Annotated in this window: 47 protein-coding genes (2 of these 47 running past the window's edge); 29 read left to right on the forward strand and 18 right to left on the reverse strand. The window is 71.0% G+C overall.

Annotation, left to right across the window (positions count from 1 at the left end):
* A protein-coding gene (locus ACIBAG_RS29295) for a PQQ-dependent sugar dehydrogenase (protein WP_399109043.1) crosses the window boundary here: on the reverse strand, positions 1 to 585 show its 5' portion. 564 nt of this gene lie to the left of the window's left edge; the window shows 585 of its 1,149 coding nt (coding positions 1–585); the start codon lies at positions 583 to 585; its stop codon lies off the left edge, out of view.
* A gap of 574 nt (positions 586 to 1,159) precedes the next feature.
* Complete coding sequence (locus ACIBAG_RS29300; protein ID WP_399109044.1) at positions 1,160 to 2,158, reverse strand: aldo/keto reductase; 999 nt, start codon at positions 2,156 to 2,158, stop codon at positions 1,160 to 1,162.
* A gap of 162 nt (positions 2,159 to 2,320) precedes the next feature.
* Between ACIBAG_RS29300 and ACIBAG_RS29305 the strand changes: the two genes are divergently transcribed.
* The 6 genes from ACIBAG_RS29305 to serA all read left to right on the forward strand — a co-directional run bounded on the left by ACIBAG_RS29305 (position 2,321) and on the right by serA (position 12,334).
* Complete coding sequence (locus ACIBAG_RS29305; protein WP_399109046.1) at positions 2,321 to 3,271, forward strand: 2-hydroxyacid dehydrogenase; 951 nt, start codon at positions 2,321 to 2,323, stop codon at positions 3,269 to 3,271.
* A gap of 451 nt (positions 3,272 to 3,722) precedes the next feature.
* Complete coding sequence (locus ACIBAG_RS29310) at positions 3,723 to 6,731, forward strand: putative bifunctional diguanylate cyclase/phosphodiesterase (protein WP_399109048.1); 3,009 nt, start codon at positions 3,723 to 3,725, stop codon at positions 6,729 to 6,731.
* 236 nt (positions 6,732 to 6,967) lie between these two features.
* Positions 6,968 to 8,824, forward strand: a complete 1,857-nt coding sequence (locus ACIBAG_RS29315; protein WP_399109050.1) for an acetolactate synthase large subunit — start codon at positions 6,968 to 6,970, stop codon at positions 8,822 to 8,824.
* 38 nt (positions 8,825 to 8,862) lie between these two features.
* Complete coding sequence (ilvN, locus tag ACIBAG_RS29320; protein ID WP_031485293.1) at positions 8,863 to 9,387, forward strand: acetolactate synthase small subunit; 525 nt, start codon at positions 8,863 to 8,865, stop codon at positions 9,385 to 9,387.
* Between the two features lie 129 nt (positions 9,388 to 9,516).
* Positions 9,517 to 10,515, forward strand: coding sequence for a ketol-acid reductoisomerase (gene ilvC, locus ACIBAG_RS29325; RefSeq protein WP_399109052.1), 999 nt, complete (start codon positions 9,517 to 9,519; stop codon positions 10,513 to 10,515).
* A 229-nt stretch (positions 10,516 to 10,744) separates the two neighbouring features.
* Complete coding sequence (serA, locus tag ACIBAG_RS29330; RefSeq protein ID WP_399109054.1) at positions 10,745 to 12,334, forward strand: phosphoglycerate dehydrogenase; 1,590 nt, start codon at positions 10,745 to 10,747, stop codon at positions 12,332 to 12,334.
* A gap of 62 nt (positions 12,335 to 12,396) precedes the next feature.
* On the opposite strand, the gene ACIBAG_RS29335 is transcribed toward serA, so the two are convergent.
* Complete coding sequence (locus ACIBAG_RS29335) at positions 12,397 to 13,950, reverse strand: MFS transporter (RefSeq protein ID WP_399109056.1); 1,554 nt, start codon at positions 13,948 to 13,950, stop codon at positions 12,397 to 12,399.
* Between the two features lie 85 nt (positions 13,951 to 14,035).
* Here ACIBAG_RS29335 and ACIBAG_RS29340 point away from each other — a divergent pair, with 85 nt between their 5' ends.
* Positions 14,036 to 14,620 carry a TetR/AcrR family transcriptional regulator gene (locus ACIBAG_RS29340; protein WP_399109058.1) on the forward strand — a complete coding sequence of 195 codons (585 nt, stop codon included), beginning with the start codon at positions 14,036 to 14,038 and terminating at the stop codon, positions 14,618 to 14,620.
* Here ACIBAG_RS29340 and ACIBAG_RS29345 read toward each other — a convergent pair.
* From ACIBAG_RS29345 to ACIBAG_RS29365, 5 genes are all read right to left on the reverse strand, one after another.
* Positions 14,607 to 15,281: an ATP-binding cassette domain-containing protein gene (locus ACIBAG_RS29345; protein WP_399109060.1), complete on the reverse strand. Its 675-nt coding sequence runs from the start codon at positions 15,279 to 15,281 to the stop codon at positions 14,607 to 14,609. The genes ACIBAG_RS29340 and ACIBAG_RS29345 overlap by 14 nt on opposite strands.
* Positions 15,278 to 16,255, reverse strand: a complete 978-nt coding sequence (locus tag ACIBAG_RS29350) for an ABC transporter ATP-binding protein (RefSeq protein WP_399109062.1) — start codon at positions 16,253 to 16,255, stop codon at positions 15,278 to 15,280. The genes ACIBAG_RS29345 and ACIBAG_RS29350 overlap by 4 nt, the downstream gene beginning before the upstream one ends.
* Positions 16,245 to 18,056 (reverse strand): ABC transporter permease subunit, encoded by a 1,812-nt coding sequence (locus ACIBAG_RS29355; protein ID WP_399109063.1) that lies wholly within the window; start codon positions 18,054 to 18,056, stop codon positions 16,245 to 16,247. The genes ACIBAG_RS29350 and ACIBAG_RS29355 overlap by 11 nt, the downstream gene beginning before the upstream one ends.
* Positions 18,053 to 19,543 carry an ABC transporter substrate-binding protein gene (locus ACIBAG_RS29360; RefSeq protein WP_399109064.1) on the reverse strand — a complete coding sequence of 497 codons (1,491 nt, stop codon included), beginning with the start codon at positions 19,541 to 19,543 and terminating at the stop codon, positions 18,053 to 18,055. Before ACIBAG_RS29360 ends, ACIBAG_RS29355 begins: the two co-directional genes overlap by 4 nt.
* Positions 19,544 to 19,657: 114 nt before the next feature.
* Positions 19,658 to 20,878, reverse strand: a complete 1,221-nt coding sequence (locus tag ACIBAG_RS29365) for a PucR family transcriptional regulator (RefSeq protein ID WP_399109066.1) — start codon at positions 20,876 to 20,878, stop codon at positions 19,658 to 19,660.
* A gap of 128 nt (positions 20,879 to 21,006) precedes the next feature.
* On the opposite strand from ACIBAG_RS29365, the gene ACIBAG_RS29370 reads away from it, so the two are divergent.
* Positions 21,007 to 21,933, forward strand: a complete 927-nt coding sequence (locus ACIBAG_RS29370) for a proline dehydrogenase family protein (RefSeq protein WP_399109068.1) — start codon at positions 21,007 to 21,009, stop codon at positions 21,931 to 21,933.
* Positions 21,934 to 21,987: 54 nt separating this feature from the next.
* Positions 21,988 to 23,619, forward strand: a complete 1,632-nt coding sequence (gene pruA / locus ACIBAG_RS29375; RefSeq protein ID WP_399109070.1) for an L-glutamate gamma-semialdehyde dehydrogenase — start codon at positions 21,988 to 21,990, stop codon at positions 23,617 to 23,619.
* 79 nt (positions 23,620 to 23,698) lie between these two features.
* Here pruA and ACIBAG_RS29380 read toward each other — a convergent pair whose 3' ends face one another.
* On the reverse strand, positions 23,699 to 23,905 hold the full coding sequence (locus tag ACIBAG_RS29380; RefSeq protein ID WP_399109072.1) for a DUF5988 family protein: 207 nt from the start codon (positions 23,903 to 23,905) through the stop codon (positions 23,699 to 23,701).
* 107 nt (positions 23,906 to 24,012) lie between these two features.
* Here ACIBAG_RS29380 and ACIBAG_RS29385 point away from each other — a divergent pair, with 107 nt between their 5' ends.
* Both ACIBAG_RS29385 and ACIBAG_RS29390 read left to right on the forward strand, forming a co-directional pair.
* Positions 24,013 to 24,570: a GNAT family N-acetyltransferase gene (locus tag ACIBAG_RS29385; RefSeq protein ID WP_399109074.1), complete on the forward strand. Its 558-nt coding sequence runs from the start codon at positions 24,013 to 24,015 to the stop codon at positions 24,568 to 24,570.
* A 293-nt stretch (positions 24,571 to 24,863) separates the two neighbouring features.
* Entirely contained in the window at positions 24,864 to 24,995 is a 132-nt protein-coding gene (locus ACIBAG_RS29390) for a hypothetical protein (protein ID WP_284060057.1), read from the forward strand.
* 70 nt (positions 24,996 to 25,065) lie between these two features.
* Here the strand turns inward: ACIBAG_RS29390 and ACIBAG_RS29395 are convergent, their stop codons facing one another.
* Positions 25,066 to 26,655 (reverse strand): purple acid phosphatase family protein, encoded by a 1,590-nt coding sequence (locus tag ACIBAG_RS29395; RefSeq protein WP_399109076.1) that lies wholly within the window; start codon positions 26,653 to 26,655, stop codon positions 25,066 to 25,068.
* Positions 26,656 to 26,797: 142 nt separating this feature from the next.
* On the opposite strand from ACIBAG_RS29395, the gene ACIBAG_RS29400 reads away from it, so the two are divergent.
* Positions 26,798 to 27,841, forward strand: coding sequence for a 3-isopropylmalate dehydrogenase (locus ACIBAG_RS29400; protein WP_399109078.1), 1,044 nt, complete (start codon positions 26,798 to 26,800; stop codon positions 27,839 to 27,841).
* 273 nt (positions 27,842 to 28,114) lie between these two features.
* Entirely contained in the window at positions 28,115 to 29,203 is a 1,089-nt protein-coding gene (locus ACIBAG_RS29405) for a branched-chain amino acid aminotransferase (RefSeq protein ID WP_399109080.1), read from the forward strand.
* Here the strand turns inward: ACIBAG_RS29405 and ACIBAG_RS29410 are convergent.
* Positions 29,200 to 30,651: a cytosine permease gene (locus ACIBAG_RS29410; RefSeq protein WP_399109082.1), complete on the reverse strand. Its 1,452-nt coding sequence runs from the start codon at positions 30,649 to 30,651 to the stop codon at positions 29,200 to 29,202. The two genes, ACIBAG_RS29405 and ACIBAG_RS29410, sit on opposite strands and share 4 nt — an antisense overlap.
* 138 nt (positions 30,652 to 30,789) lie before the next feature.
* On the opposite strand from ACIBAG_RS29410, the gene ureA reads away from it, so the two are divergent.
* The 8 genes from ureA (at position 30,790) to cimA (ending at position 40,803) form a co-directional block, all read left to right on the forward strand.
* The gene (gene ureA / locus ACIBAG_RS29415) at positions 30,790 to 31,518 is read left to right on the forward strand and encodes an urease subunit gamma (RefSeq protein WP_399109083.1); all 729 of its coding nucleotides are present in this window, start codon (positions 30,790 to 30,792) and stop codon (positions 31,516 to 31,518) included.
* Complete coding sequence (locus tag ACIBAG_RS29420) at positions 31,515 to 33,227, forward strand: urease subunit alpha (RefSeq protein WP_399109085.1); 1,713 nt, start codon at positions 31,515 to 31,517, stop codon at positions 33,225 to 33,227. Before ureA ends, ACIBAG_RS29420 begins: the two co-directional genes overlap by 4 nt.
* Before the next feature lie 25 nt (positions 33,228 to 33,252).
* The gene (locus ACIBAG_RS29425; RefSeq protein WP_399109086.1) at positions 33,253 to 34,302 is read left to right on the forward strand and encodes an agmatine/peptidylarginine deiminase; all 1,050 of its coding nucleotides are present in this window, start codon (positions 33,253 to 33,255) and stop codon (positions 34,300 to 34,302) included.
* Between the two features lie 9 nt (positions 34,303 to 34,311).
* On the forward strand, positions 34,312 to 34,803 hold the full coding sequence (locus ACIBAG_RS29430) for a hypothetical protein (RefSeq protein ID WP_399109088.1): 492 nt from the start codon (positions 34,312 to 34,314) through the stop codon (positions 34,801 to 34,803).
* A 56-nt stretch (positions 34,804 to 34,859) separates the two neighbouring features.
* Positions 34,860 to 35,405: a TetR/AcrR family transcriptional regulator gene (locus ACIBAG_RS29435; protein ID WP_399109419.1), complete on the forward strand. Its 546-nt coding sequence runs from the start codon at positions 34,860 to 34,862 to the stop codon at positions 35,403 to 35,405.
* 122 nt (positions 35,406 to 35,527) lie between these two features.
* The gene (locus tag ACIBAG_RS29440) at positions 35,528 to 37,597 is read left to right on the forward strand and encodes a hypothetical protein (RefSeq protein WP_399109089.1); all 2,070 of its coding nucleotides are present in this window, start codon (positions 35,528 to 35,530) and stop codon (positions 37,595 to 37,597) included.
* Positions 37,598 to 37,623: 26 nt separating this feature from the next.
* Positions 37,624 to 38,889 (forward strand): hypothetical protein, encoded by a 1,266-nt coding sequence (locus ACIBAG_RS29445; RefSeq protein WP_399109091.1) that lies wholly within the window; start codon positions 37,624 to 37,626, stop codon positions 38,887 to 38,889.
* A gap of 309 nt (positions 38,890 to 39,198) precedes the next feature.
* Complete coding sequence (cimA, locus tag ACIBAG_RS29450; protein ID WP_399109093.1) at positions 39,199 to 40,803, forward strand: citramalate synthase; 1,605 nt, start codon at positions 39,199 to 39,201, stop codon at positions 40,801 to 40,803.
* A 6-nt stretch (positions 40,804 to 40,809) separates the two neighbouring features.
* On the opposite strand, the gene ACIBAG_RS29455 is transcribed toward cimA, so the two are convergent.
* A complete protein-coding gene (locus ACIBAG_RS29455; RefSeq protein ID WP_399109094.1) occupies positions 40,810 to 41,322 on the reverse strand; it encodes a hypothetical protein in 513 nt (170 codons plus the stop codon).
* Between the two features lie 319 nt (positions 41,323 to 41,641).
* On the opposite strand from ACIBAG_RS29455, the gene ACIBAG_RS29460 reads away from it, so the two are divergent.
* Complete coding sequence (locus ACIBAG_RS29460) at positions 41,642 to 44,665, forward strand: glycoside hydrolase family 3 protein (protein WP_399109096.1); 3,024 nt, start codon at positions 41,642 to 41,644, stop codon at positions 44,663 to 44,665.
* Between the two features lie 102 nt (positions 44,666 to 44,767).
* Positions 44,768 to 46,111, forward strand: a complete 1,344-nt coding sequence (locus tag ACIBAG_RS29465) for a hypothetical protein (RefSeq protein WP_399109097.1) — start codon at positions 44,768 to 44,770, stop codon at positions 46,109 to 46,111.
* Between the two features lie 94 nt (positions 46,112 to 46,205).
* Here ACIBAG_RS29465 and ACIBAG_RS29470 read toward each other — a convergent pair whose 3' ends face one another.
* The 4 genes from ACIBAG_RS29470 to ACIBAG_RS29485 all read right to left on the reverse strand — a co-directional run bounded on the left by ACIBAG_RS29470 (position 46,206) and on the right by ACIBAG_RS29485 (position 50,169).
* Entirely contained in the window at positions 46,206 to 47,447 is a 1,242-nt protein-coding gene (locus tag ACIBAG_RS29470; protein WP_399109099.1) for a CynX/NimT family MFS transporter, read from the reverse strand.
* Positions 47,448 to 47,525: 78 nt separating this feature from the next.
* Positions 47,526 to 48,671, reverse strand: a complete 1,146-nt coding sequence (locus ACIBAG_RS29475) for a hypothetical protein (protein WP_399109100.1) — start codon at positions 48,669 to 48,671, stop codon at positions 47,526 to 47,528.
* A gap of 189 nt (positions 48,672 to 48,860) precedes the next feature.
* Positions 48,861 to 49,589: an isochorismatase family protein gene (locus ACIBAG_RS29480; RefSeq protein WP_399109102.1), complete on the reverse strand. Its 729-nt coding sequence runs from the start codon at positions 49,587 to 49,589 to the stop codon at positions 48,861 to 48,863.
* A 1-nt stretch (position 49,590) separates the two neighbouring features.
* The gene (locus ACIBAG_RS29485) at positions 49,591 to 50,169 is read right to left on the reverse strand and encodes a cysteine hydrolase family protein (RefSeq protein WP_399109103.1); all 579 of its coding nucleotides are present in this window, start codon (positions 50,167 to 50,169) and stop codon (positions 49,591 to 49,593) included.
* Positions 50,170 to 50,351: 182 nt separating this feature from the next.
* On the opposite strand from ACIBAG_RS29485, the gene ACIBAG_RS29490 reads away from it, so the two are divergent.
* Positions 50,352 to 51,368: a GlxA family transcriptional regulator gene (locus tag ACIBAG_RS29490; protein ID WP_399109104.1), complete on the forward strand. Its 1,017-nt coding sequence runs from the start codon at positions 50,352 to 50,354 to the stop codon at positions 51,366 to 51,368.
* A gap of 194 nt (positions 51,369 to 51,562) precedes the next feature.
* Here ACIBAG_RS29490 and ACIBAG_RS29495 read toward each other — a convergent pair whose 3' ends face one another.
* A complete protein-coding gene (locus ACIBAG_RS29495; RefSeq protein WP_399109106.1) occupies positions 51,563 to 52,345 on the reverse strand; it encodes a S1 family peptidase in 783 nt (260 codons plus the stop codon).
* 402 nt (positions 52,346 to 52,747) lie between these two features.
* Here ACIBAG_RS29495 and ACIBAG_RS29500 point away from each other — a divergent pair, with 402 nt between their 5' ends.
* From ACIBAG_RS29500 to ACIBAG_RS29515, 4 genes are all read left to right on the forward strand, one after another.
* Positions 52,748 to 53,188 (forward strand): DUF485 domain-containing protein, encoded by a 441-nt coding sequence (locus ACIBAG_RS29500; protein WP_399109107.1) that lies wholly within the window; start codon positions 52,748 to 52,750, stop codon positions 53,186 to 53,188.
* A 17-nt stretch (positions 53,189 to 53,205) separates the two neighbouring features.
* Positions 53,206 to 54,804, forward strand: a complete 1,599-nt coding sequence (locus ACIBAG_RS29505; protein WP_399109421.1) for a cation acetate symporter — start codon at positions 53,206 to 53,208, stop codon at positions 54,802 to 54,804.
* Positions 54,805 to 55,348: 544 nt separating this feature from the next.
* Positions 55,349 to 55,687, forward strand: coding sequence for a hypothetical protein (locus ACIBAG_RS29510; RefSeq protein WP_399109108.1), 339 nt, complete (start codon positions 55,349 to 55,351; stop codon positions 55,685 to 55,687).
* Positions 55,688 to 55,740: 53 nt separating this feature from the next.
* Positions 55,741 to 56,316, forward strand: a complete 576-nt coding sequence (locus tag ACIBAG_RS29515; RefSeq protein ID WP_399109110.1) for a YdeI family protein — start codon at positions 55,741 to 55,743, stop codon at positions 56,314 to 56,316.
* Between the two features lie 43 nt (positions 56,317 to 56,359).
* Here the strand turns inward: ACIBAG_RS29515 and ACIBAG_RS29520 are convergent, their stop codons facing one another.
* The gene (locus ACIBAG_RS29520) at positions 56,360 to 56,914 is read right to left on the reverse strand and encodes a YceI family protein (protein WP_399109112.1); all 555 of its coding nucleotides are present in this window, start codon (positions 56,912 to 56,914) and stop codon (positions 56,360 to 56,362) included.
* 181 nt (positions 56,915 to 57,095) lie between these two features.
* Here ACIBAG_RS29520 and ACIBAG_RS29525 point away from each other — a divergent pair, with 181 nt between their 5' ends.
* Positions 57,096 to 57,671, forward strand: the 5' portion of a protein-coding gene (locus ACIBAG_RS29525; protein ID WP_399109114.1) for a polysaccharide lyase 8 family protein. The gene runs 1,668 nt beyond the window's last position; only the first 576 of its 2,244 coding nucleotides appear in the window; the start codon lies at positions 57,096 to 57,098; its stop codon lies beyond the right edge, outside the window.

The following is a 57,671-nucleotide window of genomic DNA, read 5'->3' on the forward strand; positions in this document are numbered from 1 at the left end:
GCTCTCGCCCGTGCCCGCGTACAGCATCTTGTCCGGGCCGAAGGCGATCCGGCCGCCGTTGTGGATGAAGCCCTTGGGGATGCCCCTGAATATCGTGTCGGGCGCGCCCAGCTGTTCGCCGGACGGCTTCCGCTCGTCGTACAGCATGCGGACGATGCGGTTGTCCGAGGCCGAGGTGAAGTACGCGTAGACCATGCGGTCCGAGGCGTAGTCCGGCGACAGCGCCAGGCCCATCAGGCCGCCCTCGCCCGCGGGTGAGACTCCCGGCACCTCACCCAGCTCGGTCTTCTTGCCGGTCTCCCCGTCGACCCGGGTGATCGTGGCCTCGTCGCGGGAGGAGACGAGCAGGTCCCCGTCGGGGAGCGGGGCCAGGCCCCAGGGCGTGTTGAGGCCCTCGGCGACGGTGCGCACCACCTTGACGGAACCCTTCGCCGGCGGGGTCTCCTCGGCGGCCGGGCCGGGCGACGACCCCGCCGCCGCACTGCTGCTCGGCGCCGCGCTCCCGCCCTCGCCCGGTGATCCCCCGTCGTCGGAGGAACAGCCGGCCGTAAGCAGGAGTGCGGCCGCGGCCAGTACGGCCGTCACGACTCGACCTTGCACGATCACGGTCCCTTCGACGCGGCGGGTTCTACTCTTCTTACACCGCTCGCGCCCCACAGGTTCCCGGTCAGTGAATGTCGAACCACCGTGCTCCGGCGCCTGGCCGGTTTTCGCCCGGAACCGGGCGAAGATCAGTCCCCCGTTCTTGCGGTTCCGGTCCGGAACGCCTGCGGTTCCAGTCCCGTGATGCCTGCGATTTCAGCCCCGGGTCCCTGCGGTTCCAGTCCCGTGATGCCTGCGATTTCAGCCCCGGGTCCCTGCGGTTCCAGTCCCGTGATGCCTGCGGTTCCAGTCCCGGAACCCGTGCGCTTTCAGTCACCGGCCCGTGCGGCGTCAGTGCCACGACCCTCGCGGGGTCCGTGCCACGACCCCCGTGGCGTCCGCGCCACGACCTCGCGGCGTCAGTGCCACGACCTCGCGGCGTCAGTGCCACGACCCTCGCGGCGTCAGTGCCACGACCCTCGCGGCGTCCGCGCCACGACCTCGCGGCGTCCGCGCCACGACCTCGCGGCGTCAGTGCCACGACCCCCGTGGCATCAGCCCCGCGGCCCTTGCGGCGTCAGTCCCAGGATCCCCGCGCCCCCGGCAGCTCTGCCACCTCGGCCAGGTCCTCCGTGGTCAGCCGCAATCCCTCGGCCCTCGCGTTCTCCGTCACCCAGCGCTCCTGCTTGGCCCCGGGCACCGCGACCACGTGCCGCCCCTGCGCCAGCACCCAGGCCAGCGCCACCTGCGCGGGCGTGACCCCCTCCCCGTGCCGGCCCGCTATTCGGCGCAGGCCGACGACTATCGGCTGGTTCGACGCCATCATCTCCGCGGTGAAGCGCGGGTGCCGGGCGCGTACGTCGTCCGGTTCGAAGCCCTCGCCGGGGGTGAGTGTGCCGGTCAGGAAGCCGTTGCCCAGGGGCATGGCCGCCAGGAAGCCGACGCCGCGCGCCTCGCACCACGGCACCAGCGTCTCCAGCGCCTCCGGCGACCACACCGACAGCTCCGCCTGCACGGCGCTCACCGGGAAGACCTGCTGCACCCGCTGCAACTGCCGGATCGTCGCGTCGTGCAGACGCGCTCCCGAGCGCCGGCCGCCTCGCGCGCCCACCGCGCACAGCCCCAATGCCCGTACCTTTCCGGCCTGGACGAGCTCCGCCATCGCGCCCCACGTCTCCTCGACGGGGACCTCCGGGTCCGCGCGGTGCAGTTGGTAGAGGTCGATCACGTCCGTCTGCAGACGGCGCAGTGAGGCGTCGCAGGCCCGTTTCACATAGCCGGGGCGGCCGTTGGCCACGATGTGCTGCTCGCCGACCAGCAGCCCGACCTTCGTCGAGACGAACGCGTCCTGGCGGCGCTCCTTCAACACCCGCCCCACCAGCAGCTCGTTGGTGAACGGACCGTACATGTCGGCGGTGTCCAGCAGCGTCGAGCCGAGATCGAGGGCCCGGTGCACCGCCCTGAGCGACTCCTCGCCCCGCTGGCGCGACGAGCTGTAGGCCCAGCTCATCGGCATGCACCCGAGCCCGACGGCTCCCACCGCGAGTGCCGCCGCGCCGATCGTCCTGCGCTCCACCTGGGCGTAACCCTCCCTCTTCCGGCACCCCAACCTAACCTCTGCACACCCGTTCGCCTGACCTAGGGCCTCCCCGGCGGACCCTGTCGGCGTCGCGAACCCTGGCACGCACATTTGCTCGAAGCCGACCTGGTCCGCCGGGGAGGCCCTAGCCTCCTGACCATGACTGCTGACGTATGGCTCCCCATCCCGCCGGAAGAGATCGAGGGCCTCCCGGAGGGCCCGAACTACCGCTTCTGGGACGGCGCCGAGGAGTTTCCCGCCGACCCGGCCGCGTGCGTTTTCTACGTCGTCCCGTACATGAAGCCGCCCGCGCTCGGACAGCGCCCCCTGCCGGAGATGAGCTCCGTGGAGGTCGTGCAGACCCTCTCCGCGGGCACCGACCACGTGGAACCGGGTCTCAGGTACCTGCGCCCGGGCGTGCGGCTGTGCAACGCGCGCGGGGTGCACGAGGCGAGCACCGGTGAACTCACGCTCACCCTGATCCTCGCCTCACTGCGCGGTGTCCCCGACTTCGTGCGGGCGCAGGACAAGGGGGAGTGGCTCGGCGGGTTCCGGCCCGCGCTGGCCGACAAGAACGTCCTCATCGTGGGATACGGCGCGATCGGGGCCGCGATCGAGGACCGGCTCGCACCTTTTGAACTGGCGCGGGTGGCGCGCATCGCGCGCTCTGAGCGCACCACGGCGCGCGGACCCGTGCATCCGCTCACCGAACTGCCCGCTCTGCTCCCCGAAGCGGACGTCGTCATCCTGTGCACGCCCCTGACGGACACCACCCGCCACCTGGTGAACGCCGACTTCCTGGCCCGCATGAAGGACGGCGCTCTGCTGGTCAACGTCGCCCGCGGAGCCGTGGTCGACACCAAGGCGCTGCTCGCCGAGCTGGAGACCGGACGCATCACCGCCGCCCTGGACGTCACCGATCCCGAACCGCTCCCGCGCGAACACCCCCTGTGGCGTGCGCCGGGCGTGCTGATCAGCCCGCACGTGGGCGGGCCGACATCCGCGTTCCTGCCGCGCGCCAAGCGGCTGCTGGTGGACCAGTTGAGTCGTTACGTGAACCGGGAGCCCCTGCGCAACGTGATCCTTACGACGGGCGCGACGCACGCGTGACGCTCACGGGCCGAGCATCGCGCGGGTGCCGCGCACGCCGCGCGTAACAGCCTCTACATCCGGTTCGAGTACCCTCCGCAACCCTACGGAAGCGGTCCGTACTCGCATATGCGCTGGTCGTCACGGAGCGTAGAGGCGCTATGTCCCTGAGTGACGAGACTGGTGTATCGTCCGGACAGGGGTTGCGCCGCGCACCGTCGGCGCCGGGGATGGACATTTCAGATTTGTGAGGGGGGCGACGGGCGATGCACGGCCAATGGACGAGCGAACCGACGCGGCGGGGCCGCCGACGGCGACCCTGGGGTACGGCCGCGCGCAGACGCGGCCACCACGACAGCCACGGCTGCCGTCACAGCCATCACCAGCGCAGGCACAGCGGCCGCAGGCGGCATGAGCAGCCGGCGCCCCGGGACACTCGGGACCCGGGAGCGGCGCGGACCGGGAGGGCCCGGTGAGCCCGCCGCCCCCCACGACCACCCTCGACTCGGCGCTGCGGGTACGGCCCTCGCCGTCCGCGATGCTGCCCCGTCTGTCGTCCTGCGGTCGCGGCTCGGGGCTGATGCCGCAACTCGTTCTGGCCCTGGTGTGCGCGGGATACGCCGTCGGTTCCGCGCTCGGCTGGGGTTCGGACCAACTCGCGCTGATCATGGGCGACTTCGGGCTGGCCGCCGCGGCCGGCGCCGCCGCCGTGTCCTGCTTCCGCTACGCCCGTAGCGGCCGTATCCGCTTTCGACCCGCCTGGTTGCTGTTCGCCCTCTCCTCGGCGATGGCGGCCCTCGGCAACCTGGTCTGGGGGTGGTACGAGGTCGTCCTGGGGCGGCCCGTGCCCACCCCGTCCTACGCCGACGGGTTCTTCCTGTGCTTCGCGCCGCCCGCCATCGTGGGGCTCCTGGTGCTCGCCAAGCGTCCGGTGACCAAGGCCGGCTGGATCTGCCTCGGGCTGGACGCCTGGCTGATCGGCGGCTCGCTGCTGACGCTGGCGTGGAGCCTCGCCCTGGCCCAGGCGGCCAAGATCGACTCGGACGCCAGCGTGGCGCACACCGCGCTCTCGCTCGCCTACCCGCTGCTCGACATCGCCCTGGTCAGCATGGTGCTCGCGCTGCACTTCCGCCGCTCGTCGGCGAACCGCACCGCGATCAACACCGCGATCGGCGCGCTCGCCCTGACCGTGATGTGCGACGCCCTGTTCACCTCGCCGCTGCTGCACAACAGCTACCGCTCGGGCCAGCTGCTCGACGCCGGCTGGTTCGCCGGCTCGCTGCTCCTGGCGTACGCCCCCTGGGCCGCGCCCCGGCACGGGCGCGGCGAGGCCGAGCGGCAGCACACGGGGCACACGCGTGTGGTGCACGAGCACGTGCCCGGCCAGCGCGCCGGAATCCACCACCACCACACGCCCGCGCAGGCGGGTGATCACACCCGGTACCCGGTCACCCGGCCGATCGCCGGCTCCCTGGCCGCGCTCACGCCCTATCTGGCCGCCGCCGTCTGCACGCTGGGGATCCTCTACAACGTCCTCAACGGCCGCAGCGTCGACCGTGTCGTGCTCATCACCGGCGGCACCGTCGTGCTCGCCCTCGTGGTGCGCCAGGGCATCATGCTGCTCGACAACATCACCCTCACCCAGGAACTGGCGCAGAAGGAGAACCACTTCCGCTCCCTGGTGCAGGGCTCCAGCGACGTCATCATGATCGCCGCGACCAACGGCATCCTCCGGTACGTCTCCCCGGCCGCCGCCGGGGTCTACGGCCGTACCGCCGAGGAGCTGGTGGGTACGGAACTGGCCAATCTCATCCACCCGGAGGACCTGGGCTGCGTGGTGCACGAGGTGCGCCGCTTCCTCGCCGCCAGCCCACTCGAGGAACCCACTACGCGCATCGAATGCCGCTTCCGGTCCGGCGAGGGCGGCTGGCTCAATGTCGAGTCGACCGTCAACCGGCACCACGGCGGCCTCATCTTCAACAGCCGGGACGTGACCGAAAGAGTGCGCCTGCAGGCGCAGCTCCAGCACAACGCCGAGCACGACCCGCTCACCGACCTGCCCAACCGCGCGCTGTTCACCAAGCGCGTCCAGCAGGCCCTGTCCGGCCGCCGAGCCACCGACCGGGGCCTCGCCCTGCGCAACACGGCCGTCCTCTTCATCGACCTCGACGGCTTCAAGGGCGTCAACGACACGATCGGACACCAGGCCGGGGACGAACTGCTCGTCCAGGCCGCCCGCAGACTCCAGGAGGCGGTCCGGCACGGGGACACCGCGTCCCGGCTGGGCGGCGACGAGTTCGCGGCCCTGATCGCCGGGGACAACACCCGGGACCGCGCCGCCCGTGAACGCCACATCGTGGAGCTCGCCGATCGCCTCAGGGCGACGCTGTCACAGCCGTACCTCATCGACGGCAACGATGTCCGGGTCAACGCATCCATCGGCGTGGCCTTCGCCGAGCCCGGCCTCGGAGCGGGCGAGCTGCTGCGCAACGCCGACCTGGCCATGTACCGCGCCAAGGCGGGCGGCAAGGGCCGCGTCGAGCTGTACAAGCCGCAGATGCAGCAGGACGTCGTACGCAAGGCGGAGCTGGCCACGCGTCTGCGCGCCGCGCTGCACGACGGCGAGTTCGCCCTGCTGCACCAGCCGGTGGTGTGCCTCGCGGACGGCCGGATCACATCGGTCGCCGCCCAGGCGCGCTGGCGGTCCTCGCAAGGGGTGCTGTTCACGCCCGCCGAGTTCCTGCGGGTGGCCGAGGACAGCGACAAGACCGCCGAGCTGGGCCGTTGGATGCTCCGGGAGGCCGTCGAGCAGGCCGCGGAGCGCACCGCGACCGGGCTCGCGGTCCCCGTCGCCGTGCGGATGAGCGCGCGCCGGCTGCTGGACCGGTCGATGCCGCTCGGCTCCATCGAGGCGCTGCTGACCCGGCACGGGCTGCCGTCCGGGTCGCTGATCATCGAGATGTCCGACCTCGACCCCCGCATCCCGCTGGACGAACTGGAGCGCCGCCTGAGCGGCCTGCGCAGAGTCGGTGTCCGGGTCGCCCTGGACGGCTTCGGCAGCGGATACGGCGCGATCACGGCCCTGCGCAGGCTCCCCGTCGACATCCTCAAGCTCGACCGCGGTCTGGTCGAGGGGGTCGTCGAGTCCGCGCGGCTGCACAAGATCACCAGTGGGCTGCTGCGGATCGCCGGCGACCTCGGGCTGCAGTCCGTGGCCGACGGTGTGGACCTGCCGGAGCAGGTCGTCGCCCTGCGCGCGATGGGGTGCACACACGGGCAGGGCATGGCGTTCGCCGGGCCGCTGGACGAGTACCGGCTGCGCCGGGCGCTCAGTTCCGGCCACTATCCGGTGCCGCACGGACCGGTGGAGCCGGCGTTCGCGGGCGGTGGGGCAGGGGTGTACACCAGTGGTGTGACCGCTGTTCTCGGAGGCGGAAGTGCCCTTCGCTCACATAATGAGACTCCCGTCCCACCCACTTGACAGTGGGTGTGTGCCGGGGGGAGGGTCAGTGCCATGCGCACCCGAATTCTCGTACTTGGAAAGCGCGTCGGCTAAGGCTGGTGACGTCCGGATGGACCCGGAACTCCCAGCGACCACACCGGCGCGCTCCCCTCGCTTGCCTTTTGGCACGAGGGGTTTTTTGTTGCACAGGCACCAGTCGTGCAGCATCGAAACTCCGCTCAAACTTCGCAAAAACCCTCAGCATCGAGAAGAGAATGCCGATGACCGAGCAGGCCACCGGGGCCCATAATCCGCAGCCGCGGCCCCGATCCGGAGGACAGCAGTCCGCCCCCGAGCACGTCACGGGTGCGCAGTCCCTCATCCGTTCGCTCGAGGAGGTCGGCGCCGACACGGTATTCGGCATTCCGGGCGGTGCGATCCTGCCGGCGTACGACCCGCTGATGGACTCCACCAAGGTCCGCCACGTCCTGGTCCGCCACGAGCAGGGCGCCGGCCACGCCGCCACCGGCTACGCGCAGGCCACCGGCAAGGTCGGCGTCTGCATGGCGACCTCCGGCCCCGGCGCCACCAACCTGGTCACGCCGATCGCCGACGCGCACATGGACTCGGTGCCGCTCGTGGCGATCACCGGGCAGGTCTCCTCCAAGGCGATCGGCACGGACGCCTTCCAGGAGGCGGACATCGTCGGCATCACCATGCCGATCACCAAGCACAACTTCCTCGTCACCAAGGCGGAGGACATCCCGCGGGTGATCGCGCAGGCGTTCCACATCGCCGCCACCGGCCGCCCCGGCCCGGTCCTGGTCGACATCTCCAAGGACGCCCTCCAGGCGAAGACCACCTTCTCCTGGCCGCCCACCATGGACCTGCCCGGCTACCGGCCCGTCACCAAGCCGCACGCCAAGCAGATCCGCGAGGCCGCCAAGCTGATCACCAACGCCAAGCGGCCCGTCCTCTACGTCGGCGGCGGTGTCATCAAGGCCGGCGCCACCGCCGAGCTGAAGGTCCTCGCCGAACTCACCGGAGCGCCCGTCACCACCACCCTGATGGCGCTCGGCGCATTCCCCGACAGCCACCCGCTGCACGTGGGGATGCCGGGCATGCACGGTGCGGTCACCGCCGTCACCGCGCTGCAGAAGGCCGACCTGATCGTCGCCCTCGGAGCCCGCTTCGACGACCGCGTCACCGGCAAGCTGGACAGCTTCGCCCCGTACGCCAAGATCGTCCACGCCGACATCGACCCGGCCGAGATCGGCAAGAACCGCGCCGCCGACGTGCCGATCGTCGGCGACGCCCGCGAGGTCATCGCCGACCTCGTCCAGGCCGTCCAGAAGGAGCACGCCGACGGCCACCAGGGCGACTACAGCGCCTGGTGGAAGGACCTCTCCCGCTGGCGTGAGACCTACCCGCTCGGCTACGACCAGCCCGAGGACGGCTCGCTGTCCCCGCAGCAGGTCATCGAGCGGATCGGCCAACTCGCCCCCGAGGGCACGATCTTCGCGGCGGGCGTCGGCCAGCACCAGATGTGGGCCGCGCACTTCATCCAGTACGACAAGCCCGCCACCTGGCTGAACTCCGGCGGTGCCGGAACCATGGGCTACGCGGTCCCGGCCGCGATGGGCGCCAAGGCAGGCGCGCCGGAGCAGACCGTCTGGGCGATCGACGGTGACGGTTGCTTCCAGATGACCAATCAGGAACTCACCACCTGCGCCCTGAACAACATCCCGATCAAGGTCGCCATCATCAACAACGGCGCCCTCGGGATGGTCCGCCAGTGGCAGACCCTGTTCTACAACCAGCGCTACTCCAACACGGTGCTGCACTCGGGCCCGGAGGCGGACGGCAAGCAGCCCAGCGCAGGCACGCGCGTCCCCGACTTCGTGAAGCTGTCGGAGGCCATGGGCTGCTACGCGATCCGCTGCGAGAACCCGGCCGATCTCGACAAGGTCATCGAAGAGGCGAACTCCATCAACGACCGCCCGGTCGTCGTCGACTTCATCGTCCACGAGGACGCGATGGTGTGGCCGATGGTCGCCGCCGGAACCTCCAACGACGAGATCATGGCCGCCCGGGACGTCCGCCCCGACTTCGGCGACAACGAAGACGACTGAGAGCCGTCAGGACTTATCAAGCAGAGGAACGAGACCCCATGTCCAAGCACACGCTCTCCGTCCTGGTGGAGAACACGCCGGGCATCCTCGCCCGGATCGCCGCCCTCTTCTCCCGCCGCGGCTTCAACATCGACTCGCTCGCGGTCGGTGTCACCGAGCACCCCGACATCTCCCGCATCACCATCGTGGTGAACGTCGAGGACCTGCCGCTGGAGCAGGTGACCAAGCAGCTCAACAAGCTGGTCAACGTACTGAAGATCGTCGAGCTGGAGCCCGGTTCGGCCGTTCAGCGCGAACTCGTTCTGGTGAAGGTGCGCGCCGACAACGAGACCCGCTCCCAGATCATCGAGATCGTCCAGCTCTTCCGCGCCAAGACGGTCGACGTCTCCCCGGAGGCCGTCACCATCGAGGCCACCGGCTCCAGCGACAAGCTGGAGGCCATGCTGAAGATGCTGGAGCCGTTCGGCATCAAGGAGCTCGTCCAGTCCGGCACGATCGCGATCGGACGCGGAGCGCGTTCGATCACCGACCGGTCGCTGCGCGCGCTCGACCGCTCGGCATAGGGACGCGTTCGGACGGCCGGGTGACACCGGCCGTCCGGATTCCGCCCGTATAGCGAGACCCCGAAACTTCCCTTCCCCCCGCCGTCATACGGTGGGACGCAACACCTGCACACAAGGAGAGAACCCAAAGTGGCCGAGCTGTTCTACGACGCCGACGCCGACCTGTCCATCATCCAGGGCCGCAAGGTCGCGGTCATCGGTTACGGCAGCCAGGGCCACGCCCACGCGCTGTCGCTCCGTGACTCGGGTGTCGACGTCCGCGTCGGTCTGCACGAGGGCTCCAAGTCCAAGGCGAAGGCCGAGGAGCAGGGCCTGCGCGTGGTGACGCCGTCGGAGGCCGCCGCCGAGGCCGACGTCATCATGATCCTCGTCCCGGACCCGATCCAGGCCCAGGTCTACGAGGAGCACATCGCCCCGAACCTGAAGGACGGCGACGCCCTGTTCTTCGGTCACGGCCTGAACATCCGCTACGGCTTCATCAAGCCCCCGGCCGGCGTCGACGTCTGCATGGTCGCCCCGAAGGGCCCGGGCCACCTGGTGCGCCGTCAGTACGAGGAGGGCCGCGGCGTTCCCTGCATCGCCGCCGTCGAGCAGGACGCCACCGGCAACGCCTTCGCGCTCGCCCTGTCGTACGCCAAGGGCATCGGCGGCACCCGCGCCGGCGTCATCAAGACGACCTTCACCGAGGAGACCGAGACCGACCTGTTCGGCGAGCAGGCCGTCCTCTGCGGTGGCACCGCCGCCCTGGTCAAGGCCGGCTTCGAGACGCTGACCGAGGCCGGCTACCAGCCCGAGATCGCGTACTTCGAGTGCCTGCACGAGCTCAAGCTGATCGTGGACCTCATGTACGAGGGCGGCCTGGAGAAGATGCGCTGGTCGATCTCCGAGACCGCCGAGTGGGGCGACTACGTCACCGGCCCGCGGATCATCACCGACGCCACCAAGGCCGAGATGAAGAAGGTCCTCGCCGAGATCCAGGACGGCACCTTCGCCCAGGCCTGGATGGACGAGTACCACGGCGGTCTGAAGAAGTACAACGAGTACAAGACGGCCGACTCCGAGCACCTGCTCGAGACCACCGGCAAGGAGCTGCGCAAGCTCATGAGCTGGGTGAACGAGGAGGCGTAAGCCTCAGACAACGGGGCCGGAGCAGCTCGCTCCGGCCCCGTTGTCCAACCCGTCACATCACGGACGGGTGATCCTTCCGCAGAGGCGCAGGACGACCTCTGTCACGGCACTACACTGCCGTACTACATACGCGTCAGGCCCACAGCGTCGTGCGTCTTCCGCGGCCACCTTCCCTCCACCGCCAGCGGCCGTCGGGACGGCCGTCCGCAATGGACATGTGAGGACTCACGTGAGCTCGAAACCCGTCGTACTCATCGCCGAAGAGCTGTCGCCCGCGACCGTGGACGCGCTCGGCCCCGACTTCGAGATCCGGCACTGCAACGGAGCGGACCGAGCCGAGCTGCTCCCGGCCATCGCCGACGTGGACGCGATCCTGATCCGTTCCGCCACCAAGGTCGACGCCGAGGCGATCGCCGCCGCGAACAAGCTCAAGGTCGTGGCGCGAGCCGGCGTCGGCCTGGACAACGTCGACGTCTCCGCCGCCACCAAGGCCGGCGTGATGGTCGTCAACGCCCCGACCTCGAACATCGTGACCGCCGCCGAGCTCGCCTGCGGTCTCCTCCTCGCCACCGCCCGCAACATCCCGCAGGCCAACGCCGCGCTGAAGAACGGCGAGTGGAAGCGCAGCAAGTACACGGGCGTCGAGCTGGCCGAGAAGACGCTGGGCGTCGTGGGCCTCGGGCGCATCGGTGCGCTCGTCGCGCAGCGCATGTCCGCCTTCGGTATGAAGGTCGTCGCGTACGACCCCTATGTGCAGCCCGCGCGCGCCGCGCAGATGGGCGTCAAGGTGCTGTCGCTGGACGAGCTTCTCGAGGTCTCCGACTTCATCACCGTCCACCTGCCCAAGACCCCCGAGACCCTCGGCCTCATCGGCGACGAGGCGCTGCGCAAGGTCAAGCCGAGCGTGCGCATCGTCAACGCCGCGCGCGGTGGCATCGTCGACGAGGAGGCGCTGTACTCGGCGCTGAAGGAGGGCCGCGTCGCCGGCGCCGGTCTGGACGTGTACGCCAAGGAGCCGTGCACCGACTCGCCGCTCTTCGAGTTCGACCAGGTCGTCGCCACCCCGCACCTCGGTGCCTCCACCGACGAGGCGCAGGAGAAGGCCGGTATCGCCGTCGCCCGCTCGGTGCGTCTCGCCCTCGCCGGTGAGCTGGTCCCGGACGCGGTGAACGTGCAGGGCGGTGTCATCGCCGAGGACGTCAAGCCGGGTCTGCCGCTCGCCGAGCGCCTCGGCCGTATCTTCACGGCGCTCGCCGGTGAGGTCGCGGTCCGCCTCGACGTCGAGGTGTACGGCGAGATCACCCAGCACGATGTGAAGGTGCTGGAGCTCAGCGCCCTCAAGGGTGTCTTCGAGGACGTCGTCGACGAGACGGTGTCGTACGTCAACGCCCCGCTGTTCGCCCAGGAGCGCGGTGTCGAGGTGCGGCTGACCACCAGCTCGGAGGCCACCGACCACCGCAACGTCGTCACCGTGCGCGGCACGCTCGGCAACGGCGAGGAGGTGTCGGTCTCCGGCACGCTGGCCGGCCCCAAGCACCTGCAGAAGATCGTCGCGGTCGGCGACTACGACGTGGACCTCGCGCTCGCCGACCACATGGTCGTCCTGAAGTACGAGGACCGTCCCGGTGTCGTCGGCACGGTCGGCCGTATCTTCGGCGAGGCCGGCATCAACATCGCCGGTATGCAGGTGTCGCGGTCGGTGGCCGGTGGCGAGGCGCTCGCCGTCCTCACCGTCGACGACACGGTGCCCTCCGGGGTGCTGACCGAGGTCGCGGCGGAGATCGGGGCGACGTCCGCTCGTGCGGTGAACCTCGCCTGAGGTTGCCGTCCCGGGGGCCTGCGGCCCCCAGACCCCGCTCAGACCCTGAACGGGCCTCCTGCTCAAACGCCGGACGGGCTGAATTGTCCGTCCGGCGTTTCGCATGTGCGCTCCCCCACCTCGACCCGCCGCAGCATGACCGCCGCCAGCACCGCCGCCCCCGCGAGCACCACCGCCCCCGAGATCGCCGCCCCCTGCATCCCGCTGGTGAACGCCTCCCGCGCCACCGCCGCCAGTCCCGGCACCTGATCGGCGACAGCAAGCGCACCGCCCAGCGTCTCCTGCGCCACGTCCGGCGCCGACGCCGGGATCTCGTGCCGGTAGATCGCCGTGCCGATCGCTCCGAGCACCGCCATGCCCAGCGCGCCGCCGAACTCCGCGCCGGTCTCCATCAGGGAAGACGCGGCGCCCGCCCGCTCCACCGGGGCGGCGCCCAGCGCGAGGTCCATGATCTGGGACATCACCGTCACACCTCCGACGGCGAGGACCGCGCATGAGGTCAGCACCAGCCACATCGAGTCCGTCCCGGCGAGGGCCAGCAGTGCGAAACCGGTCGCTGCGATCGCGAAGCCCGCGGTGACGACGTAGGCGCGGTTGACGCCCTTCTGTACCACCTGGGTCGCGATCGGCCCCGCCGCCCCGATCGGCACGGACGGCAGCAGTGCCCACAGGGCCGCCTCCAGGGCGCTCTTGCCGAGCACCGACTGCAGGTACTGCGTGGTGAAGTAGGCCGAGCCGAACACCCCGAACGCGCAGACGAGGTTCAGGCAGACCGAGGGCGCGAAGCGCCGCCCCCGGAACAGGGCCGGAGAGATCATCGGCGCCGCGGCCGTGCGCTGGCGGTGGACGAAGAGCGCCGCGAACAGCAGGCCGACGGTGATCGAGACGACGTAGAGCGCGTTCCAGCCCTTGGACGGGATCTCCTTCAGGCCGTAGATCACGGGAAGCACCGCAGCCATCGACAGCGGCACGCTCAGCCAGTCGAAGCGGCCGGGCGCGGGGTTCCTCGACTCGGGCAGCAGCACCGGGCCCGCGACCAGCAGCAGAGCCATCGCGGGCAGGTTGACCAGGAAGACCGAGCCCCACCAGAAGTACTCGACCAGCACCCCGCTCATCACCGAGCCGAGCGCGATCCCGGCCGTCATCACGCCGGACCACAGGCCGATCGCCTTCGCGCGCTGGGTGGGGTCGGTGAACATCGTGCGGGTCATGGCCATCGTCGCCGGCATCAGGGTCGCGCCGCCGATACCGAGGACCGCGCGGGCCGCGATCAGCGTCTCGGCGCTGTTGGCGTACGCCGCCACCAGGGACGCCGTACCGAAGGCGGCGGCGCCGATCAGCAGCAGGCGGCGGTGGCCGATGCGGTCGCCCAGCGAGCCCATCGTCATCAGCAGACCGGCCAGGACGAAGGCGTAGATGTCGAAGATCCACAGCTGCTGGGTGCCGCTCGGTTGCAGGTCGGCGCTGATCGCCGGGATCGCGAAGTAGAGCACCGAGACGTCCATCGAGACCAGCAGCAGCGGCAGCATCAGCACGCCGAGGGCGGTCCATTCGCGGCGGCCGGCGCGGGTGGGCGGGGGTGTGGGCGTGGTGGGGCTCGTCGGGTTCGTTGTCATGCCGGTGAATGTACGCACGTATTAAACGCTTGTCTAGGACGGCCGTATAGGACGGCTGTATGGATCCGGAGTAGAGTGGCGTGCCATGGGACACCGTGAGGATTTGCTGGAGGGGGCCAAGCGCTGCCTGCTGGCGAAGGGGTTCGTGCGCACGACGGCGCGCGACATCGTCAAGGAGTCGGGGACCAACCTGGCCTCGATCGGCTACCACTACGGCTCGAAGGACGCCTTGCTGGCGGAGGCGTACCTGGCGTTGGTCGCGGAGCTCTCCGAGGCCTTCGACGGCGACGGGGCCGCCGACAGCGCCACCGCCCCCGGCTCCGTCGAGCGCTTCCGGGAGGTGTGGTCGAACATCATCGGCACCATGAGGGGGCCGGGGTCGATGTGGCGCCTCAGCATCGAGATCGTGGCCATGGGTGACCAGTTGCCCGTGGTACGCGATCACTTGGCGCGGCAGCAGCGGGACGCCGAGCGTGCTCTCGTCGCGCTGTTCACAGGGGTGCCGGAGGACGAGATTCCCGACAGCACGCTGGACACCCTCGGCAGGTTCTACACGACCCTGATGACGGGACTCATCGCGCAGTGGAACTTCGACCCGGAGCGCGCACCCGACGCGGACGCGCTCACCGAGGGGCTGTGTCAGCTCATGGAGGCCGCTAGCCGGAAATGACCCGCCCCTCGCGCATCTCGATCACCCGGTCCGCGAAATGCCGTACGACCGCCCGGTCGTGGCAGATGAACAGGTAGCCGAGGCCGAGGTCGTCCTGGAGGTCGGCGAGCAGGTTCAGTACTCCGGCGCGTATGGAAGGGTCGAGGGACGAGACCGGTTCGTCGAGGACCAGCAGACGTGGCTCGGAGGCCAGCGCGCGGGCGATTCCGGCGCGTTGGCACTGGCCACCGGAGAGTTCGTGCGGGCGGCGGTCGCCGTACGACGGGTCCAGGCCCACCCGGTCCAGGAGCTCGGCCACCTGATCGGGGGTGGGCCGGCGGCCCTGTATCCGCAGCGGTTCCGCCACCGCGTCGCGGATGCGGTGGCGGGGGCTCAGTGAGCCGTACGGGTCCTGGAACACCGGCTGCATGCGCGGGCGGATCGGGCGCAGCTCCCGTTCGGTGAGGGTCGTCAACTCCCGCCCTTCGAAGCGGACGTCACCGGAGTGGGGACGGCGCAACTGGAGGACCGCCAGGGCCGTGGAGGACTTGCCGCAGCCGGAGGGGCCGTTGAGCGCGAGGGTCTCGCCGGGGGCCAGGGTGAAGGAGACATGGTCGACGGCGGTCGTGTCGCCGTAGCGCATCACGAGGTCGCGGACGTCGAGCAGGGCGTCGTCGCTCATGCGGGCTGCTGCTCCTCTTCCTTCTCCTGGAACAACTCGGTCGCCGGATGCGGGAGTTCCTGCCAGCGGTGGCAGGCCACCAGGCGCTCCGCCACCTGCCGCGGCTCCGGTTCCGTCGTGTGGCAGACGTCGGCCGCGAGCGGGCAGCGCGGGGCGAAGGCGCAGCCCGGCGGGAGGGCGGCCGGGGCGGGTGGGGTGCCGCGCAGTGCGGGGAGGCGGCGGCCGGGGGGCGCGTGCTGGGGGAGGGAGGCCAGCAGGCCTGCCGTGTAGGGGGCGCGGGGGCGGGCCAGCACCTCGTCCGCCGGGCCGAGTTCGGTGAGGCGGCCGGCGTACATGACCAGCACGCGGTCGGCGTGGTCCCGTACGACGTCCATGTCGTGGGTGACGAGGACCAGCGCGGCGCCGACGGCCTCCCGCTGTTCGGCGAGCACCCGCAGCACTTGGTCGCGGCGCTCCTCGTCCAGGGCGGTGGTGGGTTCGTCGGCGACGACGATGTCCGGTTCGTTGACCGTCGCCATGGCGATGACGGCGCGCTGCCGCATGCCGCCGGAGTACTCGTGCGGATACGCCCGTGCCCTGCGGGCGGCGTCCGGGATGCCGACCCGGTCGAGCGCGGCGACCGCCCGGGCCCGGGCCTCCTTGCGGGAGACGCCGGTCACCGACCGTACGGCGGCCGCGAGTTGGTCGCCGACCGGGTGCACGGGGGAGAGGGCCGACAGGGCGTCCTGCGGGACGAGGGAGATACGGCGGCCGCGGTGGGCGGCGAGGTCCGGCAGGATCGTCCCGCTCGTCGTCGCGCCGCGCGGCAGCATGCCCAGCAGCGCCCGGGCCGTGAGGGACTTGCCCGCGCCCGACTCGCCGACGAGGGCGAGGGTCTCGCGCGCTCGGACGTCGAAGGACAGTCCGCGCACGGCCTCGACGCCGTCGAAGGCGATCCGCAGGTCGCGCACCGAGAGGAGCACATCAGACGGCAACGGAGGCCTCCTTTTCCTTCTCCGCCTTCTTCGCGGCTGCCTGCTCCGCCTTCTGCACGGCCTTCTTCTCCGTCGGCGCGACTCGCCGGGCTCCGCGGCCCTGCACGGCCGCCGCCCCCGACACGGCCAGTCCCGCCAGCAGGGCCAGTGCGACCGCCGGGGCGAGGGCCGCCCAGGGGGCGCGTTCGACATACGCGCGGGACTCGTCGAGGAGCAGGCCCCACTCGGGCGCGGGCGGCTGGGCGCCCAGGCCCAGGAAGCCGAGGGAGGCCAGGGCGAGGGCTATGCCGGGCAGGCGGAGCAGGGCGTGGCGGGCGACGGGGGCGGCGACGGACGGCAGGACGTGCCGGGTGAGGATCCAGAACGGGGTGGCGCCCATGGCCCGTTGGGCGGTCAGGAAGGCCGACGCCCTTACCTCCTGCACCAGCGCCGCGGCGTGCGCGGACAGCGCGGGCCAGGAGATCAGGGCGACGGCGAGGGCCGCGCCGCCGGTGCCGGGACCGGCCGCCGCCGCGACCAGGATGCCGACGATCACGGGGGGAAGGGCATTGGCGATGTCCGCCGCGCCCGCCGCGACGCCGGGCAGGAAGCCCAGCGCGAGCGCGACCAGCAGGCTCAGCGCACAGATGGCGGCGGCCGTGCCGACCGTCGAGGCGGCGCCGTGGCCGAGCCGGGCGAGGACGTCGCGGCCGAGAGCGTCGGTGCCGAGCGGGTGCGCCCAGGAGGGGGCCGTGAGGCGGGCGGCCGTGTTCACCGTGTACGGGTCGCGCAGCAGGCCCCAGCCGATGGACACGGCGAGGAGGGTGAACAGGGTCAACGGGACCGCCGGGTGGGTACGGACCGGGCGTGCCGGGGGCAGTGTCAGACCGGCGTCACGCAGCGCGGGGCCCAGCAGGCGGCGCCGGGTGAGCGCCGCCGCCGCGCCGGCGAGCAGGCCGAGCAGCAGCAGGGCCAGCACCGACCCCTGCAGCAGCGGCAGATCCTGCGACTTGGCCGCGCCGAGCGCCGTACGGCCGATGCCGGGCACCGCGAACACGGTCTCCACCGCGACCGCGCCCCCGGTCAGCCCGACGGCCGCCATGCCGAACTGCGGTACCAGCGGCGGCAGTACGCGGCGCAGGGCGGCCCCCGCGATCCGCGCCCGGCTCACCCCGGCGCCCCGCCACAGCTCCACCCACCGCTCGTCGAGCACGGCGGGCAGCGCGTCCGCGACCAGCCGGCCGAGCAGACCGCCCGCCGGGACGCCGAGGGCGATCGCGGGCAGCACCAGGTACTCGGGGCCCGCCCACCCGGCCGTCGGCAGCCACCCCAGCCACACCCCGCACACCAGCAGCGCGACGGTGGCCAGCAGGAACTCGGGCACGGCGGCCAGCATCGCGGCGAAGGCCCCGGCCGACCCGCGCCCCCGCACCAGCACCGGAGCCACCAGCACGGCGGCCAGTACGACCGCCACGCCGAGCGCGGCGCCCATCAGGGCCAGCGACACCTGGAGGCCGGCGACGACGGACGGCAGTACGTCGTACCCCGACACCCAGGAGGTGCCGAAGTCGCCGCGCAGCAGGCCCGAGGCCCACTTCCCCAGCAGGGAGAGGGGACCGGCGTCCAGGCCGAGGTCCTGGCGGATCGCGGACAGCGCCTCCTCCGTCGGCTCCTGCTCGGCCGACCGCGCGCGCAGCACGGTGAGGGCCGGGTCCCGCCGGGAGAGCCAGGGCAGCAGACCGACGGCGGCCAGGACGGCGACCAGGCAGAGGAGGCGGGTCAGCCCGGCCGGACCGATGAATTTCCCCAGGGCAGGCTTCACTTGACGTACGTGTCGATCGTGACGAGCTCGCGCTCGCGGGGGTCGTGGGCGGCGTCGACGACACCGGCGGCGTCGCCCTGGATCACCCGCTCGTGGAGCATCGGGACGGCGGCGTCGGTGGCGAGCACGGCGGCCTCGGCCTCGATGACCGCCTTTCGGCGGGCGTCGCCGGCCTTCGTCCCGCCGGCCTTCTTCAGCTCGGCGTCCACGGCGGAGTCGGCGAGCTGGGAGAGGTTGAAGGAGCCGTCGGAGGCGAAGTCGCTGTACAGGTAGGCGACCGGGTCGCCGGAGTCCAGGACGGTGGCGCGGGAGAGGATGAACGCGTCGAACTTGCCCGCCAGGGCGTCGGACTCGATGTTCGCGTACTCGCGGACGTCGAGCTTCACCTTGAACCCGGCCTTCTGCAGCTGCTGCTGCAGCGTGGCGGCCACCTCGGGCAGTTCGGCCCGGTCGGTGAAGGTGCCGATGGTGATCGTCGTGCCGTCAGGCTTGCCGGCCTTCGTGTGCTCGACGGGCGTGCGCAGGTCGGCCGCCCACGGCAGCGCGGGCCCGAGCAGTCCTCCGGCGACATCCGCCCGCCCCTCGTACACGCCCTCGACGATCGACTTGGCGTCGATCGCCTCCCGGGCGGCGGCGCGCAGCGAGGCGTCCTTGAAGACGCCCTTCTCGGTGTTCAGGTAGAGGGTGTTGGTGCGCGGCATCGGGACCTCGGTGATCAGGTCCTGGTCGAGGACGGCGGCCTGGGAGACCGGGATCGCCTCGACGATGTCGGCCTCGCCGGTGCGCAGGGCGGCGGCGCGGGCGGTCCCGTCCGGCACGAACTTGACGTCGATTCCCGGGGCCTTGGCCTTGCCGCCCCAGTACTTGTCGTAGCGGTCGAGGGCGGCGGAGGCGGTGCCGTTGACCTCGACCAGCTCGAAGGGGCCGGTGCCGGCGCCGATGGGGTTCACCGTCTTCCCCTGGTAGGCCTTGGCGGCCAGGATCGACAGCTGGGGCGAGCTCAGCCGCTGCGGGACGAGGGGGTCCTCGGTGCCGGTGGTGACCGTGACCGTGTCGGTGTCCTCGGCCTTCGCGGTCAGGTCCACGCCGTCGAGGATGCGGGGCTTGGGGGAGGCGCCGGCGGCCTTGGTGAGCGATCGGACGACGGCCTGTGCGTCGAGCTTCGTGCCGTCGTGGAAGGTGACGCCGTCGCGTATCTCGAAGGTCCAGGTGCGGCCGGACTGCTGCCACTTGGTGGCGAGTGCGGGCAGGGCGTCGCCGTCCTCGTCGAGCTTCACCAGGGTCTCGGCCGTCGACCAGCGCGAGAGCTTGAACGCGTCGTCGCTCAGGGGAGACAGGCCGGAGCGGGGCGGCAGCATGTGCGCGACACGGATGCGCTTGCCTTCGGCGGACGCCTCATCGGACGCCGCTGACGAGAAGCAGCCGGTGAGCAGGGCGGAGGCCGCGGTGACCGCGGTGAGCGGGAGAAGACGGGCGGGGACGCGCACGGGACACTCCGGATAAAGGCATGGTCAAAGGTTGAACGTTGCACCGACCGTAGCATGATGACAATCATTTTCAGAAGCCTGCATCCGTATGGCCTGCCACGCAGGCAGCCGCCCTCAACTGCCCGCAAGCCTTGCCCCCTTCAACGCCATGTGCAGCAGCAGCCGGTCCTCGCCGTCGTCCAGGTCCAAACCCGTGAGCTGCTCGACGCGGGAGAGGCGGTAGTACAGGGTCTGGCGGTGGATGCCGAGTTCGGCGGCCGTGCGGCCGGCCTGGCCGGCGCAATCGAGGTAGACCTCGGCGGTGCGGGCGAGTTCGTGATGGGCGGGGGAGAGGAGGGGGGCGACCGCGGGGTCGTGGACCGTCTGCGGGGAGAGGGAGGTCAGCAGGCGGTACGGCCCGATGCGCCCCCACTCGGCCACCGGTCCGAGCCGTGGTTCCGCCAGCGCCGCACGGGCCGCGGCCGACGCCTCCTGCCAGACGGTGCCCAGCTCGGCGAGACCGGTGCGCGGTTCGCCGAGGCCCGCCGCCACCCGCGCCGGGCCCCGCGCGAGCGGCTGGGCCGGGGCTTGCTTCAGCAGCCGGGACGCCGCCGCCAGCGCCGCCGTCCGCACCTCGGACGAGCGCAGCCGTACGAGCACGGCCAGGCTCTGTCCCGCCGCCCCCCACGGCACCGCGCACAGCGCGGTCGCGTGCGGCACCGTCCGCACAGACGGGGCGTCGTCCGGGTCGGCCGACGGCCAGGGGGCCACGCAGACCACCGTATGGACGCCGTCCGCGCGCGAGCCCAGGGCCGCGCGCAGCTCGGCGACGGCCGCGTCGCCCTGCCAGCCGCGCTCGGCGGTCAGCACGGCCCGCAGTTCCCGGCTGAGGTCGGCCCCGTGCTGCGCCTCGTCCGCGAGCAGGGCGCCGATGCGGGCGGTCACCTCCATGGCGGCGGCGAGCTGCTGCTCGGTCGGACCCGGATCGTCGTCCAGGAGCCAGACATAACCGAGGACGACACCCCTGTGGCGTACGGGGAGGCAGATCCGTCCGCGATACACCCCCGCCTCCGGGGTCGGCGGAATCCGCACGGGTCCGGTCGCCTGGGTGATGCCGAACCCCTCGAACCAGGTCCGGACCGTCGTCGTCGAGCGCCGGGTCAGGATCGAGCGGGTGCGCACGGGGTCCAGGGCCGACGCGTCGAGCTCGCCCTCACTGTCGTACGCGCCGAAGGCGATCAGTTCGAAGTCCCGGTTCTCCAGGGTCGCGGGGGCTCCCAGGAGCTCCGAGATCTCATCGACCAGCTCCTGGTAGTCGCCTTTGTAATCGGCTGTCACTCGGGCATTCTCCCGCATAACCGCAGGGGCGTCATACAACTGTCTGAGATCTGTGGCACGGATGCGTGACAGCTGTCGATGGCCGACGATCGGAGGGATCCTTAGGTTTCACGGTGGTTCTATCTGCTGGTTTGTGGAGGTGCCCCGTGCTGGGTCCCGTGATTCTTGCCGCGTCGCGCAGCGACCGGATGCGACGCCTGATCTCGGCGGCCCCGGTGACCAAGCAGGTCGTCGACCGGTTCATCCCGGGCGAGACCGTCGACGAGATCGTGCCGATCATCGACGACCTCACCGGCAAGGGCCTGGAGCTGACGATGGACGTCGTCGGCGAGGACATCACCCGTCCTGAGCAGGCCGAAGCCGCCCGGGACGCGTACCTGGCGCTGATCGACCGGATCAAGGACCTCGAGCTCGGCGAGCGCGTCGAGATGTCCGTCAAGCTGTCCATGTTCGGGCAAGCGCTGGACGGCGGACACGAGCTGGCCCTGGCGAACGTCCGCCCGGTCGTCGAGGCCGCCGCCGCCATCGGTACGACGGTCACGCTCGACGCCGAGGACCACACCACCCTCGACTCGATGTTCGCCATCCACGAGGAGCTGCGCCGGGACTTCCCGCAGACCGGCTGTGTCATCCAGGCCTACCTCTTCCGCACGGAGGGCGACGCCCGCCGCCTCGCGCAGAGCGGCAGCCGCGTACGGCTGGTCAAGGGCGCCTACAAGGAGCCCGCCGAGGTCGCCTACCAGCAGAAACACGAGATCGACAAGGCGTACGTGCGGATCCTGAGGGTTCTGATGGAGGGCACCGGGTATCCGATGATCGGGTCCCACGACCCACGCCTGATCTCCATCGCCCAGGAACTCGCGCGGCGCGCCGGGCGCAAGCCGGACGAGTACGAGTTCCAGATGCTGTACGGGATCAGGAGCGACGAGCACCTGCGGCTGGCCGCCGAGGGCCACCGCATGCGCGTCTACACGGCCTACGGCACCGACTGGTACGGCTACTTCATGAGGCGGCTCGCGGAGAAGCCGGCGAACCTGCGCTTCTTCCTGCGGAGCATGATCAGCAAGGGCTGAGTCCCGACACAACGGCTCGAAACACCCGCTCAAGTTCAAGGAGTTACGGATCTCATGGACGCTGTGACCCAGGTCCCCACCCCCGTCAACGAGCCGGTGCACGGCTACGCCCCCGGCTCTCCCGAGCGCGCCCGCCTCGAGGTCAAGCTCAAGGAGCTCGCCGAGAACCCGATCGACCTGCCCTGCACCATCGGCGGCGAGAAGCGGATGGGCGGCGGTGAGCGGTTCGACGTCGTGCAGCCGCACAACCACAAGGCCCGCCTCGGCACCTACGGCAACGCCACCCAGCAGGACGCCCAGGACGCCATCGACGCGGCCCTCGCCGCCGCGCCGGCCTGGCGTGCGATGTCCTTCGACGACCGTGCCGCGATCATCCTGCGCGCGGCCGAGCTGCTGGCCGGCCCGTGGCGCGAGACGCTGGCCGCCTCCACCATGCTCGGCCAGTCCAAGACCGCCCAGCAGGCCGAGATCGACACCCCTTGCGAGTTGGTCGACTTCTGGCGCTTCAACGTCAAGTACGCCCGTGACCTGCTCGCCGAGCAGCCCCCGGCGAACTCCCCGGGCGTCTGGAACCGCCTCGACCACCGCCCGCTGGAGGGCTTCGTCTACGCGATCACGCCCTTCAACTTCACGGCGATCGCGGGCAACCTGCCCACCGCGCCCGCGCTGATGGGCAACGTCGTCGTCTGGAAGCCGTCCCCGACCCAGACCCACGCCGCCGTGCTGCTCATGCAGCTGCTGGAGGAGGCGGGGCTCCCCAAGGGCGTCATCAACCTCGTCACCGGCGACGGCATCGAGGTCTCCAAGGTCGCCCTGGAGCACCGCGACCTCGCCGGCATCCACTTCACCGGCTCGACCAAGACCTTCCAGTACCTGTGGAAGACGGTCGGCAACAACATCGAGAAGTACCGCTCCTACCCGCGCATCGTCGGCGAGACCGGCGGCAAGGACTTCGTCGTCGCCCACCCGAGCGCCGACGCGGCGGTGCTGAAGACGGCCCTCACCCGCGGTGCCTTCGAGTACCAGGGCCAGAAGTGCTCGGCGACCTCCCGGGCGTACATCCCGGCGTCGATCTGGAACTCCGGATTCAAGGAGGAGTTCGCGGCCGAGGTCGACTACATCACCATGGGTGACGTCACCGACCTGTCCAACTTCATCGGCGCCGTCATCGACGAGCGCGCCTTCGCCAAGAGCAAGGCCGCGATCGACCGCGCCAAGTCCGACTCCTCCTGCACGATCGTCGCGGGCGGCTCCTACGACGACTCGGTCGGCTACTTCGTCCGCCCGACCGTCATCGAGTGCAGCGACCCGGAGAACGAGGTCTTCACGACCGAGTACTTCGGCCCGATCCTCGCCGTGCACGTCTACGAGGACGACAAGTACGAGGAGATGCTGGAGCAGATGGAGTCGGTGTCCGCGTACGCGCTGACCGGCTCGGTCATCTCGGCCGACCGCGCGGCGGCGGCGTACACGATGGAGAAGCTGCGCTACGCGGCCGGCAACTTCTACATCAACGACAAGTCGACCGGCGCCGTCGTCGGCCAGCAGCCCTTCGGCGGCGGCCGCGCCTCCGGCACCAACGACAAGGCCGGCGCCCCGCAGAACCTGATGCGCTGGACGCTGACCCGCGCCATCAAGGAGACGCTGGTTCCGCCGACCGACTACACCTACCCGCACATGGGCTGACCGGCCGACTGGGCTGATTTCGGTCAACTCACGGCAAAGGGCCGGGTCCTGAGCTTCGCGCTCGACCCGGCCCTTCGTGCTACTCGGCGATCTCCGTCCGCTCCCACCACTCGTACACGGGCAGCGTGCCCTCGGGCGTCTCCTCCTGCCGCGAGGTCGGCCGGAAGTGCTCGTACCCGCCGCGGAGCTTGATCTTCACATCCGGGCCGGGGGACGGGGTCGGGACGATCCGTTCGGGCAGATCGTCCGGGCCGCCTTCGAGGAACACCTTCGCCGTGTCGTTCATGACCACACCGTTCCCCTTGTCGTAGGCGTCCGTCCCGTGCCGCGCGCAGGATCAGCCGAGTGGGCGATTCCCGACGGCCGCCCGGCGGCGGCGCCGATACTGGGCGGATGACCACGACCGCATCCGCCCGAACGCCGCGCACCTCCCACACCGCCGACCTCACCCCCGCCGAACTGCGCGCGATCCGCGCCCTGTTGGACGAGGCCTTCGACGGCGACTTCTCCGACGAGGACTGGGACCACGGCCTCGGCGGCATGCACGCCCTCGTCCACGACGACGCGGGGCGGCTCCTCGCGCACGGGTCGGTGGTCATGCGGCGCGTGCGGCACCGGGACCGGTGGCTGCGGGTCGGGTACGTGGAGGCGGTCGCCGTACGCCCGGACGCGCGCCGCACCGGGCTGGGCGGTCGCGTGATGGCGGAGCTGGAGCGGGTGATCGACCGGGCCTACGACGCGGGGATGCTGTCCGCGAGCGACGAGGGGGCCGCCCTGTACGCCGCCCGGGGCTGGGAGGTGTGGAGCGGGCGGGTCTGCGCACTGGGCCCCGAGGGTGTGGTGCGGCTGCCGGACGAGGAGGGGAGCACGTTCGTGCGGCCCGCTCTCGCCGGTCCGCTCGACCCGGCCTTCGAGCTGGTCTTCGACTGGCGGGACGGGGATGTGCTCTGACGGGGCGAGGGAACGGGGTGAGGGTATAAGCGCAGGTCAGTGGCGTGTGACCCACTCCACCGTCTCAGATAGTAGGAAGTCCGAGTAATTGTGGAGACAGATGCCCCGTCCTGGCTTAGCTTTGTAGAAGCCGAACGTCTCGCTCGATCAAGCGAATGGCGGTCGTGAGCCGGGCCCCGTGCAGGCAACCCCTGCGGCACCGCTCCCCGCCCCATCCGGCGTCTCGTAACCCCTTTGTGCACTCAGGGATTTCAGTGTTGTGCACTCCAGGATTCAGAAGGAGTCGATTCCTCATGGCCGAGACGACCGCCCGCCGTCGAGTCCGTCACATCTCCCGGACGACCGAGTCCGACCGCAAGAACGCCGCGGCCGCCCTCCAGCGCGCCCTCGACCGCCGTGACAACGGCGGCTCGACCGGCCACTGAGCCGCCGCGCGTCACCCCACGCGTCACCCCCAGGAGCCGGGAGCCGCACCCGCCGGGGTGCGGCGCGGACTCACGCTCCGCGCCGCACCTCGAAATGGTCGATGCGCTCCCCGCTCTGCGCCAGCGCCGACACCTTGAGCCTCGGTGCCGTACCGCTCTCCGCCTCCACCTTGAGGAAGGAGAAGCCCCGGTAGCGCACCCGCGACCACTCCACGGTCTCCGCCTTCGAGGCCCGCGACTTCGCCCACTCGAAGGTGTCGACGGAGTCGTGATCGCGCACATGGCCCTCGTAGCTCTCCTTCACGCCCGCCGGGAAGCCGTACAGCTCCTTGCCGCCGCCGCCCGCGGTGACGTACACGGTCCCGTCCCGCGTCGGGTCGGTCGACGCGCCGATCGGCACCCGCCGTCCCACCGCGCCGTCCTTGATGGCGTCGGTGCGCTCGTAGACGTGGTTGTGCCCGTTGATCACCAGGTCCACCTGGTGCTTGGCGAACAGCGGCAGCCACTCGTCGCGCACCCCGCCGTCGGAGGCGTGCGACGAGGTCGAGTACGCGCAGTGGTGGAAGAAGACGACGACGAAGTCCACCGACGAGTCCGCCCTCAGCGCGGCCAGCCTGTCGTCCAGCCATGCCGTCTGCTTGCCGCCCGTGTAGCCGAAGTTGGCGGGGATCTCGTACGACACGTCGTTGGCGTCCAGCGCCACGAAGCCGACGTTGCCGTACGTGAACGCGTACACGCCCGGTGCCCTGCGCGGGTCGAAGCCGCTGTCCGGCAGGGACCAGCGGGCGAGCTGGCCGCCGTAGCCCTCGGGGGAGTACCACGCCTCCATGTCGTGGTTGCCGGTCGTCACCATCCACGGCACCGACCGCGCGACCTCCTCGTTCTGCTTGAGGAACAGGTCCCAGAAGGCGGGGTCGTAACCGTCCGACTCCTCACCCCGGCCCTTCACGTTGGCGTAGCAGATGTCGCCCGCGTGGAGATGGAAGGCGGGCTCCTGGCGCAGCAGGATGTGGTCGTTGGCGGCCGCGGCCTTGCTGACGCCCTGGTCGCCGAAGGCGGTGAAGACGAACTTCTCCGGCCGCGACGGCGCCGTGCGGAACGACGCGATCGTCGCGCGGTGCGCCGCCGAGGCGGGGTCGAAGCCGTCGTGGCCGACGCCGTAGTAGTACGTGGTGCCGGGCAGGAGGCCGTCCACAGCCGCGTGCACGTAGTACTGGTCCAGGGCCGCGCGGACGCCCGTGACCCCCGGCGTGTGCAGATCGCGCACCTCGGCCTCGATCCTGCGGCCCAGGTCGTCGGGCCGGGTCCCGATCCGGACGTACGGCTTCCGCACCGCGACCGGGACCTGCCAGGAGACCCGCATCTGTGTCTTCGGGTCGGCGCCGAAGGCGAGATGGCGGCCGAAGGGGGCGACGGCCGAGCCCGGCACCTTCGCGAGGCCGGACGGGGACGCCGAAGCGGAGGCCGTCGCACCGGACGTGCCCGAGCCGGGCCCCGACTCCGAACCCGCGCAACCCGTCAACAGCCCACCCGCCGCCACGGCGCCCGCGGTCACCAGTGTGCGGCGCCGGGTCAGCTTCGTGCGCAGGTACTCATGCTGTTCCGCCATGCTCATACGGCGGGCGAGCTGCGGGGGGATGCCGAAGTCCGGGATGTCCATGGTGGGAAAGTTCCCAGCGGCGACCAACACCCGCCATACATACGGGTGAACGCCAGTCGAAGCGCAAACGCCGTCCCCCATCCGGCTGTCCGCATCCCGGACACGGCATGTCATCCCATGGGACGAGGAGTAGGGTGCCGACATGTCTCGCAGCCTCAATCTCGCAGTGATTCCCGGTGACGGCATCGGCCAGGAGGTCGTGGCCGAAGGCCTGAAGGTCCTCTCCGCCGTCCTCCCGCAGGATGTGAAGCTGGAGACCAAGGAGTACGACTTCGGCGCCCGGCGCTACCACGCCACCGGTGAGACCCTCACCGACGCCGACCTCGACGCCCTCAAGCAGCACGACGCCATCCTGCTCGGCGCGATCGGCGACCCGGGCGTCCCCTCAGGCGTCCTGGAGCGCGGCTTCCTGCTCAAGCTCCGCTTCGCGTTCGACCACCACGTCAACCTGCGTCCGTCGAAGCTCCTTCCGGGTGTCGCCACGCCGCTCGCCGGTGAGCCGAGCATCGACTTCGTCGTCGTCCGCGAGGGCACCGAGGGCCCGTACACCGGCAACGGCGGCACCATCCGCAAGGGCACCGAGCACGAGGTCGCCACCGAGGTCTCCGTCAACACCGCCTTCGGTGTCGAGCGCGTGGTCCGCGACGCCTTCGCCCGTGCGCAGGCCCGCCCGCGCAAGAAGCTGGCGCTGATCCACAAGAACAACGTGCTGACCTTCGCGGGTCACCTGTGGACCAACATCTTCAACAAGGTGGCCGAGGAGTTCCCCGAGGTCACCACCGAGTACATGCACGTCGACGCGGCGACCATCTACCTGGTCACCCAGCCGGAGCGCTTCGACGTCATCGTCACCGACAACCTCTTCGGCGACATCATCACCGACCTCGCCGCGGCCGTCTCCGGCGGCATCGGCGTCGCCGCGAGCGGCAACATCAACCCGTCCGGCGAGTTCCCGTCGATGTTCGAGCCGGTCCACGGTTCCGCGCCCGACATCGCCGGCCAGGGCAAGGCCGACCCCACCGCCACGGTCCTGTCCGTCGCCCTGCTCCTGCGCCACCTCGGCTACGAGGCGGAGGCCGCCCGTATCGAGGACGCGGTCTCGGCCGACCTCGGCGAGCGCGCCGGCAAGCCCGCCCGCAGCACGTCGGAGATCGGCGACGCGCTGGCCGTACGAGTAGCCGGCTGACCTGCCGCGCTACTCGAACTCCTTTCGAAGCCGTCGGGTCACATCGCACCCGGCGGCTTCCCCATGTCCGCCGCCGGGTGACACCATCAGCCCCTGGGTCGCGATTCACGCCGATCACGCCGTACCGGCCGATTTCTTCCGCGGCACCCGCTTGCGATAATCGAACGCGGAGCCGCGGAATGAAGGAATGCTCGGACGTCCTAGCACTGGCCACTGGCCGTACTGGCGTGAGCGCGGCCCGCCACAATCAGAACCGGTGAAGGACATCCACTCATGACGACGCCCACGATCGAGCTCAAGCCCTCCGCCAGCCCGCTCGCCGCCGCCGAGCGCGAGGCGATACTGGCCAACCCGGGGTTCGGCCGCCACTTCACCGACCACATGGTGACGATCAAGTGGACCGAGGGCCGGGGCTGGCACGACGGCGAGCTCGTGCCGTACGCGCCGATCTCCCTCGACCCGGCCACGATGGTCCTGCACTACGCGCAGGAGATCTTCGAGGGCCTGAAGGCCTACCGCCAGCCCGACGGCACCGTCGCCACCTTCCGCCCCGAGAAGAACGCCCTGCGCTTCCAGGCCTCCGCCCGCCGGCTCGGCATGCCGGAGCTGCCGGTCGAGACGTTCATCGAGGCGTGCGACGTGCTGGTCAAGCAGGACGAGGCCTGGGTCCCGGCGCACGGCGGCGAGGAGTCCCTCTACCTGCGTCCGTTCATGTTCGCGACCGAGGTCGGCCTGGGCGTGAAGCCCGCCAGTGAGTACCTCTTCATGGTCATCGCCTCCCCGGCCGGCGCCTACTTCCCCGGCGGCGTAAAGCCGGTGTCCATCTGGGTCTCCGAGGACCACGTCCGCGCCGTGCCGGGCGGCATGGGCGACGCGAAGACGGGCGGCAACTACGCCGCCTCCCTGCTGGCCCAGGCCGAGGCCGCGGCCGAGGGCTGTGCCCAGGTGTGCTACCTCGACGCGGTCGAGCGCAAGTGGGTCGAGGAACTCGGCGGGATGAACCTGTACTTCGTGTACGGCGACAAGATCATCACGCCCTCCCTCACCGGCTCCATCCTGGAGGGCGTCACCCGGGACTCGCTCCTCACCGTCGCCCGTGACCTCGGCTACGAGGCCGAGGAGGGCCGTGTCTCCGTCGACCAGTGGCAGCGCGACTCCGAGAACGGCACCCTGACGGAGGTCTTCGCCTGCGGTACGGCCGCCGTCATCACGCCGGTCGGCACCGTGAAGCGCACGGGCGCCGAGTGGCGGCAGGGCGACGGGGAGCCCGGCGAGGTCACGATGAACCTCCGCCAGGCTCTCCTGGACGTCCAGCGGGGCAAGTCCGAGGACAAGCACGGCTGGATGCACAAGCTGGGCTAATGGTCGGCCGGGACCGACAGGGCCGCCGCGGACTCCGCGTCCGTGGCGGCCCTTTCGCTTGCCGGTGCGGAGTCACCGACCGTCAGCAGCACGTACGCCAGTCCGCCCACCAGCCCCGACAGCAGGAAGCTGCAGTCCACCCCACCGGTCAGGCTCAGCAGCGGACCCTCGTACGACGGCAGCGCGACCGCGAGCACGCCCACCGTCGCCCCCAGCGCCCAGGCGACCGTCGCCGGGACGTTCCAGCCGCCCCGGTACCAGTAGATCCCGCCCCGCGCCCGTCGGTTGAACACCTGGAGGGCATCCGCGTCGTACACCCCGCGGCACCGTGCGAAGCCGATCAGGGTGATGACGGCCCACGGCGTGCCGATCGCCGTCAGCAGCAGTACGAAGGACGTCATCGCGTCCTGCGCGGACGAGTAGTAGTGGCCGATGAACACGCAGGCCGTGGCGATCACCGCGACCGTGTACGTGGCCGTCGCCCGGGACGCGCGCGGCACGATGGCGTCCAGGTCGAGGCCCATGGAGTAGAGCATCAGGCCGGCGTTGCCGACCGAACCCGCCGAGGCGGCCAGCAGGAGCGGGACCAGGTACCAGGCCGGGGACGCGGTGACGAGCGGCCCGGCGTAGTCGAGGGCGGCCCGGGCCGCGTACGAGGTGAAGGTGCCGAACAGCTGCGGGACCAGCAGTCCCAGCAGCAGGCCGAGCCAGGTCGCGTGCAGCACCCGGCGTGAGGAGTGGCGGGCCGGGGAGATGTAGCGGGTGTAGTCGCCGAGCAGGGTGATGAAGGCGATCGGGCCTGACAGGCCCGCCGCGACCGTCGCCAGCAGCCACGTCGGCCAGAAGCCGCCCAGCAGATAGCCGCCCGTCTCCGGCAGTGCGGTCGTCGTGAAGTGCGGGGCGTAGGCGATCACGCCGAGGACCAGCAGGGCCGTCATGCCGATCGCGAGGACGCGGGACATGGCGAGCAGCACCCGGTAGCCGTACACCGCGCCCGCGACGGTCGCCGCGGCCAGCAGTGCGTACACGACGCCGTACGACACCCCGCTCGCCGGCAGTCCGAACAGCCGGCCCAGCACACCCACCATCACATCGCCGCCGATCCACACGGTCAGGGCCGTGTAGCCGAGGGCGAGCAGCAGGCCGACGACCGAGCCGACCAGGCGGCCGCGCACGCCGAACTGGGCGCCCGAGGACGTGGACAGGTTCGTCGCCGTGCGCAGGGAGATCAGGGCCAGCGGGGCGGTGAGGGCCGTGCCGGCCACCGTGCCCACCACGATCGAGCTCACCGACGCCCACCAGTCCAGGCCGAAGGACGGGGGCAGCCAGCCGAAGATGATCACGCCCAGACAGAGGTTCGAGCCCAGGAGGATCGAGACGAGATCCCGTGGGCCGCTCGTGCGTTCCTCCTCGGGGATGGTGTCGACTCCGCGCTGTTCCATCGGCATAGGTGTCTCCCTCGACTACCTCGGTTTGAGTGACGTTCAATCTGAGATGCTTGAGGTCTGCTGTCAACCTTTCGGTCAGCGGAATCTCAGGTTTAGAGTGATGCTCTAAAGTCGGGTCGGACAAGGAGGTGCCGAGTAGTGAGACTGACTCCCACGGAACGTGACCGGCTGCTGCTCTTCGGAGCCGCCGAACTGGCCCGGGCGCGCAGAGCCCGCGGGCTGCGGCTGAACGTCCCGGAGGCGACCGCGATCGTCGCGGACACCGTGTGCGAGGCCGCCCGGGACGGGGCCCGGCTCGCCGAGGCGATCGAGCGCGCCCGACGTGTGCTCGGACCGGACGACGTGCTTCCGGGGGTGGCGGACATCGTCACCGAGGTGCATGTCGAGGCGGTCTTCGACGACGGCTCACGGCTCGCGGTCGTTTCCGACCCCATCGGGGGCGGCGGGCAGGGCGCGCGGGCTCCCGGCGCGCTGCTGCCGGGGCCGGAGCACGCCGAGCCCGAGGCGGTCGTACGGCTCACGGTGACGAACACCGCGACCGTGCCCGTATCCGTCACCTCCCACTTCCACTTCTTCGAGGCCAACCCGCGCCTCGACTTCGACCGAGGGGCGGCCTACGGCATGCGGCTCGCCGTCCCCGCCGGATCCTCCGTGCGGTTCGGGCCGGGAGAGAGCGTCGGGGTCGGGCTGGTCCCGATCGGGGGCGAGCGGATCGCGATCGGGTTCGCGGGGCTCGTCGACGGGCCGCTGGACGCGCCCGGCGCCCGCGAGGAGGCACTGCGCCGCGCCGCCGCCTGCGGCTACCTCGGCGTATCGGAAGCACCTGGTGGCGTATCGCAAGCACCTGATCAGGAGGTCCACCGATGAGCCGCCCAGGAGGCCACCCCGCCGAGGCCCGCCGCCTCACCCCGTACGAGTACGCCGCCACCCACGGCCCCCGCGCCGGGGACCGCGTCCGGCTCGGCGACTCCGGGCTGACGATCCGCGTCGAGTCCGACTCCCAGCGCCACGGCGACGAGTTCCTCGCCGGGTTCGGCAAGACCGCCCGGGACGGGCTGCACCTCAAGGCCGCCGCCGTCCGGGAGACCTGCGACGTCGTCGTCAGCAATGTGGTGGTGATCGACGCGGCGCTGGGGATCCGGAAGGTCTCCATCGGGATCCGGGAGGGGCGGATCTGCTCGATCGGGCGGGCCGGGAATCCCGACACCCTCGACGGGGTCGACGTCGTGGTCGGCACGGGCACGTCCATCGTGTCCGGCGAGGGGCTCATCGCCACCGCCGGGGCCGTCGACACGCATGTCCATCTGCTGTCGCCGCGCGTCATGGAGGCGTCACTGGCCTCGGGCGTGACCACGATCATCGGGCAGGAGTTCGGGCCGGTGTGGGGCGTCGGCGTCAACTCGCCGTGGGCGCTGCGGCACGCGTTCAACGCGTTCGACGCCTGGCCGGTCAACATCGGCTTCCTCGGCCGGGGGTCGTCCTCGCATGAAGCACCCTTGATCGAGGCGCTCGCCGAGGGCGGCGCGTCAGGCTTCAAGGTGCACGAGGACATGGGCGCCCACACCCGGGCCCTGGACACGGCACTTCGCGTCGCCGAGGAACACGACGTCCAAGTCGCCCTGCACAGCGACGGGTTGAACGAGTGCCTGTCCGTCGAGGACACCCTCCGCGTCCTGGAGGGCCGCACCATCCACGCCTTCCACATCGAGGGCTGCGGTGGCGGACACGTCCCGAACGTGCTGAAGATGGCCGGCGTCCCGAACGTCATCGGCTCCTCCACCAACCCCACCCTGCCCTTCGGCCGGGACGCCGTCGCCGAGCACTACGGCATGATCGTCTCCGTCCATGACCTCAAGACCGACCTGCCCGGCGACGCCGCCATGGCCCGCGACCGCATCCGCGCCGGGACGATGGGCGCCGAGGACGTGCTGCACGACCTGGGCGCGATCGGCATCACCTCGTCCGACGCGCAGGGCATGGGGCGGGCCGGCGAGACGGTCCGCCGTACGTTCGCGATGGCCGGGAAGATGAAGGCCGCGTTCGGGGCCCCGGACGGCGACCACGACAACGAGCGCGTCCTGCGCTACATGGCCAAGCTGACCATCAACCCCGCCATCGCCCACGGACTCTCGCACGAGGTCGGGTCGCTGGAGGTCGGCAAGCTCGCCGACATCGTGCTGTGGCGGCCGGAGTACTTCGGGGCCAAGCCGCAGCTGGTGCTCAAGGCCGGGTTCCCGGCGTACGGCGTGGTGGGCGACCCGAACGCCGCGACCGACACCTGCGAACCCCTCGTCCTGGGCCCGCAGTTCGGGGCGTACGGTGCCACGCCCGCCGACATCTCGGTCGCCTTCGTCGCGCAGGCCGCCGCCGATCAGGGGGGCGACACGATGCCGACCCGGCGCCGCAGGGTCGCCGTGCGCGGCACGCGCGGCATCGGACCGGCCGACCTGCGGCTCAACTCCCGTACGGGAGCCGTCGACGTCGACCAGCGCACCGGACTCGTCACGCTCGACGGCGAGCCCCTGCGCTCCGAGCCCGCCGAGTCGGTCTCCCTCAACCGCCTGTATTTCCTTTAAATGTCACAGCCTGTGAGGATCACTCATGTCCGCAGCCGCCGACGGCTTCCGCATGCCCGCCGAATGGACCCCGCACGAGCGCACCTGGATGGCGTGGCCGGGGCCGAACGTGACCTTCGAGGACCCCGAGGACCTCACTGCCTCCCGCGTGGCCTGGGCGTCGGTCGCCCGTGCCGTCCGCCGCTTCGAACCCGTGACGGTGGTGTGCGGCCCGGGACAGTCCGAGGAGGCCCGGACGCTGCTCGGACCGGGTGTGGAGACCGTCGAACGAGAGCTCGACGACGCGTGGATGCGGGACATCGGACCCACCTTCCTGACCAACGGCAGGGGTGAACTCGCCGCCGTCGACTGGACGTTCAACGGCTGGGGCGCCCAGGACTGGGCCCGCTGGGAGCACGACGCGAAGATCGCCGCGTACGTCTCCGACCTGGCGGGCTCGACCAGGACGTACGCCTCGGACCTCGTCAACGAGGGCGGGGCGATCCATGTCGACGGCGAGGGCACGGTCCTGCTCACCGAGACCGTGCAGCTCGGCCCGGAGCGCAACCCGCACTGGACCCGGGAGGAGGTGGAGGCCGAGATCCACGCCATGCTCGGCACCCGCAAGGCGATCTGGCTGCCGCGCGGCCTCACCGGCGACTACCCCCCGTACGGCTTCGGCACCCTCGGCCATGTCGACATCGTGGCCGCCTTCGCCCGGCCCGGTGTGGTCGTGGCCCATGTGCAGCCGGACCCCGCGCACCCCGACCACGAGGTGACCAAGGAGGTCGTAGGCCTGCTGAAGTCGCAGACGGACGCGCGCGGCCGCCGCCTGGAGGTCGTCGAGGTGCCCGCGCCGACCGTCCTGGAGGCCGACGGGCACTGGGCCGACTACTCCTACATCAACCACTACCTCTGCAACGGCGGCGTCGTGCTGTGCGGCTTCGACGACCCGCGCGACGAGATCGCGGCCGGGATCTTCCGGCGGCTGTTCCCGGAGCGGACGGTGACACTGGTCGACGCGCGGACCGTCTTCGCCGGCGGGGGCGGCATCCACTGCATCACCCAGCAGCAGCCGAAGGCAGTGGTCAGGTAGAACGTACGGGTGAACGTACTGCTCTGCGCCACCTGCGGAACCCGGCTGACCGAGCCGGTCCGGCAGCTCGACGAGCTGCCCGAGTACCCCGGCTGGGACGGGCTCCCGGGCCCGGACGGTCGACGGCACGGCCCGCCGAGCGTGCCGCGCGGAAGGTACGTCGTCGACCCGCATCCCTTCGGGGCGCCGTTCGAGCCGGTCGGTCCCGACGAGGAGTACGACGGGATCGTGCCCGGCGGCATGTGGATGTCCGACGAGCGGGGCTTCCTGGTCTCCGCCGGCCCGCGCGGCACGTACGTCCTGCACCCGGACGACGTCGTGGACATCGCCCCGCACGGCGACACCCACCGCCTCATCGGCTGCTGCGGTCCGGACGGCCGGGCCGGGGTCAACCACGTCTGTGCCTGCGGGGCCGAGGTGGCGATCGTCGCCGCCGACTGCACCAGCGGTTACGAGACCCGGCTGGTCCCGGACGCCGTCCGCCTGGAGGCCGTCGCGTGACCCCCGCCCGCCGCCGCACCCCCGCCCCGCCCCGCGAGGACGTCCTCGCCGCCGCCATGGAGATGATCGCCGAGCGCGGTCTGGAGAAGCTCACCATGGCGGCGCTCGGCCGTGAGGTCGGCATGAGCAGCGGCCACCTCCTCTACTACTTCCACTCCAAGGACGAACTGCTGCTGCGGACCCTGGAGTGGAGCGAGGGCAGGCTGGGCGCCGAGCGCGGCAGGCTGCTGACCCGGAGCGCACCCGCGCGCGAACGGCTCGACGCCTACGTCGACCTGTACGTCCCCGACGGCCACCGCGATCCGCACTGGACGCTGTGGCTGGAGGTCTGGAACCGCTCGCAGAACGCCGACGACGGTGCCCGGGAACGGCAGGCGGCCATCGAGGGCGCCTGGCACCGGGACCTGGTGGCGCTGCTGGCGGAGGGGGTGTCGAGGGGCGAGTTCCGGACCGTCGACCCGGACCGTTTCGCCGCCCGGCTGCGGGCGCTGCTGGACGGCTTCTCCATCCATGTCGCGATCGGGCTGCGCGGCACGGACCGGACGGGGATCCTGCGCCACGTACGGGAGTTCCTCGACGACAGCCTCCTCGCGGACAACTGAGCGCACGTCCAGGTTGTACGCAATACGATGGATTGACCCTATAGCGCACGGTGCGTTTGTCTCTGGGGAGGCCCTCGGCGCGGGCCGGGGGGCAAGCGTCCACGGGGGCCACAGGGGGGAACATGTCCACAGCCGCACGGGTGTCCGGCGTCTCCTCGGCGGCGGCGCTGCTGCTCGCGCTCACCGCACCGACCGCGGCCGCCGCGCCGCCCACACCCCGCGTCGAGCGGGTCAGCACCGCCGCCGACGGCACCCAGGCGGACGGGCCGTCGGACAGCGCCGCCATCAGTGCCGACGGCAGATACGTGGCGTTCACCTCCACCGCGGCGAGCTTCGGCTGCGCGCACTTCTTCGACTGCCTGCGGGTGAAGGACGTCGGCACCGGCGAGGTCACCGCGATAGAACTCGGCAGCGGCTACGCCTACAGCTCGCCGGTGCTGAGTGCCGACGGCAGCCGGGTCGCCTACTCCGCCGGCACCCGCTTCAAGGCCCCGTACCTGTACGACCGCGCCACGGGCCGTTCGGAGCGGCTGTGGCCCGACAATCCGCCCGGCTCCAACGAGTTGGGCGCCGTTCAGTCCCTGAGCCCGGACGGCACGCACGTCGCGTACACCATCGGCAACCGCAACGGACCGCAGGGCACCCGGTTGCTGTACGTCCGCGACACCGCCACCGGCAACGACGAGCTGATCTCGCCGGCCGAGGAGGGGCCGAAACGCGGGGCCTCGGTGAGCGGCGACGGCCGGCGGGTCGCGTACCAGGTCGAGGGGACCGAGGACGACGCGTACGACGTCTTCGTCAAGGACCGGGTGACGGGGGAGCGGACCCAGGTCGACGCGGGCCTCGGCCAGGGCAACCTGGTCCGCATCACGGCGGACGGCCGCCGTGTCCTGTTCACCGCCCAGGGCGGCCTGTACGTGTACGACGTCCGTACCGGCGCCGCGCGGCGGGTGGCCGACGGGAGCACCTCCTCGGCCACGGCGGACGGCCGGTACGCCGTCGTCTCAGCTGCGGAGGGCAACAGGGTGCGCGACCTGAGGACGGGGGCGAGGGGAGCCGCCCTCCCGCCGACCGCCCAGGTGACGCCGGACGCGCTGGCCGCCCAGGGGCGTGCGTTGGCCTTCAGCGCGAGGGAGTCCCATCTGGTGCCGGGCGACACCAATGGTGAGGCGGACGTGTTCGTCTTCTCGGGCGAGCTCCGGGCGAACCCGCGGCCCATGCCGTCCGCCACCGAGCGGATCAGCATGACGAGGGACGGGCTGGAGCGGTCAGGGGCGTCGTACGACCCGGTGATGGGGGAGGACAAGGTCGTCGCCTTCACCTCCGAGGGCACCGGCGATCCGAGGGACACCGACGTGTTCGTCACCGCGTCCGGCGGCGTCTCCCAGGTCGACTCCACCGCCCAGGGCCCCTCGCACGAGGCCACGCCCTGCCACAGCGGGCGCATGGTCGGCTACGTGGCCCCGCGGGAATCCGACGGTGCCCCGCAGGTCCACCTCCGCAACCGCGCGGTCGGCAGGCTGACCGGCCTCGGCTCCTACCAGGGCGTCCGCTTCACCTGGATGGGACAGCCGGTCGTGGACCCCAGCTGCTCCTGGGTCACCTACGCCGCCACACTCCCCGCCACCGACACCGACCCGGATCCGCACCCCCGCGTCTACCGCTTCAAGTTCAACGGCGGAACCACCGACGTGGTCAGCGTGCCCACGGGCGAGGCGGCGGGCAACCCGTCCATCAGCCACGACGGGCGGTACATCGCCTTCGAACAGGGTGGCGGCATCCACGTCCGCGACCTGGACACCGGTGCCTCGCAGGAGGCCGCGGCGCACGCGTCGGCACCCTCCCTCAGCGCGGACGGCCGCAAGGTCGCCTTCCAGCAGGGCCCGGACATCCTTGTCCGTGACCTCGACGCCGGGACCACGACCCGGGTCAAGGGCGCCCAGCCCTCGCTCTCCGCGAGCGGCACGCACCTCGCCCACACCTCGCGAGGTGCCGTACACCTGCTCGAACTCGCCACCGGAGAACGGCAGTTGATCAGCGTCGACCGCTGGGGCGGCCGCAACGACCTGCCGGCCCGGCACCCGTCCGTCAACGCCGACGGCACCGTCGTCGCCTTCGAGTCGGCGTCACCCGATCTGGTGGAGGGAGACACCAACGAGGTGTCGGACGTCTTCCTGAGGACAGCTCAATGACAACGACCGACCACGGGGGAACAACCATGCACAGGACCAAGCGGCGTGCCGCACTCACCGCCACCGCCGTCGCGATCGCGGTGGCGCTGACCGGAACCTCGGCGGGCGCCGCACCGCAGGGCCCGTCCACCGAGCGGATCACGCTCTCGGCCACGGGCGAACAGGGAACAGGTGGCGCAGGAGGCCCCATCCTCAGCGCGAACGGCCGCTACGCCGCGTTCCAGTCCGAGGCACCCGACCTCGTGCCCGGCGACACCAACGGCGTGGAGGACACCTTCGTACGCGACCTGCGCACCGGCCGGGTGGAGCGGATCAGTGTGGCCTCCGACGGCACCCAGGCCGACAGCGGCACCAGGCCCGCGGCCATCAGCGCCAACGGCCGGTACGTCGTCCTGGTCTCGACCGCCGACAACCTCAGGGAGTGGCCCGCGCCGAAGGAGTACTGGGCCCAGGACGTCTACGTCCACGACCGCGTCACCGGCCGCACCCACTGGGTCAGCACGACACCGGACGGCGGCTCCGCCTACGCGCACGGCGCCGCGGAGATCTCCGACGACGGCCGGCACGTCGCCTTCAACGCCAGGCCGAACCGGATGGAGGCCGGCCGGACGGTCGTCTACCCGGCTGTGTACGTCACCGACCGCCGCACCGGCACTGTCGAGCGCGTAACCAACGGCGACCACCCGAGCCGCGGCTCCTACCACCTGGACATGAGCGCGGACGGCCGCTTCGTGGCGTACACGCAGAACGAACCGCGCGGCGGGGGCGGCGCGCTGCTGGTCCACGACCGCCGCACCGGCGCCGAGGAACAGGTCAACGTCACACCGCAGGGCACGCCCGGCCAGTACTACGCCCTGGACCCCTCGCTCTCGGCGGACGGCCGCCACATCGCCTTCACCTACCGGGGCGAGGATCTGGTGGCGGACGGCGCCGCGGTCAACACCGGCACCTATGTACGCGATCTGCGCACCGACACCACCCGCGGCATCGTCCACGACGGCACGGGCGGCCCCGCGGTCATCTCCGGTCCGGAGATCAGCCGCGACGGCCGCTACGTCGCCTACGGGTTCCGGGCTGCGCAGGGCCACGACAACATCTACGTACGGGACCTGCGCACCGGCACCTCCACCCTGGCGAGCGAGTCCGTCACCGGGGGCCCCGTCACCGACGAGGACGTCTACGCCACCTCGTTCGGCGGCGGCAAGCTCCTCGGTCTCGGCTCCGCCTCCGCCCAGTTGGTCTCCGGCGACACGAACGGCGTGAGCGACGGCTTCGTCCGCCGCCTGCGGTGATCAGCACAGTGCTCGCATCCTGAGACGGACGGTGAGCACGGGGGCGACTTGTGCCAGACTGCCCCCGTGCTCTCGTTCGCCATGATTATTGGCAGCAGGCGCGCCGGTCCGCAGTGACCGCCACGTACGACCAGGTACGGGCGGACACCGTCGTCCTCGACCCGCGCGCAGACCTCTCGCACCCGCGAGAGGTTTTTCTGTTTCCCGGCCCACCCGCAGCCGGGCAGAGAGCGTGAGGGACCATAGGTGGGGGCGGTGGAACCGGTCATTCCGGTAGACCGAGATCCATACATCAGGAGCCTTACGACCATGACGGTAACCAGCGAGCTCGACGATTCGTTCCACGTCTTCGACACCACCCTGCGCGACGGCGCCCAGCGGGAGGGCATCAACCTCACCGTCGCCGACAAGCTGGCCATCGCCCGTCACCTGGACGAGTTCGGCGTGGGCTTCATCGAGGGCGGCTGGCCCGGCGCCAACCCGCGCGACACCGAGTTCTTCGCCCGCGCCCAGCAGGAGATCGACTTCCGGCACGCCCAGCTGGTCGCGTTCGGCTCCACCCGCCGGGCGGGCGGCAACGCGTCCGAGGACCCGCAGGTCAAGGCCCTCCTGGACTCCGGCGCCCCGGTGATCACCCTGGTCGCGAAGTCCCACGACCGCCATGTCGAACTGGCCCTGCGCACCACCCTCGACGAGAACCTGGCCATGGTCCAGGACACCGTCTCCTACCTGCGCTCGCAGGGCCGCCGCGTCTTCGTCGACTGCGAGCACTTCTTCGACGGCTACCGCGCCAACCCCGAGTACGCGAAGTCCGTCGTCCGTGCGGCGTCGGAGGCCGGCGCCGACGTGGTCATCCTCTGCGACACCAACGGCGGCATGCTCCCCGCCCAGGTCCAGGCGGTCGTATCGACCGTCCTCGCGGACACCGGCGCCCGGCTCGGCATCCACGCCCAGGACGACACGGGCTGCGCGGTGGCGAACACGCTGGCCGCCGTGGACGCGGGCGCGACCCACGTCCAGTGCACGGCCAACGGCTACGGCGAGCGGGTCGGCAACGCCAACCTCTTCCCGGTCGTCGCGGCCCTGGAGTTGAAGTACGGCAAGAAGGTGCTGCCCGAGGGCCACCTGCGCGAGATGACCCGCATCTCGCACGCCATCGCCGAGGTCGTCAACCTCACCCCCTCCACCCACCAGCCGTACGTCGGCGTCTCCGCCTTCGCGCACAAGGCCGGCCTGCACGCCTCCGCGATCAAGGTCGACCCGGACCTGTACCAGCACATCGACCCCGAGCTGGTCGGCAACACCATGCGCATGCTGGTCTCCGACATGGCGGGCCGCGCCTCCGTCGAGCTCAAGGGCAAGGAGCTCGGCATCGACCTGGGCGGCGACCGCGAGTTGGTCGGCCGGGTCGTGGAGCGGGTCAAGGAACGCGAGCTCAAGGGCTACACCTACGAGGCGGCGGACGCGTCGTTCGAGCTGCTGCTGAGGGCGGAGGTCGAGGGCAAGCCCCTCAGCTACTTCCAGGTCGAGTCCTGGCGCGCGATCGTCGAGGACCGCCCCGACGGCACCCACGCCAACGAGGCCACGGTCAAGCTGTGGGCCAAGAGCGAGCGCATCGTCGCCACGGCGGAGGGCAACGGCCCGGTCAACGCCCTCGACCGCGCCCTGCGCGTCGCGCTGGAGAAGATCTACCCCCAGCTCGCCAAGCTGGACCTGGTCGACTACAAGGTCCGCATCCTGGAGGGCGTGCACGGCACCCAGTCCACGACCCGTGTCCTGATCTCCACGTCCGACGGGACGGGGGAGTGGTCCACGGTCGGCGTCGCCGACAACGTCATCGCCGCGTCGTGGCAGGCGCTGGAGGACGCGTACACGTACGGGCTGCTGCGGGCGGGTGTGACGCCCGCCGAATAGCCGTCCTCAGCACGAGTCCTCGGCGAGCTCCTCGAACTCGCCGGGACTCATGGCCCGGCCGTCGGCCCGGACCTGGCCGGGGCGCAGGGCGGCCAGCTCTTCGGCGGTGAAGGTGACCTCGCCGACGTAGTCCACCAAGTCCTCGCTCTCGTACGTCGTGAACTCCAGGTGGTACGAGCCCCCGGACAGCAGTCTCCGGGGGCCGACCGTCTCCGGGTGCCAGGAGGCGGGCGGGGCGAAGAGGGGGAACGTGGTGTCGCCGAGTGCTTTCAGAGGCTGAGTCTCCCAGCCGTTCGCGGTCGGGTGGCCTCGTTTCCTGCGGCCGTCCCGCCGTTCGCTCGGGTAGGCGCGGAGGCGCACGTCGGCCGACTGGTCGTCGTCGCACGGACGGACCCGGGCCATCGGGCGACCGTCCTCGTCGAGCCAGGCGGCCGCCAGTGACAGGTGCGCCGGACTGCAACCGCCGAGCAGCAGCCCCCCGAAGGTCACACCGGCCGCCGCGAGCCCCATACGTCTCATGCCCCGCCCCACCGCCCTTGTTGGCCGTCGTGTTCACGACATCACCGGCGGACGCGTTGCACGACCACCGTTGTGCACCGGTCCCGTTGCAGTCGTACAACTGCCGAGAGGCGTGCGAGGCGCGACGTGAGTAAATGACGGCTTCGTCTACGCGTCAAGGGGTCACGTGTTCAGAAACTGAAGCGACAACTTCCCTGATCCGGACAGGTGTTGAGTGCACACCGGTTCTGACGTGAAGTCTTGACGCCAACCGACGCTCCCAGTTAACTCACGGCGTGAGCTAAGTCGTCAGTGGACTCTGAGACTCGAGGGACGTTCCATGCGAAGAACCGCCCTGCTCGCCTCCGCCGTACTCCTCACCGCCCTGCTCCCGCTCACCACCGCCGCCCCCGCGTCCGGCGCCGACGACCCCGCCCCGGTCCCGGTCGACCGCTTCGAGGGCGAGGTCCCCTTCGCGAACCCGCCCGCCGAGGGCGTCTTCACCTGGGGCAGTGACAACGACGACCCGCCCGCCCTCCGGCTGGCCGCTCGCGACGACGCCCCCGAGGGCGAGCGGGTCCTCTCCGGCACATACGACATCAGCGGCTACGGCGGCTTCAGCCACACCTACGCCCACGCCGAACCCGCCCACGACTGGTCCGCCCACAAGGGCGTCCGCTTCTGGTGGGACGGTCGGAACAACGGCAAGAAGATCGCCTTCGAACTCAAGGACGGCGGCACCAACGGCGAGGCCTCCGAGCTGTGGACGACCTCCTTCACCGACGACTTCAGCGGCTGGAAACAGATCGAACTGCCATTCACCGACTTCACCTACCGCACGGACTACCAGCCCGTCGGCGGCATCGACCACATCCTCGGCCTGACCGAGACCTGGGGATACGCCGTCACCCTCCCGGTGGGTACCAAGGGCGAGTTCGCCATGGACGGCGTCGAGTTGTACGGCAAGGCCGACCAGTCGCGGACGGCCTCCGTCCTCACCGACTCCGCCGTCATCCCCACCGACGAGGGCGGCACGGCGACCGCACGGCTCACCGTGGCCACGACCGGCTCCGCCCCCATCGCCGAACCCGTCACCGTCACCTACGAGACCACGGGCGGCACCGCCGACCCCGGCACGGACTACACCCCGGTCACGGGCACCGTCACCTTCCCCGCGGGCACGGCCTCCGGCACCACCCGCGAGATCCGCGTCCCCACCCTCGGGGACAGGTCCGCCGAGCCCGCCGAGACGATCCCGCTGAAGCTGACCGTCACCGGCGCCAAGGCCCCTGCCGAGACCCCGCAGATCGTCGTGGACGCGCACGGACTGCCGTACCTCGACAGCGGGTTGCCGGTGAAGAAGCGCGTCGCCGACCTCCTGTCGCGCATGTCCCTGGCGGAGAAGGCCGGCCAGATGACCCAGGCCGAGCGCGGCGCCCTGTCGAACCCGGGTGACATCGCCGCGTACGACCTCGGCTCGGTCCTGTCCGGCGGCGGCTCCACCCCGACGCCCAACACCGCCGAGGCCTGGGCCAGGATGATCGACGGGTTCCAGCTGCGGGCGCAGGCGACCCGCTTCCAGATCCCCCTCATCTACGGCGTCGACGCGGTGCACGGCCACAACAACCTGGTCGGCGCCACGATCATGCCGCACAACATCGGACTGGGCGCGACCCGCGATCCGGCGCTGGCCCGGCGGGCCGGCGCGGTGACGGCCGCCGAGACCCGGGCCACCGGCATCCCCTGGGACTTCGCGCCCTGTCTGTGCGTGACGCGGGACGACCGCTGGGGACGGGCGTACGAGTCCTTCGGCGAGGACCCCGCCCTCGTCGACTCCATGGCGACGGTCATCCAGGGACTGCAGGGCGCCGCGAACGGCAAGGACCTGAAGGACGCCGACAAGGTCCTCGCCACCGCCAAGCACTTCGTCGGCGACGGCGGCACCGAGTACGGCTCCTCCACCACCGGCACGTACACCATCGACCAGGGCGTCACCAAGGTCACCCGGCAGCAACTGGAGGCCGTCCACCTGGCGCCGTACGAGACGGCCGTCGACCGCGGCGTCGGCACGGTCATGCCCTCGTACTCCTCGCTCGACCTCGTCGGCGACGGCCAGGGACCGGTCAAGATGCACGCCCGCGCCGACATGATCAACGGCGTGCTCAAGGACCGCATGGGCTTCGACGGCTTCGTCATCAGCGACTGGAACGGCATCGACCAGATCCCCGGCGACTACGCCTCCGACATCCGTACGTCGGTCAACGCCGGCCTCGACATGATCATGGCCCCGTACGCCTTCCGGGACTTCCACACCACGCTCGTGAAGGAGGTCGAGGCCGGCCGGATCAGCGAGCGGCGGATCGACGACGCCGTATCGCGCATCCTCACGCAGAAGTTCCGCCTCGGGCTCTTCGAGAAGCCGTACGCCGACACCAGCGGCGCCTCGAAGATCGGCTCGGCCGAACACCGGGCCGTGGCGCGGCGGGCGGTGGCCGAGTCCCAGGTGCTGCTGAAGAACGCCGGCGGCGCCCTGCCGCTGAAGAAGTCGCAGAACGTCTACGTCGCCGGATCCAACGCCGACGACATCGGCAATCAGAGCGGCGGCTGGACGATCACCTGGCAGGGCTCGTCCGGGGACATCACCCCCGGTACGACGATCCTGGAGGCGATGCGGAAGAACTCCGCGCGGCTGACCTACTCCAAGGACGCCTCCGCGCCCCTGACCGGCTACGACGTCGGCGTGGTCGTCGTCGGCGAGACACCGTACGCCGAGGGTGCCGGCGACGTCGGCAACGGCCACGACCTGCGGCTGAGCGCAGCCGACCAGGCCGCCGTCGACAAGGTGTGCGGCGCCATGACGTGCGCGGTGCTGATCGTCTCCGGGCGGCCGCAGATCGTCGACGACGAGACGCTGGCCGGGATCGACGCGCTGGTCGCCTCCTGGCTGCCCGGCACGGAGGGCGACGGCGTGGCGGACGTCCTCTACGGCAGGCGGCCCTTCACCGGGCAGCTCCCCGTCACCTGGCCGAAGTCGGAGGCCCAGCTGCCGATCAACGTCGGGGACGCGTCGTACGACCCGAGGTTCCCGTACGGCTGGGGCCTGACCACGCTGACCAAGGTGCCCGGGGGCGGCGCCGCGACCCTCAAGGCGCTCGGCATCGCGGCCGCGGCCGCCGAGAAGGCCGGGGCTGAGGCGGTCGGCCGGGCGCTGGTGACCAAGGCGCGGCTGATCGTCCAGCAGCGGGCCGGCGCGGAGATGGCCGAGGCGGTGGCCGAGCCTTTCGCGGAGGCGGACCATCTGCTGCTCACGGGCCGGTACGGCGCCGCGGTGGAGAAGCTGAGCGCGGCCTACCGGGCGTCCTGATCCGCCGTACGGCGGCGGGCCGTCCGCAGGGCGCCGGTCCTGGTGGGAATCGGGCCACCGTGACCGGCGCCTTCGCGCGTCCCATCAGGTAGCGTCGAAGGTATGAGGACTCCGTTCTTCCGGGGCCTCATGCGCTTGCTGATCGTGCCGGTCGCCGCGACGGTCGCGGTGCTCACGGCCGGCGCGCCCGGCGCACATGCGGCCACGGACCTTTCCCAGGTCGCCGAGGCGTGGCGCGACGGTCCCGTCTATGTGGACCCCGCCGCCTCGGACCAGCTGTCGTCGGCGGACGCCGAGGCGCTCGCCGACAAGATCGAGGACGCCGACAAGCCGGTCTTCGTCGCCGTCCTCCCGGCCGACCAGCCGACCGAGAACCTCCTGCTGAACCTCCGCACCGAGACCGGTGTCACGGGCCTGTACGGCGTCCGGGTCGCTGATCGCTTCGACGCGGCGGCCGACTCCGCCGTGATGTCCGAGCAGGCGGTGAACAACCTGGTCACCTCGGTGCGGTCCGCCGGTGACCCCAAGGCCCAGCTGAACGACTTCGTCGACGCCGCGCTGCGCAACATCGGCGGCACGGCACCCGCCAGTTGGAGCGACGGCGGGGACGGCGCGGGCGTGGACGTCGGCGGTCTGATCGCCGTCGCCACGGTGCTGGCCGCGGGCGGCGCGGGCGCGTACGCCCTGGTCCGGCGCAACCGGCGGCGCCACGAGGAGGAGCAGCGGGCGGCGCTGGAGAAGCTGCGGGTCGTGGTCGACGAGGACATCACCGCTTTCGGTGAGGAACTGGACCGCCTGGACTTCCACCCGGCCGAGCCCGGCGCCGACGACGCGACGCGCGCGGACTACGAACGCGCCCTGGACGCCTACGAGCAGGCGAAGCGGCTCATGGACGGGGCCCGCAAGCCGGAGGACGTCAAGGCGGTCACCCAGGCCCTGGCGGACGGCCGTTTCTCCCTCACCCAACTGGCCGCCCGCCGGGAGCACCGGCCGCTTCCGCAACGCCGGCCGCCGTGCTTCTTCGATCCACGGCACGGAACCGCGGTCGCCGACGAGACCTGGACCCCACCGGGCGGCACGGCCCGCGAGGTCCCCGTCTGCGCGGCCGACCGCACCCGCCTGGCCGAGGGCCGCGACCCCGTGATCCGCGAGGTCGACACCGAGTACGGCCGTCGGCCGTACTGGGACGCCGGACCCGCCTACGGCCCCTGGGCCGGCGGCTACTTCGGCGGCGGCATCCTCCCCGGCCTCCTCATCGGCACGATGCTGGGCAGCATGATGGCCGCGCCGGCCTACGCAGCCGACTACGGGGCGGGTTACGGATACGGCGGTGGCGGCTACGAGGGCGGCGACGTGTCCGGGGCGGACTTCGACGCCGGGGACTTCGGGGGCGGATTCGGCGGCGGGGACTTCGGCGGGGGTGGGTTCGACGGGGGAGGCTTCTGAGGGCTGAGGGCTGAGGGCTGAGGGCTGAGGGCTGAGGGCTGAGGGCTGAGGGCTGAGGGCCGAGGGCTGAGGGCCGAGGGTTGCGCAGCTGCGGTTACAGCCGCGCCAGCCGACCGTCGGCGCGCGCAGCGGTGTGCTTCGGCGGGTCCTCCTCGCGGCCCCTGGGGCGTACCTGTCCGGGCCGGCCGGCCAGGAGCCCGGCGATCGCCTCCGGCACCACCAGGGCGATCAGCACGGCGAGCGGTATGCGCCAGCCGTCGGTGACGTCGTGGAGGAGCCCCATGGCCAGCGGGCCGAGGCCGGCCAGCAGATAGCCGGTCGTCTGGGCCATCCCCGACAGATCGGCGGCGGTGCGCGGGCCGTCCGCGCGCAGCCCCAGCAGCGTCATCGCCAGGGGAAAGGCGCCGCCGGTCGCCACACCCAGCAGGCACACCCACGCCCAGCCGAAGCCGGGGGCCAGCAGCAGGCCCGCGAGGGAGAGCAGCTTCGCCGCCGTCACGGCGATCACCAGGCGTCGCTGGCCGCGCATACGGGCGGCGGCGAGGGGGACGAGGAACCCCAGCGGGATGCCGACGGCCAGCATCACCGACATCATCAGCCCGGCCTCGCTGGGTGGGTAGCCGCTCGCCCGCATGATCTGCGGCAGCCACGCGACCAGCGCGTAGAACATCAGCGACACCAGGCCGAGGAACGCCGACACCCACCAGGCGAGCGCGCAGCCCAGTAAGGATCCGGATCCGCCTGCGCCCCTCGGCGCCGCGGGCGGCGTCCTGCGATGCCTGCCGCCCGCTCCGGGAGCCGCCGGCAGCCCCCACACCGCCGCGGCCAGCACCGCGGGCACCGCCCACAGCGCCAGGGCGAACTGCCAACCGGTCGCCTCGGACAGCGGCACCGCGGCTGCGGCGGCGAGGGCTCCTGAGCCGGCCATGAGGGTCATGGTGAGGCCGGTGAACAGGCCGATCCGCTGGGCGAAGCGGTCCTTGATCAGCGCGGGCAGCAGCACGTTGCCGACGGCGATCCCGGCCCCGGAGAGCACCGTCCCCGCGAAGAGCGCCGTCGGCCACGGAACGGCCCGAACGGCGGTGCCGAGCGCGAGGACCCACAGGGCGGCGCACACGGCGGCCTGCGTGCCGAACCGGCGGGCCAGCCGGGGCGCGAGCCAGGCGAAGGCGCCCAGGCACAGCACCGGCAATGTCGCCAGCACGCTGACCTGGGTGCCGGACAGGGCGAGCGCCTGCTGGACGTTCCCGATGAGCGGTGGTGTCGCGGTGATCGCCGCGCGCAGATTGACGGCCAGCAATATCAGACCGGCGATGAGCCACAGTCTGGTGGTCATGTGTGTTTCCCCCGTGGACGCGACGGCGGCCCCCTCCTCCGTCCAGGAGGGGGCCGCCGGGCATGTGGTGTGTTCCGTTCAGACGCGCATGCCGTGGTCGACCGGACAATGCGCTCTGCCGGCGGTCCGGAACGCCACGCCGGTGGCCCCGGCGGTGGCGGACGTGCCGAGCTGCTTGAGGATCTCGTCGGACAGCAGGTCCTCCTTGCCCTTCAGGGCGTCGGCGACCTTGGTGTCGGAGACGAACACCAGCTCCGCGGCGATGTTGTCCTGAACGATCCGCGCCAGGTTGTCCAGCGCCACCCCGATCGGGTCCGACGGCAACTGAGCCGTGGGGATGTCGATCAGATGGGTGCCGACCTTCTTCTGGTTCATCATCGGCCTGATGATGATCTCCGCCTGGTTCAGCACCGATGTCGTCCAGATCGACAGCACCACCGTGTAGAGGTCGGCCCAGGCGGCCTCACCGATCTGCGCCCGCCATTTCCGGCACAGGCCCTGCACTGCGGAGATCTGCGCGTCGGCGGCGTACTGCATGTTCACCCGGATCGCCGGGTACACGCGCCCCGCGAAGACCTGGAACGAGGCGATGTCGAAGGCGCGGGCCCGGATGGAGTCGGCGATGAAGGTCAACGCCTCGTCGAGGATCTTCGCGCAGGAGTTGTGCAGCGCCTGCGGCAGCTTCGCCGCGGCGAGGTTGTTCTTCGCGGTGGTCAGCTTGTCCGCGAAGGCCTGCAGCGGTGCCGTCCAGGCGTCAGTGCCGGGGCCGATCATCGCCACCATGTCGAGGTCGTGGGCGTCGATGCGGTCGGCGTTGGAGACGTTGGGGACCTTGTCCGACAGATACTCCGCGATCGTGGAGAAGATCCCCAGCGGCACATGGGCGATGGACTTCGCCAGCTCGAACTCCTCCGCCACCGGCTGCTCGACGTACCGCCTGCCCTCGTGGACGAGGGTGAACGTGCCGCCCTTCGCGTCGTTCTGCACCACGATGACGGGCCCGAGGTTCTTGACCAGGTCGGCCTTCAGAGCCGCGTAGTTGGTGCGCATCGCCGCGTTCACCGCGCGGATCGAGTCCCGGGCGGCGGTCTGGGCGCTCAGCGCCTCCGCGGCCGGGGCGGCGTCGAGGACGGCTGCCGTCTGCGGCTGGGCGGCGGTGTGACCCAGGAAGGCCGCGGCGCCGATGCCGCCCGCGCCACCAATGAATGTCCGGCGTGTTGCCATGACTTGCTCTCCGTAACGAATCGGTCGTCAGGTGTTCCCGCCGTGGGGGAAGCGGTGGTGTGGGGGGAACTGACCCGCCGGGAGCCACGAAGGGCCGGGACGCGGGGAGCGGTGCGAGGGCGGGTCCCTCTCCGAAGGCGTGGTGCCGCGGGGGCCGCCGGAGAGGGAGAACCGCGAAGGGGGGGAGGGCTACTTCAGCGCGGTGTGGGAGGGGACGACGACGCCGTAGAGGTCGGCGATCGTCGCCAGCGCGCTGTGGTGGATCTGGTCGGCGGACAGCCCGCCGCCCACCGACGGCAGCGGCCGGGTGGCGCAGGCGTCCGCGACCACGGTGGGCCTGTTCCCGCGCAGGAAGGCGCCCTCCGCCGTGAAGGTCACGCACATGTGCGTCATGAACCCGGCGATGACCAGGTTCTCGTGGCCCGCCCGGTCGACCAGCCTGCCGAGGTCCGTGTCGACGAAGGCGTTGGGGGCCTTCTTCACGACGGTGCGCTCACCCTTCGCGGGCCTGACCTTGTCGTGGATCCGCCCGATCGGCCGGCGGACGTCGTACGGGGTGTCGGGTCCGCCGTCGTTGACGATGTGGATGACGGTCGCGCCCGCCTTCCGGGCCGCGCTCAGCAGCTCGGCCGCGGCGGCCAGGGCGGGCCGCCAGCCGTCGAGTTCCATCACACCGCGGGTGTAGGTGTTCTGGTAGTCCACCATGATCAAGGTGGCGGAGGCGAGCGAAGCCGGCTTGCCGGGAAGGCCGCTCAGCTTGCGCAGTGTCGTCGTGCCCGACGTGTCGGCGACCGCCGCCTGCGCGGGGGAGTCGCCCAGGCGGGTGGCGCCGAACACCGCGACGCCGCCCACGAGGGCCGCACCGCCGACCTTCAGGAACCCGCGGCGGGAATCACCGCCCTGCGCCTGTTCCGCCATGTCAGGCCAGCTCCTTTCCGGACGCGACGACGACGCCGTACGCGTCGGCGATGGCCGCGAGCGCGCTGCGGTGCAGTTCGTCGGCGGACACGTTCACGATCGACCGGGTGGCGCAGGTGTCCGCCGGCACCGTGGGCCTGTTGCCGCGCAGGGCCGCGGACGCCGACGTGTACGCGATGCACATGTGCGTCATGAACCCGGCGACGATCACGGACTCGTTCCCGGCCTCGTCCACGAGCTTGCCGAGGTCGGTGCCGTGGAAGGCGTCCGGTGCCTGCTTGACGACCACCGGCTCGCCGTCGACGGGCGCCACATCCGGGTGGATCCGGCCGATCTCCGCACGGATGTCGTACGGCGAACCCTCGCCGCCGTCGTGCTGGACGTGGATGACCGCGGCTCCGGCCGCGCGGGCGCGGGTCAGCAGCTCCGACGCCGCCTGCAGGGCCGGCTGCCAGCCGTCGAGCTCCATCGCGCCGCGGGTGTAGGTGTTCTGGTAGTCGACGAGGATCAGCGTCGAGGACGCGAGGGCCGCGGGTGTGGGGTCGGCACCGCCGAGTTCGCGCAGCGTCTTGCTGGCCACAGGTCTTCTCCAAGGGTCCGGGGACTCGAGCGAGTTCTTCGAGTTGTTCAACAGTTTGTTGAACATGTATGCGACGCTATGGCTCGCACCGGGGTGTCGGCAATGACGTGCTATTTGCAGAAACCGACGCCCGCGTCAGTGCGGCAAACAGGGGGTTACAGCGTGAAACAGGGGGATGCAGGGTGAGAGCCGTGAACCGGTTGACCGTGATCGTGCTGTTCGAGGGCGTCGACCTCCTCGACGTCACCGGCCCGCCGGAGGTGTTCTCCCTCGTCCCGCGCGAAACGGCGGGGCGGGTCGGCTACGAGGTCGTGCTGGCCGCCGAGACCACGGCGCCGGTGACCACCGCGGCCGGCGTGCGGATCATGCCCGACGCGACGTTCCGCGAGGTCGCCGAACGGGCCATCGACACACTGCTGGTGCCCGGCTCGGTGGAGGTGGACGACGACCGCCGTATCCACCCCATCGTCGAGCCCGGCACGGTGGCGTGGGTGAAACAGCTGGCCACACGCACCCGGCGGGTCACGTCGGTGTGCGTCGGCGCCCATGTCCTCGCCGCGGCGGGGCTCCTCGACGGCAAGCGCGCCACCACGCACTGGTCGACCGCGCAGCGGCTCGCCGCCGACCATCCGGCGGTGCGGGTCGACCCGGATCCCATCTTCATCCGCGAGGAGGGCGAGGTGTGGACCGGCGCTGGGATCAGCGCCTGCCTGGACCTGTCGCTGGCGCTGGTCGCCGAGGACTTCGGCGAGCAGGTCGCGCTGCGCGTCGCCCGCCAGCTCGTGATGTACCTGAAGCGGCCCGGCGGTCAGTCCCAGTTCAGCGTGCCGCTGGAGCGGGTGTCACCGACGCGGCGCATCGAGGACCTCCGCCATCACATCCTGAACAACATCGGCCGGCGCCTCACCGTCCCGGACCTGGCCGCGTTCGCGCACGTCAGCGACCGGCAGCTGACCCGGATCTTCAAGACCGAACTCGGTACGACGCCGCACGCCTACATCGAGGCGGCCCGGGTCGAGTTGGCGGGCAACCTGCTGGAGACCACCGACGACACCCTCGAACGGGTCGCCTCCGTCTGCGGGTTCGGCACGGTCGACACGCTGATACGGGCGTTCCGGCGGCGTCTTGGCGCGACGCCGAGCGAGTACCGGGCGAGGTTCCGCGCCGCCCCGGTCCGGGAGGCGCCCGAAACGGCGTGAGTGCGACGCGTGCGTGAGCGCGAGCGTGCGTGAGTGCGACGCGTGCGGCATGCCGAGGGCCCGGCGTCCGAGGACACCGGGCCCGTGCTGCTGTCGGATCGGAGACCCGTGGTGCTGTCGGATCGGAGACCCGTGCTGCTGTCGGATCGGAGACCCGCGCTGCTGTCGGATCGGAGACCCGCGCTGCTGTCGGATCAGAGGGAGGACGCCGCCGAGGCGATCGCCGACGCGAACGTCGAGACCTCGGTGTAGACGCCCGGCGCATTCGGCCGGGCGCAGCCTATGCCCCAGCTGACGATGCCGACCTGGATCCAGGCGTTGTTGGCGTCGCGGCGGAACATCGGGCCGCCGGAGTCGCCCTGGCAGGTGTCGACGCCGCCCGCGGCGTAGCCGGCGCAGATCTCCTCGTTCGCGACGAGGCCGCTGTAGCCGCTGTAGGAACGGCAGGTGGCGTCGCTGACGAACGGCACGTTGGCCTTGAGCATGTAGCGCTGCTGGCCACCGCCCTCGGTGGCCGCGCCCCAGCCGGCCACGGTGAAGGTGCCGGTGTTGTACTGCGTCGTCGTGGCGATCTTCAGCGTCGGCAGGTTGATCGGCTGGGCGAGCTTGATGAGCGCCCAGTCCTTGCCGGTGCCGTTGTAGCCGGGCGCCCGGTACACGTACGTGGAACGGACCTGGACCCGGCCGCTGGTGGACTGCAGGTCCACGACGCCGGCGGTCGCGGTGATGCCGGTGTTGGGGCCGGTCGAGCCCACACAGTGGGCGGCGGTGAGCACGATCTGCTGGGTGTAGAGCGCGCCGCCACAGCCCATGGAGAGCCGGACCATGAACGGGAACTCGCCCTGCGTGGCGCGGGTTCCGCCGACTACGCGCTGGTCGGCGGCGTGTGCGGCCGAGACGGGCTGAAGGCTGACGATCGCGAGAGCGGTGGCGCCGATGGCCGCGCATCTCTTGAGCGCGGTGATGAGCTTCTTCAACGTGATGCCTTCCGTGGGGGGTTGGACATGCGAACGTGGAGAGCGCTGGAATGTCGGGAGCATGCCAAGCAGGGGGAGTGAGCTTCCGCTGACATGCGCCGGTCAATTGTGTTGCTGGATTATGGGAATCCTGTGAGCGTCACCACAAGGGGTCAATTCCGGCCACGGGAGCGGCGAATCCGCAACGCCCAGAAGCCCGACGCCAAGCGGAACCCGAAAGTCCGATCTTTCTGTTTCGCAAGCTGGTTGATACTTCAAGCGTCACGCTGACATACTCCGTTCCCCCCGTCCTCACGGTCCGCGACCGCAGCGTGACTCACTCCCCACGGCCATCCCTGTGGCCATGTCTCCGCAGCTCAGGCCGGTCACGTGCGCGACATAAGGCAGCGAAGAAGGTGCATTATGTCCCTGTATCCGCCCCCGCACGAGAGTTACTACCCGCCCTCTCCACCGGGGCCTGAACCCACCAGCCCGCAGTCGATACGCAACTCTCCCGAATTCCGCTCGATGCGCGGCGCCCAGCGCTCCTTCGGTACGGCGGCGACGCTGGTATCGGTGGGTGGGTTCCTCACGTACGTCCTGCTGTCCGGTTTCGCCCCCGGCATGATGAACCAGCCGCTGGCCGGCCACCTGACGATCGGGCTGGCTCTGGGCCTGTGCCAGTTCCTCCTCATGGCCGTGACGATCTGGCTCTACGTCCGGTACATGCGCCGACGGGTCGACCCGGTCGCCGACCGCCTGCGAGCCCAACTGCACGAGACCCGGGCGCGGGCACAGTCACTCGCGCAGGCGCAGGCACAGCAGGGCCGCACCGCCGCGGAAAGGCGGTTCGGCACGTGGTGACGCAAGCCGCAGGCCAACTGGTGGATCACGCCGCGAGCGTCACCGACCGGGCCACTCTTCAGCTGACGCTCGTCCTCTTCATCACCGTGGTCGTCGTCACCCTGTTCACGGTGCTGCTGACGGCCCCGCAGCGGGACGAGATCAGCGAGTTCTATCTCGGCGACCGCGACATGTCGCCGTTGCGCAACGGGCTCGCCATGTGCGGTGACTACCTGTCGGCCGCCACGCTGCTCGGCAGTACCGGAATCGTCGCGGTGACCGGCTACGACGGTCTGCTCTACCTGGGCGGCACGGTGGTCGCCTGGATGATGGCGCTGCTGATGATCGCCGAACCCCTGCGCAACTCCGGCAAGTTCACGCTGGGCGACACCCTGGCGCTGCGGCTGCCGCAGGGGCAGCGGTCGGTCCGGCTGGCGCTGGCCCTGTGCACGCTCGCCGTGTGCCTGCTGTACCTGGTCGCCCAACTCGTGGGCAGCATCGCGCTCCTGGCGCAGTTCATCGGCGCCCCGAGCGGGACGGCCCGGGCGATGTGCGTGGTGGTCATCGGCACCATCGTCGTGGTGTACGCGGCGATCGGCGGCATGCCGGGTGCCACGGTCATCCAGGTGGTCAAGGCCGTGATGCTGGTCGCCGGGGTGGGCATCACCGCCGTGATGGTGCTGCACCACTTCAGCTGGAACATCGACAGACTCCTGTCGACCGCCGCCGCCAACAGTGACCTCGGCGACCGCTACCTCGGCCCCGGCCTGCGCTACGGCGGCAGCACCACCAACAAACTGGACTTCTTCAGCCTGCAGTTGGCCATCGTGCTCGGACTGGCCGCTCTCCCGCACATCATGATGCGGCTGCTGGCCCCACGCACCACTCGTGTCCTGCGCGGCTCGGTCGTATGGGCGGTGGGGCTGATCGGGTTCGTGTGCCTGATGGCGGGCGTGCTGGGCCTGGGCGCCACCGCGATCGTGGGCCGGGAGCAGATCGCGGACGTCGACCCCAGGGGCGACGCGGCGGTGCTCCTGCTCGGCTACGAGCTCGGCGGCGGCGTACTCGTGGCGCTCCTGTCCAGCCTGGCCTTCATCACGCTGCTGGGCGTGGCCGGCGGACTCACTCTCGCCGCGGCCTCGTCGATCGCCCACGACCTCTACGGCGCGGTGATCCGCAAGGGCAGGGCGACCGAGACCCAGGAGGTGGCCGTCGCCCGGCTCTCCGCGGCCGCCATCGGCGTCATGGGCATGCTGCTGGCCCTGCTGTCCTGGGGCACGAGCACCGCGACGCTGGCGTTCCTGGCCTTCGCGATCGCGGCGTCCGCCATTCTGCCGACGATCGTCTACAGCCTGTTCTGGCGAGGCTTCACCGCACGCGGAGCGCTGCTGAGTCTGTACGGCGGTCTGGCCTGCTCGGTGCTCCTCGTCGTGCTCTCCCCGACCGTCTCCTCCACCCCCACCTCGCTCTACCCGAACGCCGACTTCGCCTGGTTCCCGCTGCAGAACCCCGGCATCGTGTCGATCCCGGCGGGCTTCCTGCTGGGCTGGATCGGCTCGGCGCTGAGCGCACGCCAGGAGCCGCGGGTGTTCGAGGAGTTCGAGGTGCGGGCGTTGGTGGGTGCGGACGAGCGGTGATTCTTCCTGCGGAGCGAAGACCCGCAGATCACACGCGATGTCCTGGGGGAGCGGTACGCCCGGCCGAGTGCTGTTGGGCGTACCGCTCCCCAGCGGCATGCCACCAGCCGGGCGGTGAAGGTCCGTTGACGACTGAGGTCGGCTGTTCGGGGTGCAATCCGAGCGACCACAAGGCACTGGCGTCGACGTGGACGATGATCCACGACCGCCAGACCCCCTCGGCTCCTGGACCGCACACCCGATCCAGGCGGACCTCGTTCCCGCGGAAGGGCATCCAGTCGATGCCACGCTCACGCAGTCAAGCGCGTACGGCGGCGGGCGGCCGGGGACACCCCTTCTCCACTTCGTACGAGGCGATGACGACCCATGCGGAACCCGGTCGGAAGGTGGCGGTCATGCAGACCATGATGCCGAGGTACGACCCTGACGCGCTTCCCGATTTCGGCGGGCACCCAGGACCGCCACGCCCGCCGCCACCCCCAAAGACAGCGCGACCAACACGGCACTGACCCAAAGCGGCGACCGGTACCCGAGCCCGGCCCCGATGGCCGTACCGCCGAGCCACGGTCCCGCAGCCGCGCCCACATTGAACGCGGCCGTCGCGAAACCACCGCCCAGCGTCGGCGCGTCGGACGCCGCGGTGGGCCAGGACAACGGGGTGTTGCTCTCGCTGGGCGAGGCCAAGTGGGATCAGGTCATGGGCGTGGGGCATCTGGAACGGCTGCGTCACGCGCAGGCGCTGCTCACCAGGCGCGGGGTCGACACGTCGGCAGTGCGGCTGGCCTGCTACAGCGGGGCTGGATTCACCGACGAACTGCGGGCCAAGGAGGAGCGGGGTGAAGTGGTGCTGGTGGACTTGAGGCGCCTGTACGAGGGTGAGTGAGGACGCGTTCTTATAGGACAGATCCCGACCTGTACCCCTCCTATGGTCTTCCCATGACCACCCCCGACGGCACCGCGCCTCTCCCCTTCGAATCGGCCGCTGACCTCGACTCCTGGCTGACCACCCACCCCGCCACCCCCGAGCACCCCGGCCTGTGGATCAAGGTCGCCAAAAAGGGCTCCGGCATCCCGTCCGTCACCGCGGCCGAAGTCAACGACGTGGCCCTCTGCCACGGCTGGATCACCGGTCAGCGCAAGGGTCTCGACGCCGCGCACTTCCTCCAGAGGATCACTCCGCGACGGCCGGGCAGCCTCTGGTCCATGGTCAATGTCCGGCGGGTCGAGGAGCTGACGGCCGCCGGACGGATGCGGCCCGGCGGCATCGCGGAGGTGGCCGCCGCGAAGGCGGACGGGCGGTGGGCGGCGGCCTACGAGTCGCAGCGCAACGCCCGGGTCCCGGACGAGCTGACCGTGGCGCTGGAGGGTGATCCCCGCGCCCGGGACGTGTTCGAGAAGCTGGGCAGGACCGAGCGTTACCAGATCATGCTCGGGCTTCTGCGCGCCCGGACCCCGCACCGCAGGGCAGCCCAAGTCGCCGTGATCCTCCGGGAATTGACGAAGCGCCGGTGAGCGGAAGGCTCACCGGCACCGTCGTGGCAGGGGCGCGGAGGCGTCACGCGTTGCGAATCGCCGAGATGTCGAAGTTGAGCTTGATCTTGTCGGAGACCAGTACGCCACCCGTCTCCAGGGCCGCGTTCCAGGTCAGCCCCCACTCCGAGCGCAGCAGCTCCGCCTTGCCCTCGAAGCCGACGCGCTCGTTGCCGAACGGGTCCTTCGCGGCGCCGTTGAACTCCAGCTCGATCGTGATCGGCTTGGTGGTGCCGAGGATCGTCAGGTCGCCGGTGATGCGGTAGTCGTCCCCGCCGAGAGCCTCCGCCGAGGTGGAGCGGAAGGTCATCGTCGGGAACTCCTCGATCTTGAAGAAGTCCGCGCTCTTGAGGTGACCGTCGCGGTCCGCGGAGCCGGTGTCGATGCTGTCCATCTTGACGTCGATGGACGCCTTGGACGCGGACGGGTCGTTGCCGTCCAACTGCAGCGAGCCGCTGAAGTCGAGGAACTTGCCCTTGACGTTGGTGACCATGGCGTGGCGGACGGTGAAGCCGATCGTGGAGTGGGCCGTGTCGATCGTGTAGCTGCCGGTCAGTGCGGTGAGGTCGGTGTTCGTCATGACGTGCTCCCTCGGAGTAAGGCCGAACGGATGATGTTGAATCTTGAACTACATCAACGCGACCGACCGTAGACCTATTCCGTTCGAGATTCAACATCATTGGCGAAGTGTCGCAAGGTGTTGGCGTGATTACGCTGAGGTGGTAGATGCCCAGTGCATGAACCCACAGCGAAGAGACTCCATGGGACCCACCCGCCGAGCCGCCTTACTCGCGCTGGCGCTCATGTCCGCTGCCGCCCCCGCTGCCGCCGCCCGCGCCGTTGCTGCAGACCCCTACGACACCCTCCGCCGCCGCTGGCTCGACATCGCCCTCGGCACCGGCTACGACCCGACGGCACAGCCGTACGCCTCCCGCCTCGCCGAAACCGGCACCCTCGCCCGCGGCTTCCGGGCCACCATGGCCCCCACCCCCACCTCCCTCTGGCCCGGCACCCCCTACGACCCGCCGGCCGGCATCACCCGCAGCTACAGCCGCCTGTGGACCATGACCCGGGCCTACGTCCAGCCCGGCACCGGCTCCACCGCCGACCCGGCCCTGCTCGCCGACGTCCTGCGCGGCCTCGACCACCTCTCCGCCACCGTCTACAACCCCTCCACCACCCGCTACGGCAACTGGTGGGAATGGCAGATCGGCAGCCCCCGCCTGCTCATGGACATCACGGCCGCCCTCTGCGACCACCTGAGCGAGGCCCAGCGAGCCGCCGCCTGCGCGGCCGTGGACCACTTCGTCCCGGACGCGATGCTCACCGACTACTCC

The organism is Streptomyces sp. NPDC051243 (assembly GCF_044455405.1).
GTDB lineage: Bacteria > Actinomycetota > Actinomycetes > Streptomycetales > Streptomycetaceae > Streptomyces.

Bases quoted from the DNA above. Each gene is read 5' to 3' on its own strand.
- ACIBAG_RS29305 (WP_399109046.1), top strand. From the start codon at position 2,321: ATGACTGCTGACGTATGGCTCCCCATCCCGCCGGAAGAGATCGAGGGC.
- ACIBAG_RS29315 (WP_399109050.1), top strand. From the start codon at position 6,968: ATGCCGATGACCGAGCAGGCCACCGGGGCCCATAATCCGCAGCCGCGG.
- ilvN (WP_031485293.1), top strand. From the start codon at position 8,863: ATGTCCAAGCACACGCTCTCCGTCCTGGTGGAGAACACGCCGGGCATC.
- ACIBAG_RS29335 (WP_399109056.1), bottom strand. From the start codon at position 13,950: ATGACAACGAACCCGACGAGCCCCACCACGCCCACACCCCCGCCCACC.
- ACIBAG_RS29340 (WP_399109058.1), top strand. From the start codon at position 14,036: ATGGGACACCGTGAGGATTTGCTGGAGGGGGCCAAGCGCTGCCTGCTG.
- ACIBAG_RS29345 (WP_399109060.1), bottom strand. From the start codon at position 15,281: ATGAGCGACGACGCCCTGCTCGACGTCCGCGACCTCGTGATGCGCTAC.
- ACIBAG_RS29365 (WP_399109066.1), bottom strand. From the start codon at position 20,878: ATGCGGGAGAATGCCCGAGTGACAGCCGATTACAAAGGCGACTACCAG.
- pruA (WP_399109070.1), top strand. From the start codon at position 21,988: ATGGACGCTGTGACCCAGGTCCCCACCCCCGTCAACGAGCCGGTGCAC.
- ACIBAG_RS29380 (WP_399109072.1), bottom strand. From the start codon at position 23,905: ATGAACGACACGGCGAAGGTGTTCCTCGAAGGCGGCCCGGACGATCTG.
- ACIBAG_RS29385 (WP_399109074.1), top strand. From the start codon at position 24,013: ATGACCACGACCGCATCCGCCCGAACGCCGCGCACCTCCCACACCGCC.
- ACIBAG_RS29390 (WP_284060057.1), top strand. From the start codon at position 24,864: ATGGCCGAGACGACCGCCCGCCGTCGAGTCCGTCACATCTCCCGGACG.
- ACIBAG_RS29395 (WP_399109076.1), bottom strand. From the start codon at position 26,655: ATGGACATCCCGGACTTCGGCATCCCCCCGCAGCTCGCCCGCCGTATG.
- ACIBAG_RS29400 (WP_399109078.1), top strand. From the start codon at position 26,798: ATGTCTCGCAGCCTCAATCTCGCAGTGATTCCCGGTGACGGCATCGGC.
- ACIBAG_RS29405 (WP_399109080.1), top strand. From the start codon at position 28,115: ATGACGACGCCCACGATCGAGCTCAAGCCCTCCGCCAGCCCGCTCGCC.
- ACIBAG_RS29410 (WP_399109082.1), bottom strand. From the start codon at position 30,651: ATGCCGATGGAACAGCGCGGAGTCGACACCATCCCCGAGGAGGAACGC.
- ACIBAG_RS29420 (WP_399109085.1), top strand. From the start codon at position 31,515: ATGAGCCGCCCAGGAGGCCACCCCGCCGAGGCCCGCCGCCTCACCCCG.
- ACIBAG_RS29425 (WP_399109086.1), top strand. From the start codon at position 33,253: ATGTCCGCAGCCGCCGACGGCTTCCGCATGCCCGCCGAATGGACCCCG.
- ACIBAG_RS29435 (WP_399109419.1), top strand. From the start codon at position 34,860: ATGGAGATGATCGCCGAGCGCGGTCTGGAGAAGCTCACCATGGCGGCG.
- ACIBAG_RS29440 (WP_399109089.1), top strand. From the start codon at position 35,528: ATGTCCACAGCCGCACGGGTGTCCGGCGTCTCCTCGGCGGCGGCGCTG.
- ACIBAG_RS29445 (WP_399109091.1), top strand. From the start codon at position 37,624: ATGCACAGGACCAAGCGGCGTGCCGCACTCACCGCCACCGCCGTCGCG.
- cimA (WP_399109093.1), top strand. From the start codon at position 39,199: ATGACGGTAACCAGCGAGCTCGACGATTCGTTCCACGTCTTCGACACC.
- ACIBAG_RS29455 (WP_399109094.1), bottom strand. From the start codon at position 41,322: ATGAGACGTATGGGGCTCGCGGCGGCCGGTGTGACCTTCGGGGGGCTG.
- ACIBAG_RS29460 (WP_399109096.1), top strand. From the start codon at position 41,642: ATGCGAAGAACCGCCCTGCTCGCCTCCGCCGTACTCCTCACCGCCCTG.
- ACIBAG_RS29465 (WP_399109097.1), top strand. From the start codon at position 44,768: ATGAGGACTCCGTTCTTCCGGGGCCTCATGCGCTTGCTGATCGTGCCG.
- ACIBAG_RS29470 (WP_399109099.1), bottom strand. From the start codon at position 47,447: ATGACCACCAGACTGTGGCTCATCGCCGGTCTGATATTGCTGGCCGTC.
- ACIBAG_RS29475 (WP_399109100.1), bottom strand. From the start codon at position 48,671: ATGGCAACACGCCGGACATTCATTGGTGGCGCGGGCGGCATCGGCGCC.
- ACIBAG_RS29480 (WP_399109102.1), bottom strand. From the start codon at position 49,589: ATGGCGGAACAGGCGCAGGGCGGTGATTCCCGCCGCGGGTTCCTGAAG.
- ACIBAG_RS29500 (WP_399109107.1), top strand. From the start codon at position 52,748: ATGTCCCTGTATCCGCCCCCGCACGAGAGTTACTACCCGCCCTCTCCA.
- ACIBAG_RS29510 (WP_399109108.1), top strand. From the start codon at position 55,349: ATGGCCGTACCGCCGAGCCACGGTCCCGCAGCCGCGCCCACATTGAAC.
- ACIBAG_RS29515 (WP_399109110.1), top strand. From the start codon at position 55,741: ATGACCACCCCCGACGGCACCGCGCCTCTCCCCTTCGAATCGGCCGCT.
- ACIBAG_RS29520 (WP_399109112.1), bottom strand. From the start codon at position 56,914: ATGACGAACACCGACCTCACCGCACTGACCGGCAGCTACACGATCGAC.